This is a genomic window from Brakhagea baltica (assembly GCF_052161605.1).
Lineage (GTDB): Bacteria > Planctomycetota > Planctomycetia > Pirellulales > Pirellulaceae > JBKCUI01.
In genome coordinates, this window is sequence record NZ_CP197409.1 from 2,652,890 (window position 1) to 2,710,560 (window position 57,671).

General features: G+C 51.6%; 48 protein-coding genes (2 of these 48 running past the window's edge). 15 read left to right on the plus strand and 33 right to left on the minus strand.

Annotation, left to right across the window (positions count from 1 at the left end; genetic code table 11):
• The 7 genes from SH449x_RS09765 to SH449x_RS09795 all read right to left on the minus strand — a co-directional run.
• Positions 1 to 349, minus strand: the 5' portion of a protein-coding gene (locus SH449x_RS09765) for a hypothetical protein (RefSeq protein WP_482381150.1). 116 nt of this gene lie to the left of the window's left edge; 349 of the gene's 465 nt are visible here — the first part of the coding sequence; the start codon lies at positions 347 to 349; its stop codon lies beyond the left edge, outside the window.
• Positions 350 to 507: 158 nt separating this feature from the next.
• Complete coding sequence (locus SH449x_RS09770; protein ID WP_482381151.1) at positions 508 to 762, minus strand: hypothetical protein; 255 nt, start codon at positions 760 to 762, stop codon at positions 508 to 510.
• A 243-nt stretch (positions 763 to 1,005) separates the two neighbouring features.
• Positions 1,006 to 2,133, minus strand: coding sequence for a DUF1559 family PulG-like putative transporter (locus SH449x_RS09775; RefSeq protein WP_482381152.1), 1,128 nt, complete (start codon positions 2,131 to 2,133; stop codon positions 1,006 to 1,008).
• Positions 2,134 to 2,283: 150 nt separating this feature from the next.
• Positions 2,284 to 3,261, minus strand: coding sequence for a hypothetical protein (locus SH449x_RS09780; RefSeq protein ID WP_482381153.1), 978 nt, complete (start codon positions 3,259 to 3,261; stop codon positions 2,284 to 2,286).
• Between the two features lie 13 nt (positions 3,262 to 3,274).
• Positions 3,275 to 3,484, minus strand: a complete 210-nt coding sequence (locus SH449x_RS09785) for a hypothetical protein (RefSeq protein WP_482381154.1) — start codon at positions 3,482 to 3,484, stop codon at positions 3,275 to 3,277.
• 257 nt (positions 3,485 to 3,741) lie between these two features.
• Positions 3,742 to 4,302 (minus strand): ATPase, encoded by a 561-nt coding sequence (locus SH449x_RS09790; protein WP_482381155.1) that lies wholly within the window; start codon positions 4,300 to 4,302, stop codon positions 3,742 to 3,744.
• Positions 4,299 to 4,676 carry a TA system antitoxin ParD family protein gene (locus tag SH449x_RS09795; RefSeq protein WP_482381156.1) on the minus strand — a complete coding sequence of 126 codons (378 nt, stop codon included), beginning with the start codon at positions 4,674 to 4,676 and terminating at the stop codon, positions 4,299 to 4,301. Before SH449x_RS09795 ends, SH449x_RS09790 begins: the two co-directional genes overlap by 4 nt.
• A gap of 158 nt (positions 4,677 to 4,834) precedes the next feature.
• Here SH449x_RS09795 and SH449x_RS09800 point away from each other — a divergent pair, with 158 nt between their 5' ends.
• Entirely contained in the window at positions 4,835 to 5,119 is a 285-nt protein-coding gene (locus SH449x_RS09800; protein WP_482381157.1) for a hypothetical protein, read from the plus strand.
• A 439-nt stretch (positions 5,120 to 5,558) separates the two neighbouring features.
• Positions 5,559 to 6,512, plus strand: coding sequence for a hypothetical protein (locus tag SH449x_RS09805; RefSeq protein WP_482381158.1), 954 nt, complete (start codon positions 5,559 to 5,561; stop codon positions 6,510 to 6,512).
• A 1,496-nt stretch (positions 6,513 to 8,008) separates the two neighbouring features.
• Here SH449x_RS09805 and SH449x_RS09810 read toward each other — a convergent pair.
• Both SH449x_RS09810 and SH449x_RS09815 read right to left on the minus strand, forming a co-directional pair.
• Entirely contained in the window at positions 8,009 to 8,380 is a 372-nt protein-coding gene (locus SH449x_RS09810; protein ID WP_482381159.1) for an integrase core domain-containing protein, read from the minus strand.
• 633 nt (positions 8,381 to 9,013) lie between these two features.
• Entirely contained in the window at positions 9,014 to 9,286 is a 273-nt protein-coding gene (locus tag SH449x_RS09815; RefSeq protein WP_482381160.1) for a hypothetical protein, read from the minus strand.
• 254 nt (positions 9,287 to 9,540) lie between these two features.
• On the opposite strand from SH449x_RS09815, the gene SH449x_RS09820 reads away from it, so the two are divergent.
• The 3 genes from SH449x_RS09820 to SH449x_RS09830 all read left to right on the plus strand — a co-directional run bounded on the left by SH449x_RS09820 (position 9,541) and on the right by SH449x_RS09830 (position 10,919).
• Entirely contained in the window at positions 9,541 to 9,738 is a 198-nt protein-coding gene (locus tag SH449x_RS09820) for a type II toxin-antitoxin system HicA family toxin (protein WP_482381161.1), read from the plus strand.
• Complete coding sequence (locus SH449x_RS09825; protein WP_482381162.1) at positions 9,735 to 9,980, plus strand: hypothetical protein; 246 nt, start codon at positions 9,735 to 9,737, stop codon at positions 9,978 to 9,980. Before SH449x_RS09820 ends, SH449x_RS09825 begins: the two co-directional genes overlap by 4 nt.
• 753 nt (positions 9,981 to 10,733) lie before the next feature.
• Positions 10,734 to 10,919, plus strand: a complete 186-nt coding sequence (locus SH449x_RS09830; protein WP_482381163.1) for an addiction module protein — start codon at positions 10,734 to 10,736, stop codon at positions 10,917 to 10,919.
• On the opposite strand, the gene SH449x_RS09835 is transcribed toward SH449x_RS09830, so the two are convergent.
• The 6 genes from SH449x_RS09835 to SH449x_RS09860 form a co-directional block, all read right to left on the minus strand.
• A complete protein-coding gene (locus tag SH449x_RS09835; protein ID WP_482381164.1) occupies positions 10,916 to 11,323 on the minus strand; it encodes a hypothetical protein in 408 nt (135 codons plus the stop codon). The two genes, SH449x_RS09830 and SH449x_RS09835, sit on opposite strands and share 4 nt — an antisense overlap.
• Positions 11,324 to 11,396: 73 nt before the next feature.
• Positions 11,397 to 11,972: an RES family NAD+ phosphorylase gene (locus tag SH449x_RS09840; RefSeq protein ID WP_482381165.1), complete on the minus strand. Its 576-nt coding sequence runs from the start codon at positions 11,970 to 11,972 to the stop codon at positions 11,397 to 11,399.
• A gap of 193 nt (positions 11,973 to 12,165) precedes the next feature.
• On the minus strand, positions 12,166 to 13,197 hold the full coding sequence (locus SH449x_RS09845) for a ThiF family adenylyltransferase (protein WP_482381166.1): 1,032 nt from the start codon (positions 13,195 to 13,197) through the stop codon (positions 12,166 to 12,168).
• Between the two features lie 263 nt (positions 13,198 to 13,460).
• A complete protein-coding gene (gene sucD / locus SH449x_RS09850; RefSeq protein ID WP_482381167.1) occupies positions 13,461 to 14,339 on the minus strand; it encodes a succinate--CoA ligase subunit alpha in 879 nt (292 codons plus the stop codon).
• 38 nt (positions 14,340 to 14,377) lie between these two features.
• Positions 14,378 to 15,562 (minus strand): ADP-forming succinate--CoA ligase subunit beta, encoded by a 1,185-nt coding sequence (gene sucC, locus SH449x_RS09855; protein ID WP_482381168.1) that lies wholly within the window; start codon positions 15,560 to 15,562, stop codon positions 14,378 to 14,380.
• A 109-nt stretch (positions 15,563 to 15,671) separates the two neighbouring features.
• Positions 15,672 to 20,471 (minus strand): hypothetical protein, encoded by a 4,800-nt coding sequence (locus tag SH449x_RS09860; protein WP_482381169.1) that lies wholly within the window; start codon positions 20,469 to 20,471, stop codon positions 15,672 to 15,674.
• A 231-nt stretch (positions 20,472 to 20,702) separates the two neighbouring features.
• On the opposite strand from SH449x_RS09860, the gene SH449x_RS09865 reads away from it, so the two are divergent.
• Together SH449x_RS09865 and SH449x_RS09870 are read left to right on the plus strand one after the other, a co-directional pair.
• Positions 20,703 to 21,203, plus strand: coding sequence for a DinB family protein (locus SH449x_RS09865; RefSeq protein ID WP_482381170.1), 501 nt, complete (start codon positions 20,703 to 20,705; stop codon positions 21,201 to 21,203).
• A 132-nt stretch (positions 21,204 to 21,335) separates the two neighbouring features.
• On the plus strand, positions 21,336 to 23,900 hold the full coding sequence (locus tag SH449x_RS09870) for an NAD(P)-binding protein (RefSeq protein WP_482381171.1): 2,565 nt from the start codon (positions 21,336 to 21,338) through the stop codon (positions 23,898 to 23,900).
• Here SH449x_RS09870 and SH449x_RS09875 read toward each other — a convergent pair.
• The 7 genes from SH449x_RS09875 to SH449x_RS09905 all read right to left on the minus strand — a co-directional run bounded on the left by SH449x_RS09875 (position 23,897) and on the right by SH449x_RS09905 (position 29,475).
• Complete coding sequence (locus SH449x_RS09875; protein ID WP_482381172.1) at positions 23,897 to 24,568, minus strand: histidine phosphatase family protein; 672 nt, start codon at positions 24,566 to 24,568, stop codon at positions 23,897 to 23,899. The two genes, SH449x_RS09870 and SH449x_RS09875, sit on opposite strands and share 4 nt — an antisense overlap.
• 170 nt (positions 24,569 to 24,738) lie before the next feature.
• Positions 24,739 to 25,563, minus strand: a complete 825-nt coding sequence (pstB, locus tag SH449x_RS09880; RefSeq protein ID WP_482381173.1) for a phosphate ABC transporter ATP-binding protein PstB — start codon at positions 25,561 to 25,563, stop codon at positions 24,739 to 24,741.
• Positions 25,560 to 26,474, minus strand: coding sequence for a phosphate ABC transporter permease PstA (gene pstA / locus SH449x_RS09885; protein WP_482381174.1), 915 nt, complete (start codon positions 26,472 to 26,474; stop codon positions 25,560 to 25,562). Before pstA ends, pstB begins: the two co-directional genes overlap by 4 nt.
• Positions 26,471 to 27,451 carry a phosphate ABC transporter permease subunit PstC gene (gene pstC / locus SH449x_RS09890; protein ID WP_482381175.1) on the minus strand — a complete coding sequence of 327 codons (981 nt, stop codon included), beginning with the start codon at positions 27,449 to 27,451 and terminating at the stop codon, positions 26,471 to 26,473. The genes pstA and pstC overlap by 4 nt, the downstream gene beginning before the upstream one ends.
• Before the next feature lie 10 nt (positions 27,452 to 27,461).
• Positions 27,462 to 28,559 carry a phosphate ABC transporter substrate-binding protein PstS gene (gene pstS / locus SH449x_RS09895; protein ID WP_482381176.1) on the minus strand — a complete coding sequence of 366 codons (1,098 nt, stop codon included), beginning with the start codon at positions 28,557 to 28,559 and terminating at the stop codon, positions 27,462 to 27,464.
• Positions 28,560 to 28,706: 147 nt separating this feature from the next.
• Positions 28,707 to 29,183 (minus strand): rRNA maturation RNase YbeY, encoded by a 477-nt coding sequence (ybeY, locus tag SH449x_RS09900; protein WP_482381177.1) that lies wholly within the window; start codon positions 29,181 to 29,183, stop codon positions 28,707 to 28,709.
• Positions 29,184 to 29,277: 94 nt separating this feature from the next.
• The gene (locus SH449x_RS09905) at positions 29,278 to 29,475 is read right to left on the minus strand and encodes a hypothetical protein (protein ID WP_482381178.1); all 198 of its coding nucleotides are present in this window, start codon (positions 29,473 to 29,475) and stop codon (positions 29,278 to 29,280) included.
• Positions 29,476 to 29,574: 99 nt separating this feature from the next.
• Here SH449x_RS09905 and SH449x_RS09910 point away from each other — a divergent pair, with 99 nt between their 5' ends.
• On the plus strand, positions 29,575 to 30,609 hold the full coding sequence (locus SH449x_RS09910; protein WP_482381179.1) for a BON domain-containing protein: 1,035 nt from the start codon (positions 29,575 to 29,577) through the stop codon (positions 30,607 to 30,609).
• A gap of 125 nt (positions 30,610 to 30,734) precedes the next feature.
• On the opposite strand, the gene SH449x_RS09915 is transcribed toward SH449x_RS09910, so the two are convergent.
• The 4 genes from SH449x_RS09915 to SH449x_RS09930 all read right to left on the minus strand — a co-directional run bounded on the left by SH449x_RS09915 (position 30,735) and on the right by SH449x_RS09930 (position 36,961).
• The gene (locus SH449x_RS09915; RefSeq protein ID WP_482381180.1) at positions 30,735 to 31,391 is read right to left on the minus strand and encodes a DUF6702 family protein; all 657 of its coding nucleotides are present in this window, start codon (positions 31,389 to 31,391) and stop codon (positions 30,735 to 30,737) included.
• Positions 31,392 to 31,452: 61 nt separating this feature from the next.
• Positions 31,453 to 33,951: a M1 family metallopeptidase gene (locus tag SH449x_RS09920; RefSeq protein ID WP_482381181.1), complete on the minus strand. Its 2,499-nt coding sequence runs from the start codon at positions 33,949 to 33,951 to the stop codon at positions 31,453 to 31,455.
• 513 nt (positions 33,952 to 34,464) lie between these two features.
• The gene (locus tag SH449x_RS09925) at positions 34,465 to 34,653 is read right to left on the minus strand and encodes a hypothetical protein (protein ID WP_482381182.1); all 189 of its coding nucleotides are present in this window, start codon (positions 34,651 to 34,653) and stop codon (positions 34,465 to 34,467) included.
• 136 nt (positions 34,654 to 34,789) lie between these two features.
• Entirely contained in the window at positions 34,790 to 36,961 is a 2,172-nt protein-coding gene (locus SH449x_RS09930) for an alpha-amylase/4-alpha-glucanotransferase domain-containing protein (protein ID WP_482381183.1), read from the minus strand.
• Between the two features lie 296 nt (positions 36,962 to 37,257).
• Here SH449x_RS09930 and SH449x_RS09935 point away from each other — a divergent pair, with 296 nt between their 5' ends.
• Positions 37,258 to 38,484: a DUF1570 domain-containing protein gene (locus SH449x_RS09935; protein ID WP_482381184.1), complete on the plus strand. Its 1,227-nt coding sequence runs from the start codon at positions 37,258 to 37,260 to the stop codon at positions 38,482 to 38,484.
• 670 nt (positions 38,485 to 39,154) lie between these two features.
• Here the strand turns inward: SH449x_RS09935 and SH449x_RS09940 are convergent.
• The 5 genes from SH449x_RS09940 to SH449x_RS09960 form a co-directional block, all read right to left on the minus strand.
• Positions 39,155 to 39,685 carry a helix-turn-helix domain-containing protein gene (locus tag SH449x_RS09940; RefSeq protein ID WP_482381185.1) on the minus strand — a complete coding sequence of 177 codons (531 nt, stop codon included), beginning with the start codon at positions 39,683 to 39,685 and terminating at the stop codon, positions 39,155 to 39,157.
• 209 nt (positions 39,686 to 39,894) lie between these two features.
• Positions 39,895 to 42,468, minus strand: a complete 2,574-nt coding sequence (locus SH449x_RS09945; RefSeq protein WP_482381186.1) for a [protein-PII] uridylyltransferase family protein — start codon at positions 42,466 to 42,468, stop codon at positions 39,895 to 39,897.
• 108 nt (positions 42,469 to 42,576) lie between these two features.
• Complete coding sequence (locus tag SH449x_RS09950) at positions 42,577 to 42,915, minus strand: P-II family nitrogen regulator (protein WP_482381187.1); 339 nt, start codon at positions 42,913 to 42,915, stop codon at positions 42,577 to 42,579.
• Between the two features lie 87 nt (positions 42,916 to 43,002).
• Complete coding sequence (locus tag SH449x_RS09955; RefSeq protein ID WP_482381188.1) at positions 43,003 to 44,685, minus strand: hypothetical protein; 1,683 nt, start codon at positions 44,683 to 44,685, stop codon at positions 43,003 to 43,005.
• 3 nt (positions 44,686 to 44,688) lie between these two features.
• Positions 44,689 to 45,438 carry a glycosyltransferase family 2 protein gene (locus SH449x_RS09960; protein ID WP_482381189.1) on the minus strand — a complete coding sequence of 250 codons (750 nt, stop codon included), beginning with the start codon at positions 45,436 to 45,438 and terminating at the stop codon, positions 44,689 to 44,691.
• Between the two features lie 497 nt (positions 45,439 to 45,935).
• On the opposite strand from SH449x_RS09960, the gene SH449x_RS09965 reads away from it, so the two are divergent.
• The 4 genes from SH449x_RS09965 to SH449x_RS09980 all read left to right on the plus strand — a co-directional run bounded on the left by SH449x_RS09965 (position 45,936) and on the right by SH449x_RS09980 (position 49,716).
• Positions 45,936 to 46,304: a hypothetical protein gene (locus tag SH449x_RS09965; RefSeq protein ID WP_482381190.1), complete on the plus strand. Its 369-nt coding sequence runs from the start codon at positions 45,936 to 45,938 to the stop codon at positions 46,302 to 46,304.
• Positions 46,305 to 46,462: 158 nt separating this feature from the next.
• Entirely contained in the window at positions 46,463 to 47,593 is a 1,131-nt protein-coding gene (locus SH449x_RS09970) for a serine/threonine-protein kinase (protein WP_482381191.1), read from the plus strand.
• Between the two features lie 326 nt (positions 47,594 to 47,919).
• Positions 47,920 to 48,531 (plus strand): Uma2 family endonuclease, encoded by a 612-nt coding sequence (locus tag SH449x_RS09975; RefSeq protein ID WP_482381192.1) that lies wholly within the window; start codon positions 47,920 to 47,922, stop codon positions 48,529 to 48,531.
• Between the two features lie 246 nt (positions 48,532 to 48,777).
• The gene (locus SH449x_RS09980) at positions 48,778 to 49,716 is read left to right on the plus strand and encodes an Rpn family recombination-promoting nuclease/putative transposase (protein WP_482381193.1); all 939 of its coding nucleotides are present in this window, start codon (positions 48,778 to 48,780) and stop codon (positions 49,714 to 49,716) included.
• 580 nt (positions 49,717 to 50,296) lie between these two features.
• On the opposite strand, the gene SH449x_RS09985 is transcribed toward SH449x_RS09980, so the two are convergent.
• Together SH449x_RS09985 and SH449x_RS09990 are read right to left on the minus strand one after the other, a co-directional pair.
• Entirely contained in the window at positions 50,297 to 54,013 is a 3,717-nt protein-coding gene (locus SH449x_RS09985) for a cytochrome c biogenesis protein (protein WP_482381194.1), read from the minus strand.
• A gap of 8 nt (positions 54,014 to 54,021) precedes the next feature.
• Positions 54,022 to 55,242, minus strand: a complete 1,221-nt coding sequence (locus SH449x_RS09990) for a hypothetical protein (RefSeq protein ID WP_482381195.1) — start codon at positions 55,240 to 55,242, stop codon at positions 54,022 to 54,024.
• 342 nt (positions 55,243 to 55,584) lie between these two features.
• Here SH449x_RS09990 and SH449x_RS09995 point away from each other — a divergent pair, with 342 nt between their 5' ends.
• Together SH449x_RS09995 and SH449x_RS10000 are read left to right on the plus strand one after the other, a co-directional pair.
• The gene (locus tag SH449x_RS09995) at positions 55,585 to 56,391 is read left to right on the plus strand and encodes an MBL fold metallo-hydrolase (RefSeq protein ID WP_482381196.1); all 807 of its coding nucleotides are present in this window, start codon (positions 55,585 to 55,587) and stop codon (positions 56,389 to 56,391) included.
• Positions 56,388 to 57,671: the 5' portion of a prenyltransferase/squalene oxidase repeat-containing protein gene (locus SH449x_RS10000; protein WP_482381197.1), read on the plus strand. It continues 666 nt past the right edge of the window; only the first 1,284 of its 1,950 coding nucleotides appear in the window; the start codon lies at positions 56,388 to 56,390; its stop codon lies beyond the right edge, outside the window. Before SH449x_RS09995 ends, SH449x_RS10000 begins: the two co-directional genes overlap by 4 nt.

Sequence of the window (57,671 nt, forward strand, 5' to 3'; positions counted from 1 at the left end):
CGTCTTTCGTCCAGCGAAGGTCACTGCGACGCAGAGCAGGAATCCCTAGCTCCACTCGTTTGGACGCGACAAACTGATACGACAAACCAAGCTCCAGCGCCAATTCATCATCAGGAACTTTTCCCAAACGCTTTGGGTCTTTCGCCTTCCACGTGTAAGGACCTGCGGATTTGAAGGGCGGGATCCCCAACTCTTCACGTTTCTTCGCTACTCCCGTCTGAGAAATACCAAGCTCCCGAGCTAAATCGGTATCCAACATCGTTCCCAACTTTGCGATCTCAGTCTTGGACCAAGGTCGATCCTTGTGTCGGCATGGTGGAATCCCCAACAACTCGCGTTTATTCCGCACCGTCACTTGGTGATAACCCCACCGTCGAGCAAGGAATTGGTCGGGGAATTATCCTAATTGTTCGACTCGCGCCGCCGTCCAGCGAACTTTTTCTCGGCGGTCGAAGGGTGGGATTCCAAGAGTCACTCGACGGTGCCGCACTTGCATGGGCGGGATGTTCAATTCGCGAGCCACATCACCATCCGACTTGGTGCCAAGCAGTGCTTCTTCGTCTTTGGTCCAGTCATGAAGCGTGGAGCGTCGGTCCGTTTGCCGACTTTCGATTCGACTTTCAAATTGCGCCGCCGAGTATGAACGGAACGGATAGCAATCCCATACCGTTCGGCGACCACTCGGTCAGGCACAGTACCTATAAGAGCATCGATTTCCGCGGTCCAGTCCACATCGACGTATTTTTTTAGCGGCTGATTCATGTTAGTTCGTATGCGATTATGCTGAGGCGAAGTAGGATTTGTTCGTACCCTATTTTTACGTCCCTGGGTAGTTTCTCAAGAGCCTATGTGAAAGCCTGAACGAGGACAGGCCCGCGATTTCTAAGCCAGGAGCCAATCCTCGGTCAGACAAGGGAAACGCTACATAGCTGGCTTCGTCAATGAAGATCACATCTAAATCCTTCTCGATTTGCATTGCCACACTTTGGGCATGCGGTGCAACGTTTAGTTTCGCCAAAAATCAAGTATGTAAGGTACCAATTCCGGTTCGCGAGTATGCTCAGCTAACCAAACCGTTGCGTCGACATAGTTCGAGATAGACTCGACCGCCCCATCCAGCTTACACACATTAACAAGCGTTGGATGTCGACTACGGGAGGTGGCGATAAAGTTGGCTTGATTGGCTGTCATCGTACAAGGCATCTTCTCTTTTTCTAACCATTCACGACCGAACTCTATGAGCAGTCGATCACATGAGTGAATCGCGTCACCAATTGTTCGAGCATTAGGTCCACCCGGGTGAGCCGCTGTAACACTCGCTCCGATTGAACCAAGCGACCAAACACCACGCGGATCGACGGGAGAAAGTCCGATTCGAACCTCCTCGACGGCGATCAAGTTCGATGTTCCATTCGCGATTTCTGCTAAACGTATGAATTCGTTAAAACCACCAATGCCACTCCCACGAATTCGACTTGCAGCGCCCATAATATCAGGTGAATCCGATTGAAAACCAGCTAGACAATTGGGGTGGTGCCGGAAACAAGGTGTGTTTACGCCCATATTCATGGAATAGTTTCCTCGTTCATACTTTTGTCCTGATAGACCAGAAACAAGCCCACGGTCATAGGGCCCAGTATACGTATCGCTAGGGCACAGAAACGATGGAACACGAGTCTCTCGGACCAGCCGATTCGAAGCATGGCTCAAGCTCAATCTCGGATCGAATGAGTTAGCCAAAGGCAGTTGATCGAGATAGGATAGAATTGCGACCAGCCAATTGCCTTGCAATCGATCGAGACTTATCGAATTCCCAAGAGCGATGTGGTCCAATGTTCCGATCGGAAATACACCTCCACCTAACGGTTCTCCTTTACCTCCCCAAGTCATAGCAGATGGAATTCGGCGATAGGCGGCCTCGTAAGCGTTGATCGCAATGCCTATTTGCTTCAGATTGTTTTGGCATTGAATTCTTCTCGCAGCTTCTCTGGCTGACTGAACCGCAGGAACGAGCAATACGACGAGAAGTGAAATACATGCGATAACCACAAGTAGTTCTATAACCGTAAAGCCACGATGCTCTCTACCACGAAACTGACTAAGCCCTACAATCCAATTGAAGTAATCACGCATTCTTCAGCCTTAGCCCTTTTTCGAACTTGACCACTAGGATCGATTTCGACAAACCCAAACTGATAGATTCGTTGAGGTTATTACAAAAAAACAACTCCCAACTTTGAGCCCCAGCCCACAACTCGTCTTTATGGATCATTTCCCCAGCCCCTATATACGTTGATACTTCCTCCACATAATCCAGGAAGCGAAACACACCGCGCATGTAATCGCCAGAGCAAGGTACAGCCAACTTCTGCTATTTTCAAATCGCGGCTCACTTAGTCCATAGTAACTTAATTTGAATATCGCATCGTCCGGTCTAGAATCTTTCACGAAAATTGTCCACTTGTTGGTAGCCCGAGCGCCTTTTGAATCGACATCGCTTTGAACTACCGATACAGCTAGCGGGAATCCGTCGCTTAGCAACTTCAGGGTGTTTTGACACCGAAGATCATGTCGCACTTTATCTTTACCCTCAATGGTCTTGGTCTCAAACTCAACAATTCCCCAAGATTGACTCGGATCACAAACAAAAAACGATGGTTCGACAATGACAGGGTACTCTCCCTGCCCATTGTATTCGTATTGAAAATCGACACGAACCAGTCCCTGATCTTGTTTCTCAATGCCGATGAGTCGAAAGTCCTGATTATTGATGAGATCTCGAAGGGGCATGCTGAACAACGTAACCCCGGAATGGATCGCTTGAAGCGGCTCGCTTAATCTCTTTTGATCCTGCAGGATCTTCTGGCCAGCTTCCGTCCCAAGCGACTCAATCGCGACCAAAGCGAACTTTCCCTTTTTCTCCGTTAGGCCAAACAAGTAGCGGTCGTTTACGATTCGAAGAGTCGCGGAATTGCCGGACTTAGAAAGCTCCTTCAGCCGGAACTTCGATCCGGCAATCTCCACTTCGTATCGTGCAGAATGCTGCGATGTCGAACTTCGCGAGGCAGCCCCGCCAAAGGATACAGCGACATCAATAGATACCATCAGTTCGCCGGTAAACGCTGTTGGCATTCGACCGACAGCTCTCCTGAACTCATTCTCTAATACTGGGTCTGTAAAGGATGGTGATGCAGGCGTGGGTAAGAGCACAAAAACCAACAGCAACAACAGCGTTAGCGGTAACGTAAACCTGCGTGTCATGATAGTGCTACAGCTAATCGTGAATAATAAACGTGGATTCAATGAACAGAGCGAGGGCAACGATGAAGATAACACCTAAGACTATCTCGCGTTTCGTAGTCGCACTTTGAAAAACCGGAGCGGCAGTTGAGTTGCGGGAATCTGCAATACTCACCCCCTTGGGATGGCAACCTGAGAGAGAACCGACTAAGAAGAACCATCCTGCTACGAAACCGCAAGCCATGGTTTGTGGTTTGCGAATTCAGCGACGTTCTACATTGAGGACTATCGATGCTGGTTTAAATCTAAGTAAGCGAGATGAGAGCAGATTCGAAAATCTGTGTCAAGAAAATTTTAAAAGTTTTTGAAATCCCCTTTAACGCGGGCGGCGGAGGGCGATCAAAGGGGGCGGGGGTAGTTTTGTGTGAGGAAGAAGAAAAGACGCGATGCTCCCTTGAAACCACCACAGTCCCCTTTGTTTCGTCCACGCGACTAGTCGAACTAGCTATCTTTTTTTCGATCCACTTTCTGACCATTCTCATAGTGAGCAACGAACTGAAAAGGCTTGTTCAAATCCTCGTTGCTATAGACGATGACATAAGGCAGCTTTTGGACGGCTCGTTGTAGATTCGCTTGAGTTCGAGCGAATCTCGCGCGTAGCTTTTCATCTGGAACGTCATGTCCGCCCTGGCACGCTCGCATGGTCACCCGCTTGATCGACTCGTCAGAGCTTTCAATGCGGATGAAGATTAGAACGACCGTGTAACCGAGCGCCGCGTACGAGGCGAGTTGGTCTACTTTCTCGCCAACAGGATCGGACAATACCGTTTCAAAGATAAAGCTCTCTCGGTGGCTCACCAGTTCCCTTCGAAGCGACGCTGCAAATTCGGCTGCGTCGTAGGGCGGCAAGCCAAGCGATGCGGATAATTCATCGGCGTTGATAAAACGCAGGCCGCTATCGCCTAAGTAACTTTCATAGAAAGTTGACTTGCCAGCGCCGTTGGAGCCGGCCAACGCGATGATAATCGGTCGCCGATCAAGAAAGTCAAATGTCAAGCTCAATTCGGAACCTCGACCGCGGTAAACTCACGACCAACAAAGCGACCGATCGTTTCGGTTCCGTTTTCTTCCAAGCGGCAAATCAGTTCGGGGTGACCGACTACTGGTTTGAAATGCGGATAGGGACGCTTCTTCAAGACGGCTTCAAGACGCTTGCGACCCTTCAAAGTCTCGACTTCCGCGAGAAGCTCTGATAACGGTCGCTCCCCTCCTGCCATCTGAAGCGATAACGCTCGGTCGCCCCGAAGCAGCGGCTCGATCGATTTCCCGAGCCCTGCCCAGAACTCAATTTGACCTGCAATACTCCGCTGCGAAAACGGCACGACAGCACGAGCGTCATCGACCAATTCGTCCGAGAGTTTAACCGGTTGACCCATAATAAAATCCTCCACTTCAATGGTAGCATTTGGCTACCCGCAAGTCCAGTTCGTACCTGTTGCGATCGCGAAGTTTGAGTATGGCATCTTCCGATCATCGCAAAAACATTCGAAAATCCACCCTCCGGGGGGTGAAGTGTGTTAGTCGTACTGTCAGCGTGAGCCAGCGAAAATTTGAGCCAAGAACGTGGCCCAAGATGCCTGACACTTCCTTTTTGGAAGCGACGTTAATTCCAACTCTGATTCGAGTGCAGCCGCTTCCAGCTCAGTATGACGACAACAATGGACTAAGGTTTGTTCCGTTCGAATTCGAACCGGCAAATGATATGGAGGGAAAACAAAGGGGACGAGAGGGGACGCGGGTAGTTTGGTGTGAGGAAGAAGAAAAGGGGCGACGCTCCCCTGAAAACACCCCCCGTCCCTTTTGTTCGTCCTTGGGGTGATTCGAAAAAACTCTACGGTAGCCAGGGGCAGTCCGCTTTTTTGTTCGAGGCGAGAGCGATTCTTGGCCCAGTTTTGGGCAGTTGAGCGAGGGACGGTGTTGTCGCGAGCGGCTTGATTGAGCAACTTGCCATTTTTTAGATCCAGTCGGATCGATTCCAGACGAAGAGAAATTTCGCTGCGATCCCATCGAAGTTGTTTCGCATTGGAAGGGATGTTGGTAGATTGAGCGCTGTCCATGCTTGAAGCTCCTGAGGATTGTTTTGTTCCACTCCATTGGAGCTTCAGGCTGGGCATTTTGCCAAACCGATTTTCAGAAAAAACGCATCAAGACATTGGCTAGAATTTCCGGTGCCCCAGCTTAAGCTCGAAGCCGGTTTTAGATGTTCCGATTCACGTGGGCCATGTAGGAGAAGAAGACGAATGACGAGACGACTGCCTGTGAGATTGTTAACAAGTTTCGTACTGAGTTGGCTCTTTGTTGCATTACATTTTAACCGTTCCTGTTTTGTATTCGCTGACGAATTTGATGCTCTTTTTGACGATTTTTTTCTTGAGAAATCGATGATTGATGATGGGTTTAGTGTTTGGATCGAAAAGACGATTCTTGCCGATGAAGGTCCAGAGTCAGTTGTTGCGACCGCCCGTTACCAACGGTTTTCAGCGAAGCAGGGAGCTAGAATTCAGCGAATTGATGGAATTGCACTTGATCTTTTCAATGAGAACGAAGGAAAGAATGCAAACATTGAGCATCAGCTTGTAGATTTCGACAACAGTAAATCACTTTATTACAACAGGACGCATATCGGTAGCTCTGTTGTTAATCAAGAAGTCCGGGGGGGGAAAGTTTTGCGTGCAACTTTCACAAGACGAAAGCACCCATTTGAACTAACGATCACTAACGGGACCGGTAGTCAAACGGAGTCACAAACAGGTATAGCTTATCACAAGTCGGTTAAGATAATTGAGGAAAGTCGAGATCATTTAGGCCAACGTATTGTTTTAGCAACTCCGGGGCCTCTAGGTGCTTACCAGGTCAAATTTCACAAGGATTTTCATTGGTGCCCGATAGAAATTAAATTCTATAGTAATCCCAGGGAGGATCGTTCTAAGTCGCCGTCTACTCCCGACGAAGTCCGCAAATGGGACCACTACGCCACAATACAGTCAAAATGGATTGAAATTAAAGAACATAAATTCATCGTCCCAGAAAAGGTTACGGTCAGTTCGAGTGATGGGTTGACCGAAGAGAAGGAGTTTCGTTTTGTCGATTGGAAGTTCGGGAAGGAGGTTGATGAATCGCTTTTTGATCAGTCGCGTTTTGTGCCCGGTGAGCTTGATGGTAGCATTGACTTTTCGTCGATTCGAAAGAAGTTTGAAGGGCTTTCCAAATAGTTTTTATGGAGAATGAGTTGTAAAAAGAACGTTTTTCGGTTTATTGATTCTCGTGTTTTTTTATTCGACACCAATATTTGCACAGTCCCACACTGTGCTCAATCCGAGGGGATGTGTAGATCCTGATGCAGATCTAGCCGGAGACACATGGCCCGAAACAAAGGGGACGCCCGAAACAAAGGGGACGGGGGGCGTTTTGTGTGAGGAAGAAGAAAAGGTGCGACGCTCCTTTGAAACTACCCCCGTACCCTTTTTCCCGCCTTGACCTGCAATACTCCGCTGCGAAAACGGCACGACAGCACGAGCGTCATCGACCAATTCGTCCGAGAGTTTAACCGGTTGACCCATAATAAAATCCTCCACTTCAATGGTAGCATTTGGCTACCCGCAAGTCCAGTTCGTACCTGTTGCGATCGCGAAGTTTGAGTATGGCATCTTCCGATCATCGCAAAAACATTCGAAAATCCACCCTCCGGGGGGTGGGGCGAAGTGTGTAAATCGTACTGTCAGCGTGAGCCAGCGAAAATTTTGAGCCAAGAACGAGGCCCAAGATGCCTGACACTTCCTTTTTGGAAGCGACATTAATTCCAACTCTGATTCGAGTGCAGCCGCTTCCAGCTCAGTATGACGACAACAATGGACTAAGGTTTGTTCCGTTCGAATTCGAACCGGCAAATGATATGGAGGGAAAACAAAGGGGACGAGAGGGGACGCGGGTAGTTTGGTGTGAGGAAGAAGAAAAGGGGCGACGCTCCCTTGAAAATCCCCCCGTCCCCTTGTTTCCGCCCGAACAGTATTGCCCCCGTCCCCTTTTGTTCGTCCAAACAATTACAACCCTACAACTAAATGCGGTATCCCCAGAATGTCCTCTCAACAGTCAACATCAAGGTTGGTAGAACGACAGTCTTGACGCTGTTGAAGATTTTTGCTATATTAGCACGTTCCATTAACCAAAAAAATCAGGCTTTTGATCCAACGCAAGCAACAAATTTCAAGCAACAAATGTTACGTGTGGCATAACAAGGAAGTCCCTCTGGACCAGTTGCGATTTTGAAGAGATTAAGTATGGAATACTTTAAGTTTTGGAAAAATCCCAAAGATATTGAAATACTCAAATTGATGGGTAGTCTCGCGTTTGTGGCGGCGTGTTTTTGGGCAACGCTAGCTGTGAATGCGAAGAAATCTGGGAACGCAACGGGGAATGGTAATAGTTCTTTATATAGTTCTCCACCGGCGGGTATGTCGAAATCGGAGTACGAGCATATCACAAAAAGATTTCGAGAAGAGGGGCTCAGCCGGAAAGATGCCCACAGAGCAGCTGAAATCACCGAAAAGTTTCATCGTTTGATGGATCGAGGAAGGTAGGTACAATTGGGTTGGCGCAGCGTTAGTAGTCCAAACGTACGGCGGTTTAGCTTGGTAATTGGATGGACTAAAGACTGTTTTGTTTTGTATGGGGGCCAGCCCCCAAACCCCCGGGATTTTTCGCATTAGGGTCAATAGTAATTGAGTTGAGGGGACGCTGCCAGTTGCCCAGCAACGTCCGCTTCAATTGCTACCGACATCGACGCGGCGCTCAGGTTGTTTCCCAGCATGGCCCTATCCTCCGGTCGAGTATTTTCAGTGTAGCTTACCAATGCTCGTTGTGCACGAACTTTGGCGCGAGCTTCTCTGGCAGCTTCCAGCTTTCTGTCTCGCTCTTCATGAATCGACTTCTGTTTGCCAGCGAGCACGTCGCTGGGAGTTACGTAACCAATGGCACTGTGAAGTCTACAGTTATTGTACTCGTCGACGAACTCCGTTACTACACGCTTTGCGTCTTCAAGCGTTAATGGAGACTTGGGTCTAATACAATCACTTTTTAGCATCTTGTGATAGGGGGCTAATTGGTGCCATCCATATATTGAGTGAACGTCGACCAAAAATCGCGGTAGGTGCATGTAACCTTTCGGATGGTTTTCCTTATGGTCAACTTCGAGAGTATCAAAACATGGCTGGCACAAATACATTATTAACCGCGAAGCGGTCAAACATCAAAGCCCGGGGGCGCGGAGCGCACCCGCAGGACACCGTGCCTAGTTTATCAAACGAACCCCAACGGGGTTCAACAAGGTCCTGTGTGCAACCCCGTTCGGGTTGGCCGATCATCTGTTCGTTGACCCAGGGTGCGCTCCGCGACCCCGGGCTAGGTTGTGAAACTGCTTCGCAGTAGGGGAGCTTCCGAATGAGGACGTTGTTGTGGGCTGCCCCGGGGGAAGACACAGGGGACGGGGAAGCCAAAGGGGACAGGGGTACTTTTGTGTGAGGAAGAAGATAAGGGGCGACGCTCCCTTGAAACTACCCTGGTTCCCTTTTTTGCGTCCACCTTTGTTCCTGACAGGTCATTATCGAACACGAGGTGCAATTTTGCCGGAAGTAAGACGTAGTCTCGAAGCCGTCCCCTACCATGCCGCTAAACGGCGGGTTGGTCACGGCGAAATCGCCCCGCTTCTTCGTTATGTCTAAACGTGATCGCCAGCATTTTCAACTGGTTTCGGTGGGCCGAGAATCGTTACATTGAGATTGCGGCTATGATAATTTTTAAAGATCGAAAGGCGACTCCGAGCGTCGTGCTGATGCATCAGGAACGGTGGCAAAGAGAATCCAATGTTACGAAGGTGATGTCGCGAGCCGAGTCGACTTTTATCGGACCAGTGCTTGTTGGCTGAATTGCAGTCGTAGTCCGCCCCACCTTGATCATCGATTCCAGATTTTTCGGTTCGATCGATCGTCAAAATTATGATGAATCATCTGGGTTAGAGCAACGAGGAGCTGGTTCAGTGGACGTTTTTGGAAACCGCCGGACAGTGAGCGTGACCAAAGTAGGAAAGCTCCGAGTCCGGCTGAATCTGAGTGAACGTGATACTCGTAGCGAATTGATACGTTGCATTGTCGAGACGGTTGGAACTAGAGTGCGGCGAGTTGGCTAGAATCACACTCGAACCGTTGGTAAAATGGACTGAGAGCTAGTTTGACAAAAGGAGCCGGGATGCCAAGAAAGATTCGGGAATTGATTGCTGATCTGGAGTCTGCAGGATTCGAGAATCGCGGCGGTAAAGGAAGCCATCGTAACTTTACCCATCCGAAAGTAACAGGCATAGTTACGATTTCTGGCAAACTGGGGGATGAGGCGAAGAAGTATCAAGAGCGAATTGTGAAGTTTGCCATTCAGGAGAGTCAGAAATGAGTGAGGCTGATCGTTATGCAAAAGTCGTATATTGGTCCGAGGAAGACCAGTGCTTTATCGGTTGTTGCCCAAGGTTGGTAATTGGAGGTTGTCACGGTGACGACCCCCAGACCGTATTTGCTGAGTTGTGCGAGATCGTGAGCGAAGCAATTGTGCTTTATGCAAAAGATGGTCGCCCCTTGCCTCCGCCAGATACCCATTACGATTTACCAATCCGCAGCCAAACTATGACTACGATGTAACAACTTGGACACGGCGGGATATGTCGACTCGCATCGATGAGCAAATGCCCCAGTTAAAAGGCTAATTGGCTAATTGGTGCCATCCATATATTGAGTGACCGTCGACCCAAAATCGCGGTGGGTGCATGCAACCTTTCGGATGGTTTTCCTTATGGTCAACTTCGAGAATATCAAAACATGGCTGGCACAAATACATTATTAACCGCGAAGCGGTCAAACATCAAAGCCCGGGGGCGCGGAGCGCACCCGCAGGACACCGTGCCTAGTTTATCAAACGAACCCCAACGGGGTTCAACAAGGTCCTGTGTGCAACCCTGTCGGGGTTGGCCGATCTTTTGTTCGTTGACCCAGGGTGCGCTCCGCGACCCCGGGCTAGGTTGTGAAACTGCTTCGCAGTAGGGGGGGCCCCCAATGAGGGCGTTGTTGTGGGCTCTCCCTGGGGGCAGCATCGCAGGGCAACGCCCAGTGGAGTTAAACGATTTTTTCGTCTGCGAAGGCTGCATAGTCAGCATCTTTTCGAAAGATGGTCTGGTGGGCATTACTGCCCCCTTTGATTTTGCCCGTGAATATGGCCAGAGCAGCGGGAGATTACTGGCCAGGAAAAGCCTGTCTGATTTTTTCGCTGTTGGAAATTGCTGCTACAATGGAGTGAGGACAGCGAAAGCGGTTTTTCGCCAAAGTTCTATGTGACGTTAGTGATTTCTAGGTTCCCGTACGCCTGAGGCTTAGACAATATCCTGAAAGCAGTTTGTTATGGTAGATTTCAACTCCGTTCTTGAAGATGCTCGTAAGCTCTCTGCACTCGACCAAACCAAACTAATTGATGCTTTATGGGATGCCATCCCTGACGATGCAGATATGCCCATCCATCCAGATTGGGCTTCGGAACTGCAACGTCGAGTTAGTGGGTTGAGCAGCGGATCAGATCAAGCTAGCTAAAATGCATCACCACTCTGAAGCTGGTAAATCATGCGCCAAATGCGGTCGATTTCGCCACGCTCGATGACTTCCATGGGTTTCAGGTTTGAAAAAGCTTCATTAGGTTGATTCAGCCAGGGGCCAATCGCTTCTTTCTTAACGACATCCTCTAAAGCAGAGACCAGCCGTCGAAGTTCAATCAAGCTCTTTTGAAGAACGGGCGATGGTTTTTGACCGGATTCAATGCTTGCAAGATTGCGAACAGACGTTGGAACCAATCTTGCAAACGATTCCCGATTCATTCCCAGACGCGATCGAAGTTGTAGCAGGCTGCGACCGCGATCGTCTTCGACCAACGCCAAAACCGGTGTTACCGCTTGAGCCGCAGCTCGGCAGGCCTTCTTGATCACTTTCTTTTTCGCCATCGTTACCCCGATTGGTTGCATATCGGCGCATCGCGAGCCGACACTTACATACTACATGTAAATTTGCATGTAGTCAAGCGTTTAACTCGTCTGGCGAGAGCACTTCCAGCCGGCTACCAGGATGCAAATTGTCGACAAAAACGACCAAATTCAGTTGCCCGAGCGCCGCCGCTGAAGGGACCAAAATCGCCTCTAGCTGATTAGACGCGGCCAACTTCCCAATGACCTGCGTGATTGGTGTCTTTCCAGCATCCATTTCCGCCCGCCAGTCAACTTTTACCAGAGAGCTCACTGAAATCTTGGCGGTCTTCAAAACCTGTGGGTCGAATAGATCAAGGGTGTGGGAAAGCCTGACCTGCATCGCAACAAAGACCCTAGGCATTGCTGTGTGAACGGCAAAGCCATGATATCGCGCGGAAGCAAGCGTCTCAGCCATGGCAGTCTCAGGCGTTAGTGACCCATAGTTGGCGCGAATTCCTGGCGGATTCCATCTGCCGCCAAAACGAAAACTGCCTTCGCCCGAGGAAATGTCAGTCAGGCGTGAGTGCCGGACGGAAACCGATCGGAAAATCGTTCCCGCAAAAGGAACCGCAAATTTTAGGAGCTTTTTAAATGTGGCTTCATCCATCGGCACAATCTCAGAAAGCATTCGCTCATTTACGCGTTTGACACATCACGCAGGTTTGACCGTTCTAACATACCGATGTCGTCCGGTTATGGTGCTTCTCTAATCACCAGCTAACAGCTCGATACCCCATTCGGGGGAATCCTTAAGTGCTGTTACACGATTGATGTCCAAAATTTCGAGCTTAATCCATTCGAAGCATACTTATGGAACGGACCTAACTCCCGATTCGTCGGGCGTAGAGTTTTCGGGCGAGCTCTACATCTTCTGTGCCGGTTAATACGGCGCGACCGTCATGAAAAACACTCCATACCAATCCGTCTAACTCGAATCGAAGCATGAACGGCAAAACCTTTATCTCACACTCCTTGGCCAATCGCTCCGCGATAGACTCTAATCGCAAGGGCTCACTTCTGGCTGCATGCAAGTGTACGGCGTTGCGGCCACACATGGCTCTCGCCTGCGTTTGATACTTGCCCTCGAGAAATTCATACTCCCCTCGGACACATGCCTTGCACCCAAGACTCTCGCCCGATGACAATTGACGCGGAAGCTTCAGCTTGCGAATCATCCCACTCCACAGATCAAACTGACGCATCGCTCCATCGATCGCGTCCCCTCCACCAACAAGGAACTTGATCACCTCTAACGCTTGCCAATTAGAAATGATACCGACCGCAGGACCAATCACACCCGCAGAATCACAGGTCTGCATCTGCTCTGCCGGTGGTGGATCTGGGATCAAACATCGGAAACAAGCGGTCTGTCCAGGCACAACAGTTAGCGATTGGCCCGATGCCCCCACAATTCCTGCATGCACCCAAGGGATATTGTTCTGGCACGCAAAATCGTTCAGCAAATAACGAGTCTCAAAATTGTCGGTTCCATCGACAATCATGGAAACGTCCCTAAACAGCGACCTTATATTCTCCAGATCGAGATCGCACACGTGGGGGGCAATTTCAAGCTCGGAGTTAATGCGTTTCAAGTGATCTGTAATCGCAATCGCTTTCGGAATGGCATTGCGAGCATCCTCTTCCGTATAAAGTGTCTGGCGAGGCAGATTGTCGAGTTCCACCCAATCGCGATCGATTAGCACGAGCTTGCCAACCCCCGCTCGGCATAATCGCTCGGCGACCGCCGAACCAAGTGCACCCACGCCGCAGATACCTACGGTCGCTCGACGCAATCGCTCCTGACCAGCTTCGCCAATCTCCGAATACGCAATCTGTCTTCGATATCGATTCACGACTTCTCCCCAATCTCGGCGAACCGGAAAACAAAAAAAGGCCGAGCCAACCGCAGTGAACTCGACCTTTTTTGAATCATCTAAACCGTTTGAAAATTGTGTAACCGTTCACAGGGGCAACGCATCCCGCCGTAAATTCGGCGATCGAGTCCTTTTCCATTGCAACGTGCAAACTCGCCGAATTTACTATGGGAAGCGGTTAAACGACTGCTTGTTTTTTTCGTGAACGGTTACCAAAATTGTTGCCTGAAACAGCTTCGGTGCTATTTTTTGTTCTTAAGTGCTCTTGCAACGGCGGCACCCATGTCCGCTGGCGAGTCGGCGACCGCGATGCCGGCTGCTTCGAGTGCAGCAACCTTCTCAGCCGCCGTTCCTTTGCCACCGGTGATGATGGCCCCCGCGTGTCCCATGCGTTTGCCTGGAGGAGCTGTTCGGCCCGCGATAAAGGCGGCGACTGGCTTGGTAACATGATTCTTGACGTACTCTGCTGCCTTTTCTTCGGCATCGCCACCAATCTCACCAATCATGAGAATGACCTCGGTTTGATCATCTTTCTCGAATCGCTCGAATACATCGATGTACGAGGTACCTACAATCGGATCACCGCCCAAACCGACGCAAGTCGATTGACCAAAGCCGAGCCCGCTGGTTTGCCAAACGGCTTCGTAGGTCAACGTGCCGCTGCGAGACATGATCCCAACTTTACCAGGTTTGTGGATGTAGCCTGGCATAATGCCGATCTTGCACTCGCCAGGAGTAATCACACCGGGGCAATTCGGTCCGACAAGGATCGAATTGCTTCGCTTAACTCGGTCGTACACGGTGACCATGTCGATAACAGGCACCCCTTCGGTGATGGCGCAAATGACTTCGATGCCCGCATCAACCGCTTCGAGAATCGCATCGGCAGTTCCCGCAGGGGGGACGAAGATCATGGTGGCATTGGCACCGGTTTGCTTGACGGCTTCCTCAACGGTATCAAAAACAGGCAGCCCCTCGACGGTTTCCCCCGATTTGCCGGGAGTAACACCACCGACCATTTTGGTGCCGTACTCTTTGCAGCCCTTGGTGTGAAAGGCACCCGCTTTGCCGGTAATGCCTTGGCAGATAACTCTGGTTTCTTTGTTGATCAGAATGCTCATAATTTATAACTCTTTCAGCTTGGTATTGGATGGGATGACTAGGAGATGGAAGCCACAACCTTTTTGGCTGCGTCGGTGAGATCGTCAGCGGAAATGATTGCCAATCCGCTTTCTCTTAGCATTTTCTTCCCTTCCTCTACTTCTGTTCCTTCCAAGCGAACGACGAGCGGAACCGAGAACCCAACTTCCTTCGAAGCCTCGATAATGGCCTGTGCGATCGTCGTGCAGCGAGCAATACCGCCGAAGATGTTGACCAAAATGGCCTTCACATTCGGGTCAGACAAAATGATGCGGAATGCCTCGGTGACTTGCTGGGTATTGGCCCCACCTCCGACATCTAGAAAGTTGGCGGGAGCTCCTCCATGGTGCTTGATAATGTCCATAGTCGCCATGGCCAAACCTGCACCGTTCACCAAGCAACCAATGTTTCCGTCGAGCTTAACATAGCTCAAACCAGTGTTCGCTGCACGAATCTCGGCAGGCTCTTCCTCGGCCAAGTCCCTCAGTTCCTTGATATCAGGATGACGATACAGTGCGTTGTCATCAAAGGTGATCTTTGCGTCCAATGCGATCATCTTGTTATCCTCGGTGATTACCAAAGGATTGATCTCAGCCATCGAGCAATCGAGCTCGACGAAAAGCTTGCACAAACTCTTCATGAAGAAATCGGCACTCTTGGCCGCATCGCCGGAGATCCCGAGCTTCTTGCAAAGTTTGCGAACTTGGAAGCTGTGCAGTCCCACTTTCGGGTCAAAGTGCTCCCGCAAAATCTTTTCAGGGGACTCTTCAGCCACTTTTTCGATTTCGACTCCACCCTCGCTGCTCACCATGAGTAGCGGTAGCATGGCGGCTCGGTCAACAACGACCGCTAGGTAAAGTTCGCGAGCGATTTTGCAGCCTTGCTCAACGAAAACTTGGTTAACCACCGCTCCTTCGGCACCGGTTTGAATGGTGACCAGGTGGTTGCCGATGAGGTTCTTAGCTACCGTAGCCGCTTCATCGCCCGATTTCACCAACTGAACGCCGCGTTGTTCGGGAACTTCTGTTACAGTTCCTTTACCGCGTCCGCCGGCGTGTACCTGAGCCTTGACAACGGCGATCGGCCCGCCCAACTTTTCGAATGCAGCCTTGGCTTCTTCGGGCGTTTTCGCAACAAATCCGGCAAGAACGGGGACCTGAGCTTTGCGGAACAGCTCTTTCGCTTGATATTCGTGAATCTTCATCAACAACCTTCAGACTATGGCAAGAGTTGGGTTCGTGGGATCCTAAATTTCTAACCGCAAATGATTTAGGTTTGTGTCCGAATGTCAAGCCGGAATCGAAGCCGCTGGATCATCCTTCCCAGCTTTTCAGCCTTTCCGACAATTTCATCAGCTGATCCCTCTTTCGCTCGAACATTCCAAACAGAACCATAATGCCTATCCCAAGTGAGATCCCAAGCACCCACCAGGGCCAGGTGTGCTGTACGCTCTGCTGGGCGTGTGCCACCATCGCTACTACCGCAAAAAGGGTGAAAAGCAATCCGCTGTACAAATACGAGCGGATTTGAAACGCAATACCCAGAAAACCGACCAACACGCTCAAAACCATCAAGACCATCGGCGGCCACAGACTGCGGCCGATTCCCTGGATGAGAATTTCGCTGCTCGAGCTGCAAAATATGGTGGCCATACATAGATAGCGAAGCCACGACGCAGCTTCTTTGGGAATTCGGTCCCGCTCTATGTGGGTCGCCAACGCGATCGACGCGGCTGGAGGGATCAACCACAACTGCGGATGCCTTGTAAAATCCAACATATCAAACTTGGACCAGAAACTTAACAACGCCACATTGGCTAGCGTGCCTCCCACCATGGCAATCTGTCGGGATCGTTCGGTGGCTCCTAACGCAAAATAAAACACCGAGCTCAATGCCAAGACCACATCGGCGGTCACATCCGACGCGAAAAATAACATCGCAACCGGCGCAATGATAGGGAGCACGAGACTCGTGTTGTGCAGTGGATCCCCCACGGCTGTCACTCTTGCTCGTTTGAGCAACGCAGCAACTCCCTGCACCACGACCGCCGCTAGCAACATCAAGACGGGCCAATACTCCCTAAGTGGCAACTGGAACCACTCGGGAAACACGGCGTACAGCTTCACCGTTGCCAGGATAAAAACAATCTCAGCCGTATAAACGTACGCACTTCGCAGAGAATCGTTGAAATTGGCTATGTTCCATCGGTTGCGAATCGCTTGAACAACTAGCTGCGCCATCCACAAGCCTGACAATCCTGCGATCCAAAGTACTTCAACGGAATAGGATTGCTTGGGAACAACCGCTTCCCCCATCGACATGCTCTCGCTGGTCGTGCCGAGAATGGCGAGGAGCCCAACGAACTGAAACAGAATAGCGAACCCGCTAGTGCCAAACCATAGGTGGCACAACGTCTCACGCCAGCTTGGTGTCTTGGATTGACTGGAATCAACTTCCTGAAAAGCTCGACTTAACCAAGCGAAAACCAATCCCAAGCCTACGGCTGTCGCGATTGAGACCGATGCCGTTCGCAGTATTCTTTGAACAAACAGTAAAGGCTGCTGGGTATACTCCAACCGTGCCCATACCACGAACAATGCAAACAACGGAATACTGATCACCATCAAGTAACGATTGAATAACACTGGGCTAAACAAAACTTGAGTCGAGATTCCTACCTGACTTGCATGTCGCGCCAGTAATCCGTTTGCAAAACCGAGGATAGCAAACACCAATGCCAGAAGCCGCACGGTCTCAGGGTTCGATGTCATGATTCCGAACAGTAGCGCAACACCCATCATCCAGAGGCTAATCACATTGGCATAGTTCCAGCATAGGTAGCGAACTACGCTATCGGCATCACCGTCCTGGGCTTTGAGATAGCGACGAATAAAGCTGGTGACGTTCAAGCCTTTCAAAACGAACCATGAAACGACGAGAACCTGCACGGCAGCTCCGATCATCAGCAGTGCAAAACTATTGGAACCGCCCAATCGGGTTTCGGTGATTCTTGCCAACGCGATCGGTAAATGGCAAGCGACAAGTAGCGTTCCAAAAAGTAGATACAAAACAAATTGTCTTCGATGAACGACCAAACTAGCAAACCAGAAGGAAATCAGACCGACAGCAACCCATAGTCCGCCGACAGGGGACCAAAGCCCACATGCAGCGATCGTCGGATCCTCGAGATTGCCCAAGTAACCGATGCAAAACACTAACGACCAAAAGAGTAGCGTAAGTCCCCCAAAGATCGTTTCGTAGAGTCCTTTAGTACCTAGAAATGGCCCAGGCTGTCTGCGTAGAAGCACATCGAACGCACTTGCTATCCCCGCCACCAATTGAGGGGCTCCCATGAGTAGATAGGCGAATGCTACTTCGTCTCCCCCCTGCGTATTCCAAACACCGAACAGGATAAAGACAGTAATCGTACTCAAGATGCCTGTCATCCAAATATAAAGCGCTCGATACCGAAGCGCGGTCAAAAGGATGGCACACGCGAATAAAGACAAGATAGATACCGTCCACAGCACGGCCTCCATCCGAGAACTTGCTACAGACTGCATCCAATAGCGAGGGGAACCAAATAAGTGAATCAAATGCAACAAGCTCCAGGCGATGAGCATCCCATCACCATAATTGGTCGACCAAGCCCTTAGCTTGAACCGAGTCCTAGCTAATCGAGTCGTTCGACACAGAACCAAGGAACAGATGGTCCCTACGACCAAGATCGCAACTAGCGAAACGGAAAGACTAACGGGAACAAAGCTATTAATGATCTGCCCATATGTCGAAACGCTCAAAATTCCTGCCGCTAAAAAGAAACACAGCGATGCCCCCGAGACCACCCACCCCAATGATTCGCGAAAGTTCCCCCGTCCCATGGCCCAGGCCACCCAACCGCAGACGGCCAAGCTTGCATACAGCTCCGCTTGCCAAATCCATGTGTCGAATGTTGCTGGCCTTGCTAATAGGATCGCCCCAATACACACCGAAATTAAACCGGAATCGCTGACCCAGTGGTCGAATTTTGGATCGGCGCAGCGATATGTTAATTTTTCAACGCTTGGGAATCGTTTCGCCAAGAGTCGGATGCTCCCGACGAGAAGGGCCAGCACGGCAACCGTCATGGCGTGCCCTGAGAATGCGAAAACCGCCCGGTCGACGGGAAGCCAATCCTTTAGACCGATTCGCTCGTTCCACTGCGTCTCTGGTCTTGCCAACATGAACCAGCAAAAGAAAAGCAGTGCGCTGCCCAGAATAGCTGGTTCCCATCGCCCCCTGGCAGGAGTTAACAAGGTGATAATCACACCGAGGAATGCAAAGCAGCAGACCGCGTAAAGATGAGGGCCAATCGCGATTGCGGTGCAGCCCAAATACGCTGCAATGCCCACGCCGAGGACAGCTGCCAAAGCAGCGGCGGTTTGAAGGATCATGGCGTGTTTGCGAGGCACCTTCCAAGCGATGCCGGCATAAGTACCGGCTAACACTAAAAAGACTCCCGAACTGCGAACGGTCTCCATCGCTTGCATCACCCAGCTCAGTCGTATTTCCGGATCGGGAAAGCTACCCGTGAATCGATGGACTAATAGCCAACTGGTCAAAGTGCTAAATGCCGAGGCGATAGCCGTCAGGGTTGGTTGCCGCCACAACGCCACCAGCACCAGGCTAATCAACGAGTTTAAGACTGCTGTTTCTAGGAACAAACTCGAGCGTCCCCACGCGGTTCCGAGCGAACCAACCATAACTGCCGCACCGAGGAACGAGACCGCACTTCCGATAACCGTAACGCGATCCAGAAGCGACTCGCTTAATTCCGCACGAAGCCGCGAGCTCGCGTCCGTACTTCCGAAAGAAAGGATCGATCCCGCACAGACCAGCAATCCTCCTAGTAGTGCCAGCATCAGCGAGAGGGAATGGAAGCTGCCAGGAACCCCCTTTAGCAAAAAGAGGAGCATTCCACATGAGAAGAGTGAACCGACAAAGACAATTCCTAGTAGTCGCAATTCGGCTCGCAGCGATATCCCTTCTGCTTTGCTCCGTAGACCAAAATGCAACGTCACTAAACCAATTACCGAAACCATCGGACCAACGACAGCCAGGATGCTTGCCCAACGTAGCTCGTTCAAGTTGAGATCATCGCCTAGCCACATCCCTAGCAATAACGGCGAAATCCCGCTCAAGGTCACCGCTATCGTCCAGAGCAGGCGTAAGCCGGGGAAGAGGCTAGCGCTCGAGAGGAATGCAAGTGTCCCGAATCCCAGTCCTCCCACTACTATCGGTACTAGCGAGCTCACCGGTGCACTATCTCGTTCCGTTAATAGTACCGTCGCTAGCGATGTCACACACATCATTACTGATCCGAGCACCAACAGGCCTCGCGATGTCGACGGCAGCTTCCATCGCTTTAGCGTGTAGAAACCGGCCAAGTGAATAGCGAGCGTTACGACGAAGAACAGTACCGACGGGAACATCGGTATCAAGCGGTTCAATTCTGTTCGCAAGCTCAGAATCAAGCCAACTGCGCTGCCGACGATCAGTAGAGCACTGACCAGTTCTCCCCAGTGAATATTCTTTTCACTCAAGAACTGTTGAAGAATATCCCCCATGGTGCGTCGCGTCTGGGTAGCCAACGAACTCATCAACGGTGGCGGAGCGGGAGCGTACTCTTTTTCTAGAGGATGGATTTCTTGGACTGGAATGCCCGAGTCGGAAGGGACGGGGGCTAAAGTCGGCGAACTGACGGCCTCTGTCTCCGTGGCCAACGACTCACGTGTTTGCTCCGATTCCGATCCGGAGGTCATCTCTGTCAATCGCTTCGAGGGGATCCATGGCAACGCACAGCCTTGGTTCGCGGCCGCCTTCTCAATGGCCGCACAGGTGCGTTGAAAGTCGTCGACGGAGATGAGCTTGCCCCGAAAGAGCCGATCGAGCGCGAGATAGGTCTGTCGCAGATCCTTTTCCGGCGTATTCGCAAAGGGTAATGCATCCACATTTGGTGGCTGCCCGAAAATCCCCTTTGCAACCGCCACGAGCACGAGCCAAATTCCATGTCCAATCAAAGCGAAGATGACGATAACACAGAAGACACCCAGCAGGGTAAAAAGGATTTCCATGTTTGATGTCTCTCAGGCTTTCTGTGCTGTCTCAGTTCAGAGGCAAGTCGCTCTTCGAAATAAATGGTGACAATTACGAATCAACGATGCAGCTTGATTTTAATTGATAATGCAATCGGGTGGTCACACCGCGAGAACCTTTGCTAGAATATTGCCCCGCGAAATGCGGATCATAGATTCCACCAAACTTGGCATCCCTTTCACTCCCCGTACGTTTTTAAAGGATAATCCATGGAACCGCTGGTTAAGGGTTTGTGGCACGGATTCGAAAAGAACCACGCTTATCTACTGTCGCTGGTGGCTGATATTGAGGATTCTCAGATGTGTGCTCAACCATCTGGGAGTCTCCCCAAGCCTCTGAATCATGCCGCCTGGGTGCTGTGCCATCTGAAAACCTACAGACCGATCATCGCCGGATTGATCTCTAACGGGGAAATCCAGGATCCTATTGATAATCCTTATGGTATGAAATCGGCACCTCAAATGGATCGATCGATTTACCCTGAGAAAAGCGTCATCATTGAGGAGCTAGAGAAAGGGAAAGAGGCGATTTTTGCGGCCCTTGAAGCCGTGGATCCTGCGGTTTGGGACATGGGTTTGCCGCTGGAGCGTTGGCAGAATCGATGGGGCTGTCGAGGGGTCGCCGTAACATACCTGATGCTCAACCACGAGAGCATCCATCTGGGGCAATTGAGCGGCTGGAGAAGAGCTTTAGGGCTACCGCCAGCTTAACACCTTGCACGATAGCTCCGTCTTGACAGGCCGCTACAATCTCGGACTGATGGTGAATTCCTTTGAATTTAGTAGTGCGGACCAGGGCTACGGACTGCCACAGCACCCGTGACGGTGTGAATACGAATAAGTATGCATGAAAAACTCAATGAAATCGGCAGTTTGATTCGCTCCCTGCCTGTGCATCTTCAAGAGCGTGTGCGACAGCTGTCAGCTGAGGGGTCCTTGCCAATCGAGGAACGGGCTACAGATAGTCGAGCATCCGTGAGTAATACGGATGCTACCAGGCCGGTTGTATATTGGACGCATCACGCCCTGCGAACTGATGAAAATCCCGCCCTCGACGTTGCGTGCCTCTTAGCTAAACAGCTCGGTACCAGTTTGGTCGTTTATCAAGGCCTAAGTGAGAACTACCGTTTCGCCTCGGACAGGCATCATTGCTTTGCATTACAGGGGGCACAAGATCTCGAGCAGCAATATGAGCGACTCGGCATTCGATATGTTTTTCATCTTGATAGAAATGGCTATCGAGCCCCAGCATTGAAGCTCATGTCTGAGATGGCTGAAGTCGTTGTCACCGATGATTTTCCAGGTGAGCCAACACACTTTTGGTTGGAGCGTTTGAGACAAGCCTGTAGTACACCTATCGTTGCAGTTGACGGTTGCTGTGTCGTTCCGATGAAATTAGTAGGACGCGCGTTCGATCGAGCCTTTGCGTACCGAGATGCAACTGCCAAACTCTACGAAGAACGGATTGCGCGACCATGGCCAACGGTTGAGGGAATGCCTTCGCGATATGACGGAGAGGTGCCATTTAGTCCCCTTTCACTTCAGGGAGTGTCCGTAACGGATTTGATTCAGCATTGCGACGTGGATCATAGCGTAGGGCCCGTTGCAGATACGGTAGGTGGAAGCACTCATGGTTATGCACGCTGGGAAGCCTTTAAACGGAACCAACTTAAAAGCTACGCCTACGGCCGGAACGACCCTACGAAAAACGCAGTCAGTCGCATGTCTGCGTACCTCCATTATGGGATGGTTTCCCCGATGCGATTGGCGCGGGAAGCCAATGCGGCTAAGGCCGAAAAGTACCTCGATGAGCTTTTGATCTGGCGTGAACTCGCCTACTGCTTTTGCTTTTATCGAGATGACTACGATACGATTGAAGCCATTCCGGAGTGGGCTCGGGCGACGCTTCAACAACACGAATGCGATCCGAGGGAGTGGCTGTGCACTTGGGAGGATCAAGCCCGTGCGAGAACGGGTGACGAATTCTGGGATACCTGTCAACGTAGCCTTCTGCGACACGGCGAACTTCATAACAACGTGCGTATGACCTGGGGTAAAGGCGTACTGAGGTGGACCAACACCAGCAACGAAGCCCTTCGTACACTGATCGACTTGAACCACCGCTATGCCCTCGATGGCCGAGACCCCGCATCGTATGGTGGGATCCTATGGTGCTTGGGACAATTCGATCGTCCCTTCCAGCCAGAACAACCAGTCTACGGAGTCGTCAGGACTCGATCTTCGAATGAGCATCGCGATCGAATGGATTTCGACAAATATCAAAAACTGATCGACCGGCCTGCCCATCCTGTTTCACCCAAGATTGCGGTCATAGGGGCCGGCATGGCTGGGCTAATGTGCAGCCGAGTATTGGAGGATCACGGACTAAACGTCCAGATCTTCGACAAGTCACATGGAGTGAGTGGCCGAGTCTCGACACGGACTTTAGAAAAGGCTCTAAAGTTCGATCACGGAGCTCAGTACTTTACCTGCCGAGACCCGCGAATCGCAAAGTTCGTAGAGAGTTGGCTACAAAGAGGGGTCGTCAAACCTTGGTTCGGGAGGGTGGTCGATTTGGGGGAGGACGGCCAGATCCAGGAACGAAAAGGTGGCCAGAGATTGGTTGGTTGCCCGTCGATGAACGCGATTGGTAAGCACCTGGCCGAAGGTTTGTGCGTCAAGACCGCGTCCAAGGTGACTCGAGTTGTTCGCGTCGGCAGCCGATACGAGATCTTTGCTGATTGCAAAGATAGCCCTGAGACAGAGCGTTCGTTAGGCGAGTTCGACTGTGTGCTTTGGAATTGTCCAGCTCCGCAAATCCCTAGCATGCTGCCCCAAAAGTGCGCATGGCGAGGTAACATTGAGCAAGTCAGAATGAAACCATGCTGGTCGACTATTGTTGCTTTTGATCATCGCTGGGAGGTTCCGTTTGATGGTGCGGTCGTTCACGACGATACCATTCGCTGGATAGCCCGCGACTCCAGTAAGCCTGGCCGCCCGCAAGAACTTGACTGTTGGGTCCTGCAGAGCAATCACACTTGGGCTAAATCTAATTTGAGTCTTACCAAAGATGAAGCTGCAGAGCACATGTTGGCGCAGTTAGAACGCCTGACCGGTGTGAGAACGCCCGAACGTTTTTATCGTAACAGCCATCGATGGTTATACGCAGACGTTGAAACTTCGTATGCGGGGGATAAAGACAATAGCGAATGCGTTTGGGATGCAGATAATCTGCTGGGGGCATGTGGTGATTGGTTCAGCCGCAAGAATATCGAGGGGGCCATGTTGTCGGGTATGGCATTGGCTGGACGCGTTCTTTGCACTTTAGCGGCACCGACCGAATCACTGAAGGGCTTTCTTGATCCAAGCGTGATCGTTGCCAAGCCCGAGCAGATGACGTTGTTCTAGACCGTCAGATGAGAATTTGGCAAATGATGGTGGTCGTTCCACAACCGGAGTTGCCAAGAGCCACCGGTTCTTACAATCCAAGTAATCGACGTGTTGTACGGCTCTGTCAGATAGGGTTCAAGATCGTCGATCCCCAAAAAGGCTTCGAGCATCCTCAGTTTAAAATCTGCGTGAATCATCATGGCAACTCGTCGTGCATTATGCATTTCGGTTTCCGACTCATACCATGATCGAACGCGTCTTGCCCGAACTCGAGCTTCGGTAATCGTTTCGTAAGCGGTCATCCGATTCCAGCCTTGTTCTGAAACGTCAGGGTGAATACTCCAGTCAGGGCAAAGCTCCGCAATCTCATCTCGGGACATACCGGGGCTCGGCTTTCTTTGGCCAACAAGGTGCCCCGAATAACAACCACCTTGTTCGAAGATCTCGGGATGGATAATAGGAGTGAGCCCTGCCGATTTGGCTGCGGGCTGCAAAGTTTGAATCGTACGCAGGAAAGGGCTGCAATACACGATATCAGGCTCGATTCTATGCAAGCAGGGGACAAGTCGTTCGGCTTGTTCGGCACCAAGCTGTGTGATAGCTGGATCAGGCACCCGCTCCGCTTCCGCTTTCGCGTTATTCTCTGATTGAGCGTGACGAATCAAAAACAAATGACAATTCGACATAGAAACATTGCTCCACTTTGTATTAGGGTCTATCCACACAAGCATGCAGCCCCTTCAAAAGAAGTCAATACGTTTCCCTCTAAACAAGAGATGTTGCGCATTGACATCTCGAGCAACCAAATCCTCATCGATTTGGCGACAATAATGAAGCCGAATTGCCCGCAGTGGTACTAACTAAAGACACCGGAAAGGTATTGCTGAGTGTACAGTTCGCGTGGAGACTCGAACATCACTTTTGTAGGACCGAACTCGACCAAGTAACCAGAACGGGTTAAAGGGTCGACATACATGAACGCGGTGTCATCCGCAACGCGCAAGGCTTGCTGGAGATTGTGTGTCACTATCACTAAAGTGTATTGTTGCCGCAACTCCAACATCAATTCCTCGATTTTGCGAGTTGCAATGGGATCCAAGGCCGAACATGGCTCGTCCATTAATAGAACTTTGGGCTTGGTCACGATAGCTCTTGCGATGCAAAGTCGCTGTTGCTGCCCCCCAGATAAGGACAGACCACTTTTCTTCAGCTTGTCTTTGACTTCATCCCACAAGGCCGCGCCGCGTAGAGCCTGCTCGACCAACTCGTGCGCATTTCCCTTGATCCGGTTGATGCGGAGCCCGAACGCCACATTGTCAAAGATACTCATCGCGAACGGATTCGGTTGCTGAAACACCATACCGATATGACGGCGCACGGCCACAGCATCGACATTGGGGGCATAAAGATCCCGATCGCAAAACCGAATCTGCCCTTCCAATTGAAACCCACGGGTAAGCTCGTTCATGCGATTCAAGCAACGCAACAATGAGCTTTTTCCGCAACCCGAGGGACCGATGAATGCTGTTATCTTACCAGAGTCGATGGAAAAATCAGTGTCGCGAACTGCGGCAAAGTCTCCGTAGTACAACCGCTCGACATTGCAATCGAATAGCTTGTTGGGTGCAGTGTGGTGTTTGGGGCTTTCGGCTGATGCGTCTTCCATCGTTATGCTTGTCATGATCTGCTTACTTGCCTTCGTGAAACCACTTGTGCAACGAGGTTCAAAAGGAGAATGAGGGCGACGAGGACCAATGCGGCTCCCCAAGCCATTTCGATTTGGTTATCAAAAGGGGAACCGGAAAAGTTAAAAATTAGAACGGCTAGCGAAGCGGTGGGTTCGAGAAGTGTCAGTTGTGAATCCTGCCATAGCCAGTAGTTGCTAAACAGTGCTGTGAATAACAAAGGTGCCGTTTCACCGGCCGCACGGGCGACGGCGAGCATCACACCAGTCAGGATGCTTGGAAAAGCTGTTGGCAGAATCACCCGCCAAACCGCTTGCGTGGGAGTACACCCCATCCCCATGGCAGCTTCGATCATTTTTGCAGGTACCATCCGAAACGCTTCTTCTGCGGTCAGGATGATAATGGGTAGCATCAGGATTGCCAAAGCCACGCCACCTGCAACAGAAGAGTAGGTTTTCATGTTGACCACGATAAGTGTGTAGGCAAATACGCCCGCTAGAATCGACGGCAAGCCAGATAGAATCTTTGCCGTAAAGCGGACCAGCACGGTTGTTTTACTGTCTGGCCCAAGTATCGAAAGATAGATCGCCCAAAGAATCCCGACCGGAACACTGATCACCGCGCCGAGGAACACCATGGTCAGAGTCCCGACGATGGCGTTGCCGAACCCTCCTCCCTCTTGCATGGGAGCAGGAGGCAATTGCGTGAAGCTTTCCCAATTGATCGCACTGCTGCCGCGGATCGCCAACATGAAAAGCAATGATGCCAACGGGATACAGGCGATAAAGGCAACTATTCCCGTTACGATAGTAATGCCAACGTTGAAGATCGTGCGTCGATCACTCCAGCGTCGTTCGAGAACCAAATCGGCGGGGGCTAGGTCTGGTTTGTTTTCGGAAACGCTCATCGAGTTGCCCCCTTCGTTCTTCGAATCGGCAGGCCGTACAGCATGAGCGATCCAATGATGTTGATGCCAAGTGTAATGGTCAACAGAACGAGAGCCGCGTAAAGCAATATCGGGCCTTGCTGCTCGTTGGCTTCCGGAAACTGATTTGCGAGCAGGGCGGCTAGGGTATTCGCGGGTGAAAACAAAGAAACGCTTAGTTGGTTCGAATTTCCGACCAGCATTGCCAAGGCCATCGTCTCTCCCAGAGCACGTCCGAGCCCCAGCACAACAGCTCCCCAAATCCCACGGGATGCGGTGGGCAATACGATCTTGAGAATGACCTCCCAGCGAGTGGCCCCCAAGCCAAAGGCAGCTTCCTTGAGGCGAGTAGGTACAGAGGAGATCGCATCGCGCGAGATGGCTGTTATCGTTGGCAGAATCATGATGGCCAATACGATCGCAGCGGGAAATAAGCCAGGCCCCGAGAGGGGAGAGCTAAAGAATGGAACCCAACCTAATTGCTCGTGAAGCCAGTTTGCGCAAGGGCGAACGACCGGAATTACCACAAAGATTCCCCAAAGCCCGAAGACCACGCTCGGTATTGAGGCTAGCAACTCGATTACGGTCTTCAGCAACCACTCGAGCTTTTGAGGCAAAAACTGTTGTGTTAACCAGATCGCTATACAGACTGCTACTCCGGTGGCCATTACGAGTGCGAGCAGTGAACTGTAAGCCGTGCCCCATATCTCGGGTAGAATCCCATACTGCTCTTGGTTGGCATCCCATGTCGACGTCGTGATGAAACTCAATCCATACTTCTGAATCGCGGGTGATGCTTTGTACGCGATCTCATAGAACATCAAAGCCAACACGCCTAGCATCATAAGAGCTGCGAGCCAACATACTCGTCGAAATCCGGAATCCCAAATGCGATCCGCCGTTTTTAATGCGAGCTGTGTGGATCGCGCGTTATCTTGCAAGCCAGATGTTTGGTTCATACTTAGGTCGCTAATTTGCTTCCGACAGAGTGACCTGGATCGTATCCAACGCCTGAAGGACTCGTTTGCTCATCGATTCCGGGAGGGGGATGTATCCCAAAGGTTCACTGTTCACTTGCCCTTCTTCGATGCAATAGCGGATCAATCCCTTTAGCGCATCTGCTTTCGCCGAATCTGTTTGTTCTTTGTTGCACAGCAACCACGTGTAGGACACGATCGGATAAGCATCGGCAGCTTGAGGATCCGTAACCCAAAGAACCAGATCTCCGGGAATATCCGCAGCGCTGGCCAAGGCTGCTAGACCGCTGGCCGCACTGGGGGCGATGTAGTTGCCTGAGCTGTTCTCGAGAGTTGCCATGGAAAGACCGGTCTGCTTGGCAAATCCATACTCTATATATCCAATCGCTCCTGGTGTTTGTTTGATGAGAGCGGTAACTCCGTCGTTTTTGGGACCTTTCACAAAGCGAGAGTCGCTGGGCCAGTTGATGGTCTTTTCGGTTCCGTAAAGACTCTTCCATTGCGGGGAAATTGCACTCAAATGCGTGGACAATACGTAGGATGTTCCACTGCTATCAGATCGAACCACGACCGTGATCTCGGTCGACGGGAGTCGGGCTCCTTCATTGCATTTGGCGATAGCGGGATCGTCCCACTTAGAGACAGTTCCAGACAGGATACCGGTGTAGGCTTCTCGAGAAAGTTTCAATTCCTTAGGGCCATCGGGAAGATTGAATGCGAGAACGATCTTGCCCGCAGTCAATGGGAGCATGACCACTCCTCGTTTCACTTGCGAGATCTCCTCGGCGGTCATAGCTGCGTCGCTAGCGGCGAAATCGACGGTTTCGTTGATTAGGTCTTTTATCCCCGCACCGCTCCCCTTGGCTTGGAAATCGACCGTCACGCCAGGTGTTTGTTTGGAATAGTCCTGAAACCAACGCATATAAAGAGGTGCTGGAAAGCTCGCGCCGGATCCCTGTAGCTTTATCCGAGAGTTCGTGGAACTCGAAGGATTGGGATTACAGCCTATAGCCATGCTCAAGGCAATCGCTACACAAAGCCAGCGGCCGAGGACAGCCTTGTAGGAGAGACCAGGATTAGTCGATTGCACAGATAGCGACTCCGCAGAACTTGGTAAGGGCAGTCGATATTCCACATGCGCAGCACTTTGGTCTCAAGCTTTGTTAGCACATATTAGCGAAACTTTAACAATAGCTCGCGGGCATCTCTCAGGCATCCTGAGTTAGCCCATTTCGCGTCACTCGTTCTCGCTTAGAAAGTCGGCCTCGCCTTGGGTGGGGTGCCGCTCCCAGCCTGGAACCTCCAGCTTTTGGAGGTAGTGACGCTCTAGTGCTCGCATTTCGGACTTGGCTTCCAGGTTGTCGTCGTTATAGCCCAGGATGTGCAAGACTCCATGTATAATATAGAGGGATGCCTCATATTTGGGGTCCCAACCTATTTGGCTGGCAACTCTTCTCGCTGTGTCGGCGCTGATAATGACCTCCCCCTCAAAGACATCGTCTCGGTCAGACAGGTCAAAACTGATGCAATCGGTTTCGTAGTCGTGCCCAAGGTAGCGATTGTTGATTTCGCGTATCTCGGGGTCGGATAAAACCGCGATGGAGAGCTTTCCACAGAGCTGGTAGTCTTCCGAAATCCAAGCCATCAACGGCTCGAGATCTAATAGTGGCAATTCCTCGATGAGCTCGGATTGGTGGACTAGGTATTCAATCATGAGAGTTTGGGTAAGAAGGGTGGTTGGGCTGATTTGAGTAAACTCTCCCCATCCTGCGTGTTGCATAGAGTGGGAAAGCGGTAAGCCCCCTCAACTAATGCGATTCTTCGGAATCATCGCGATGGACGGCAAAATTGGTAAAAACACTTCGTTCTTGGACCGATTTTGCCGAAACATAGTTTGTATTCGCAAACCACGTGAATGGTTGGACGAGGGGGGCCTCTTCAACGAACACGTTAGCGATGGTGGGGTCGAGCGTTCCACCGCGCTGAGGTGATTTTACGGTCTCCACTTAGAACCACAATCGTGATCCTGTTTGCAGGTGCTGAGGTTTGATACGCAGCTCCAAAGCGCCGTTAGTTCCCGCAAAAAAAACCGTAGGAGGGTTTCCATGCGACGATTTTTTATGGGCATGGCGATCGCCTCGCTGACCGCCGGTGCACCTTTGACGGCGTTCGGTGGGGATCGCGAGATCGCCGAAGCCATCATCACCCAACTTAAGCAACAGCAATCCGCTGGTAGCCTCAAAGGCTTTGACATTAACCTTAGCGTCGATGACGGTAAAGTTCTTGTCGAAGGCGCCGTGGCTAACCAAGCACAATTGGATGCCGTTCTCAACGTTGCCTCGACGACAGCAGGTGTAAAGCAAGTTATCAACAGTGTAACGGTTCGTGAAAAGGCCGTTTCAGCACCTGCCGCTGAGCAAGACGTTCGTCCTGCTTCGGCAAACGATGAGGTTCCCTCATTGCTGAGCTTCCCAACCGAAGACGTACAAAGCTCCGTTGATCCACGAGATGCTGGCATCACCTCGGACGTATTGTCCCGACTTGGTAATGCTCAACGCAGTGGCACACTTCGCAACTTTGATCTCGACGTCTCCACCGTTGATGGTGAAGTATGGGTTCGAGGTCACGTTGCGTCGCCTGAGCAAAAGTCATTCGTTCTCAGCACTGTTCAACGCGTTCCAGGCGTCGTTCGAGTTGTTGACGAAGTTTCCATCGGCAATACTGTCCGACCTGTTAGCAGCACAACCACCACGATACCAGCGGTTGGCGGTCCTGCACCTCGCGCATTCGCACCGAGCACATTGGTAAACGGGTCTGTTCCGGGAATGCCAGTTTCCAGCGTCCAAGGAACTCCGGTTTCTTATGGCGGTGGCATGGCAGCTCCGGTTCCTATGCAAGGTGGCCCATCTTACGGTGGTGCAGTGCCTCGCTACGACCAACCGAACATGCCGAACTATGCATGGCCTAGCTACGCAGCTTATCCTAATTACTCCGCTGTTACCTATCCGAAGCAATACAGTGCCTCGGCTTGGCCTTACATCGGACCATTCTATCCCTATCCACAAGTCCCACTGGGATGGCGAAAAGTCGCTTTGGAATGGGATGACGGACTGTGGTACCTAGACTTCACATCCAAGTAAGTTACGTCCAAGTAAGTCGCGGTTACTAGACCCAGTCGCGCAACAGACAACGTAAACGATTCCTCGTGAACGCAAACAAGAAAAGGGGATGAGCTTAGCTCCTCCCCTTTTTTCGTTTTCATTATTTACTTCTTTGGACCAGAACTCTCTTCACCGATATGGTCGCCCGAGATACCGTCTCCAATGGCATTCGGTGTGGAACTGTGAGCCGAGGCGGGCTCAAGTGGCTTAGCGATCTGGTCGCCACTAAACTGTAGCGAGAATCGATTCCTCCCCGCCTGCTCTACTACGATCGAATTCTCTTGCTCGGGGATTTCTCCCAGTAACACCTTATGACACAGAAATAGCGTGTCAGAAGTATTAGCTCGCTTGGGAGGATGCAACTCCATGTGCAGCCACACCCACGCCTTTTCAAATTCCTTCCCAACCCATACGAGCTGAGAACGATTAGCCGGCTCGAGCTGCACCTCAGAATTACCTGCTGCCTCATTGCCTTGGGATGGAACCGGTGTTTCTGTAGAGAGAAAGAAATGCTGATTCAAAAATTCGACAACATGGTTTTCGAACTCAGCATCTTCGACCCGACAGCCCGCCAGTAACGCTTCCACGGGACGACCGCTTCGAATTTCATCCCGCGATTGATTCAGTCGCCAACGCTGCATCGACTGCTCCAAGTCCTGAGGATGGAGCCTGAGCGATAACTCCCAGTAACGCTCTTCCTCGTTCCACCGCATCTGACCAACGCAAATATGGAACGGATGCGCCCCAACCGTTGTTGCCATCGCCGGTAGGCAAAGTAGTACACCCAGGCACAAGCTGGAGAATCGAGCGTTGCAAAACATGCTATTTCGATGCCCCATCATCGTCAGCTTGAGCTTCTTTTTGCTTTGCGTCCTCGGCTGCTTTTTCCGCTGCTACTTTTTCCGCCGATGCCTTGTCGGCGGCTGCCTTTTCCTCAGCACGCTTTTTGGCTTCCTCGGCCTGCTGTGCTCGCCGCATAGGATTGTCGGTACCGGGGCCACCTCGTCGACCTTCGGCCTTGAACATTTGAAACCGCGTTGGCTCCAGTTTAGGTGGGAAGTAGTTGTTGTTGCGGTCTACGTCTGCGGTCTCTCGAAACGGATCCAGCTCGAACGATTTGACAGGTCGATCTGTCATGATCATCGTTTCGCATTTCTTGTTGTCGACCCGCCATATCTCGGCTGGGATTCGGACCTCTCGCGTAGAACCGTCCTCGAAGTGAAGCATCAAAATGATTGGCATCACCAATCCACCAACATTGCTGAAACTAACTTGATAGAACAGATTGTTGCTTTCGAAAAGCTCGAGATCTCGGCCCTTTAACTCAGACTTGAACTTCTCGAAAGCCTTTCTTTGCTCGTCGGTAACCGCGGCAGGATCGTAGCTGTTATAAAAGTCTTTCAACTCTGGATACTCGTTTGCTCGCTTAACTAGATCCTTGTTCCGTTGGTCGGACAAACTAGGTAGCCGTTGCTCTTTTTTCTGCTTTGCTAGCTCCGCATTCTCATCAGGCGAGTTGCGATCTAACTCAAACATCTCCACCTTCTCAATGCTAATGTCGCAATGGTCGGTGGTGTAGAACCAACCCCGCCAGAACCAATCGAGATCGGTACCCGTGGCATCCTCCATGGTTCTAAAGAAATCTGCTGGCATCGGTCGCTTGAACTTCCATCGCATGGAATACTCGCGGAATGCAAAGTCGAACAGCTCCCGACCCAGAATGGTCTCTCGCAAAATGTTCAGAGCCGTCGCAGGTTTGCTATAGGCGTTGGGCCCAAACTGCATGATCGAGTCACTGTTGGTCATAATGGGGACTTGATTCGTCGACTTCATGTAGGGAACGATGAACTCTGGCTCACCACGACTCGATGGGTAGTTCTCCTCCCATTCTTGCTCCGCCAAATATTGGAGGAAAGTGTTAAGCCCCTCGTCCATCCAAGACCATTGGCGTTCATCCGAATTAACGATCATGGGAAAGTAATTGTGCCCCACTTCATGGATGACCACTGAGATCAGACCGTATTTGGTAGCAGACGAGTAGGTGCCGTCAGGACCAGGTCGTGGTCCGTTAAAGCAAATCATCGGGTATTCCATACCGCCGACCGGACCGTTGACGCTAATCGCGACTGGGTACGGATAGTCAAAGCTATAGCGACTATAGACATTCAAAGTATGAATGATGGCGTGAGTGCTATATTTGCTCCACAGCGGTTCCCCCTCGTTGGGATATAGACTCATGGCGATTGTTTCATTGCCATTTACCGAGTGACCTTGAGCGTCCCAGATGAATTTGCGGCTCGAGGCAAATGCGAAATCTCGCACGTTCTCAGCGTGATAAACCCAAGTCTTCGTACCGGTCGCTTTGGTTTTTTCGTTTTCTTTCGCTTCCTCAGGTGTGACGACAAAAACCGGTGTGGCCGCAGTCTTCGCTTCTTGAAGTCTCTGACGTTGTGCTTCCGTGAGGACTTCGCCCTCGTTCTGCAACACTCCCGTTGCTGCCACTACGTGGTCCGCTGGAACCGTAATGCGGACAATGTAATCTCCGAACTCGAGGGTGAATTCCCCTTGGCCGAGATACTGTTTGTGCTGCCATCCGTTGACGTCTGTGAAGGCTGCCAATCGGGGGAACCACTGAGCCATTTCATAAATGTAGTTCCCATCCTTCTCGAAGAACTCATAACCAGTTCGGCCTGACATCAATCTTGCATTGTTGATGTTGTAATGCCACTTGATTCGGAACGAATACTCCTGACCGCTAGGAAGAGGAGTAGGAAGATCGATCCGCATCATGGTGTCAACAATCGTCGTCTTGAGAGGTACCCCCTTGGAGTCGGTCACGGCGTCGATCTTGCAACCGCCATCGAACTCCTCCCTCAGTCGCATGGCTTCCAGTTCGAATGTAGAAACCCGTCCGGATGAAAAACTCGATCGCCCTGTTTTGGTCTTGTTCGCAACGCTGTCGGGCGCGAAAAGGTTGGCGTCTAATTGCACCCACAAATAACGGAGCGTGTGAGGAGACACGTTGTGGTAACGGATGGTCTCAGAACCGTGAATCGACTGCTTCTCATCGTCGAGGGTAACGTCGATGTTGTAATCGATTTTCTGCTGCCAGTAGTCAGGGCCGGGTTCGCCGGAAGCACTGCGGTACGAATTGGGCGTGGGTAGAATTTCTTCTAGTTGCCGAAATTTGTCCTCTTGGCCGTACTTGGCATTGGGGAATGGCTGGGCGATCGCCTCACACACCATTCCTATGGGAGCCAGTACTATTACAATCAAAAATGCAGCAAACGACAAACCAGCAGACGGAGATCGTCTCAACATGACGCACGACTCGTGAGATTCAAAGGAGGGGGAAACAACGGTGCGAGAGGACGCCTAAGTATAGTTCAGCCCCTCGCCGTTTGCCGCTCCCACGAGCCGAAACTTTCCTGTTTTTCTGGAAAGTTCCTTTTCCATTCGTTTGGCATTTTTAGGCCTTAACCGTTCACGGCGTGAGCGGTTACAAGGAATATTCCTCGGCAACAAATCGATTCCCCACCCACTTGCTCTCCATTGAACTCGTGTCAGTGGAAGCACGACTAACCGGCTAGAATACCACGTCCCCACAACCGCCTCCGGCTCACCACCGAGTTGACTCGGTAGGAGCGTGACTCATCAGCTACTCAGCGACTCCCCGGAGCGTCAGTGCGTTCTCCTAGCCAGCAAGTCATGCGCTCCATTGAGACAAGCTCAATGGGGGCGAAGAACGCGCGATGCGTCGTTCGTTACTAGCCAGCGAGTCATCGGTCCACCGACACGAGGTCGGTGGAGCCGCAAACGGTTACTTCAGGCCATTTAAGCTCTCACGTCGATGCCCCGCGAGGGAACATTGGCGGCCGAATTGATCAATTGAACGACGGCGTCACCTTGTTTCTGGGCAACGTTTTTCTGCTTGGCCATGATGGCTGTGCTGATGGCTTGTTGCGTTTCAGCCGAGTCGCGTGCAATATCGATCGCTTGCTGAGCTAAGGGGGGTATTTTCATCTTCGAGTCATCCTATAGAAAACCAAATCACGTTCACAAAACACTTTGTGGATACACTTCAACGGGCGTCAAACTTCATCACCGGGCAGCCCTTAAGATGCCTTGTATCAACCTTATATCAATACCAGTCATCAGATCACCGACCATATGCAGCTGCAAGTTGTGAGGAACGCGAGTTCGGCTCATGCTCACAAGTAATGATCAGGTCCATGGAAACACTCCATCGTCCATCCTTGTCCCCCTCAACCATCCAGTGGGGCATCACGCAGACCGACTGATGAACCGATTCGAAGCCAGATTCACTTTGGCTCACCGTCTCGATCGGGAAACACCAAATGGAGGAAGGCCTATTGAACGTGAACTGCAAGTTGGCTCCCAGCCATTGATCGATCAGCCCCAGATAATCGACTGAATTGAGATCTAGCACACTGCCGAGGTGTCCCAATCGGTCCGCATTGCCATCGTAAAAGAATCGATCCCCTGCATTGGATGGCATGCCAGCGAAATTGGTCTCCACGGCAAAATGGAAGCGTCGCCCCGCTGGGATCCCCTCGACAAGATAGGTAACCTCTAGCGCGTGGCTTCCTGAGTAGAGGGTAATTCCCTTTGTGATGGTCAACGGAATTCCCCAGGCATTCCCCTCTCGTTTCAATTGGGTCTGAATCTTGCCGGCTGCCCTTCTCAATTTAGCATCGTATGGCAACGCGGCGAAATCACCGCGTTCCATGGCAACCCCCGACTGAACCTCTCTAGCAGTGACTGAATCATCGAAGAAATGATCTACGAAGGTCTTCCTCGGCACACGATCGTACTGAAGCCTCTCCGCTAGCCCCTCTTGTTTGAAGACAACCCGATCATGAATACTGGATGCATTCTGAGCGTTTTCGCTCGCTCCGGCTAGAACCTTGGAATGATAAGGCTCAGGTCGTCGCTGGATGGTAGCGAGCAGATTGTGCTCGATACCTCGTACATCCAATTCATAAAGCATGCCGCCACGAGCCGGTGCGAAGTAAGCGATCAATTGATCGTTGGAAAGTCTAATCTCTGGAAACAAATCTTTGTCAAAGTCATCTGTTGCGACCTCAACCCATTCGCCGGTAAGTCCGGACATCCGATCGATCAGGTTGTCCGCTGCAATGAGTTCTCGATAAGTTGCATTCCTTAGGTGAGGCAGGTAAATTCCACCAAAAGCACCGTGCCAATAAGGGCAGTTGCATTGTGCTCGATAGAGATGCTCCTCTGCCGACTTAATCAACTCTTTGTCCATGGAGGAGCGACGAGCAAACTCTAATCTCCGACTAACCTCCAGCATACGGCAGTACATTTCATTCGCTTCGGTGTATTTCACGCGGAAATTACGCCACGCACCACCTCGCAAGAAAGGCCTTATCTGCGGCCAACGGGAGTCGCTCTGCAACTCGTGCACGATGGAATCATAGGCGGCTTGCTGCTCGACTGGTAACGCCCATTCCGTCATTTCTCGGTAGGAGCAATCCGGCAAGTAAACCGTGCCAACCGGTGGGCTCTCCGTAATGATTTCCGCTGGTGTCGCTGTTCGCAGCCAATCTCGGTTATTAGTCAGTGCCTCGAAGAAGCTCTGGAGCCATCCGCGATTGTAAACATGCTCTTTGGTATCAGGCCACGTTCCGAACTTCTCTCCATCATCCCCAAAAACCAAAACAGCATTCGGGGATCGCTCACCCACTTCACGGCAATACTGAATCACCTCTGCAACGGTTCCGAAAGGAATCAAGTACCGCAATTGCTCGCTGCCTGGAAAAACGCGGAGCACATGTCCATCATCCTCCGTTAAAAAATAGTTGTTAAGTTGCCCGTCCGACCAACCTGCAGCTCGAAAATGATAATCATCCAAGATCGTGTACTGCATTCCAGCAGGTACGATATCGCGGATGAGTTGGCTTTCCCAAACTCGTTCCGGCATCCACATTCCGGACACTGCGGTTTGGAAACGATCTTGAAGCCATTGGGTGTACTTTTGGATCTGACCAATGCGATCACGACTCGGCAGCATGGTCAATATGGGCTCGTAGAATGGGCCACCGATAATCTCGATTCGCCCCGCGTCGACCAATCGCTTCACCCGTTCTAAGTACTCTGGGTGGTGCTCTGCAAGCCATAGCATCAAGGGACCCGAGGTGTGCAACCCAACCCGGAGATGCTCGAAAGGCTCGAAGACATTGAGGAACGGCAGGTAGCTATCTTGGTAAGCACTCTCGATCACTCCGTCAAAGTTTCCGATCGGTTGATGATTGTGAAGGACGATGCTCAGTCGGACTTGGTTCTTCATGATGGCTGGATCGTAAGGATTATGACGATTAAGGGAGTTGTGCTTACAAAGTTGATTAAACGAGCACTCCAGGTGCTACCCGGGAAAGGCACGTGCCCGAGTCTTCGGCAAAAGCGGATCTAGGCGTGAAGCACTAGTTTGTTCTTCGGATTATCCGTTTCAACAGGGCGGTCGAGTGGAACTTTTGACCTACGTTTTTTCCAGTTTGACTAAAGTTCATCGCTCTAGCTGAAAATCGTCTCGAAATGCGCAGCCGACATTACATTCCTTGGTCGCTACTTTCCCTTGTTGCAGCAATGGCTTTTGTATGGGTCAACTCGCGGTATCGATTCTATGCGGAATGTGAAAACACCTTCGAGATCGGTATGCCTGAGTTCCTATTAGTAGAAGCCGAAACTCCCAAAGCCGCGCTGCTCGTCAAACAGCAATCTGCCGCAGCAGACGATGAGTTGAACATCCAATTGGACTCCATTAATGCCTTACTACTTGAGAACGATGGAACGTATCCCGTTACAAAGGATAACACACCCCGAATAACCGAAATCGCAACACCGTATGGTGTCTATCACGGTCTGCCCATGGCAAGATTCCTAGACCAATACTGGCTGCTTCGATCCGATGGGGCGATTCAATCTATTCCATCCAGCATGGTGAACTCGGAACATAGGATGGATGTAGAGTTCACCATAATCAGCCCTGATCAACTGGTGGAAACCTTGCGAGCTGAGTTTGGATCAGGTTACTTGGTTCAAATTCAGAAGCCTTATGTGTTTGTGTCTAGATCGCAGCATGTTGGCCAATGGGCTGCCAAGTTTCGGGCATTGCATGACTCGATGCGGCGATTGTGTCTCCAAAAGGGTTTGAATACGACAGAGATCGAGTTTCCACTGGTTGCAATCGTCTTCGGCAGCCGGCAAGAGTTTATCCGGTATGCGTCGCGATCCAACACAGAGTTGCCTCCGAATTGCGTTGGCTACTATTCACAGCGCGACAATCGAATAGCTCTGTTTGAAGATACGAATGAAGCGACCACTCAGGAGACACTTGATACGATCGCCCATGAATCGGCGCATCAACTGGCTTTCAATATGGGGCTGCACCGACGGTGTGTATCGAGCGGCCTCTGGCTCCCCGAAGGATTTGCGACCGTTTTCGAAGCGCCAGCCTACAGCCATGTCTCGAGAGAAGGGCGATCATCTTGGCCGGCGGCACGAATCGCAACCTGGGAACGAATCCAAAATGATGTGGCAACGATATCGGAGTCACTCGATTCCTTGGTTCGAAATGACAACCTTTTTTCCCATGATCCCGATCTCGCGTACACGCTAGCTTGGGGAATGACCCATTACTTTATGGAGAAAGAGCCTCGCAAGTTTGCAGATTACTTGTATCAAACCAGTCAACTGCCGCTCGGACATGAATTGACGGCAACAGACCGATGGCATCATTTCCGAAGCGTATTTGGTCGAGAGCCAGCCCAGTTCGCTCCGCTGATCCAGAGGCATATTAACCATCTTCGATGAGAACTACTGCGAATAGTTATCCAAATCGAAAATAAGATTCCACTGCAATTGCAAGAAATATTGCGGATGGCACAGCCAGCACAATGAAAAAGACAGTCGCTATGCCAGTTACAACTGGATAGTATCTATCTCGCCAAAGCAAAAATGAAGCGACAAGAAAGGACCATATAGACAACGATATCATGAGGCCAAGGTACATAAGTCCAAGCAACGCCCTCCGATGATCTGGTTCCAATTCAGTAGACACAAGCCATCCACCTGCATGATTCATTGCCCAGTAACGAACGGGTGTTGCCAGTAAAAATGGCGTAGCAATCAGAATCAATGCTAGCCACCTCACTGTACGGCGAGCCGTGTCGCTTCTGAACACTACGGTCGCGTCTCCATTCTCGTAGGGATTTACTGTCATACTCTGGACTCAAGTATTCCGTAGATTTAATCTTCAGCCTATGTCGTGATACTCCGCAGGGCAAGAACGCTGCATCTATGTACTATCGAAAAGTTGATGTCTCACGTGGTTTCGTTGTCTAACAGTAGCACAGCAAAAAAGGCACCGTTTCCGATGCCTTTCTTGTTCGCATGATTTGATCGAACGCTTTATCGCCCGTTTTGATTAGTCTCTATCGATTCCAGAAAAGTATAAATGGATGGCAGGTTTTTAAAGAGCCGACTACTCGATATTGAGGCTGCTAACGTCGATCGGGTTTTCTCCAATACGCCCTAGCTGGTCCGGTGGTCGACGGGAGCCGTAATTGGGCCAACCGCCAATCTCAGCCAACTCCGGCATCATCGCAATCATTTGTTCGCGTAACATGGTTGTTAAGCGAACGACCCGTGGGGCTGTTGCAACCTCATTCAGTGCAACCACGGTCTTCATCAACTTTACGAGAGCCGCTCTGGTCTGAGTGGTCTCGGACAATCTATCATCTTCGTCGATTAGAAGATGCTGGATGGGAACATCCAACTCCTTCTGCCAGCGATACAACTCAAGAAGCGTCAGATTGGAATCTGGCAGCTCTTGTCGCATCAGTTCGCGAACATCGATCCCCATTCTTTTAGAAAGCGCCTGCAAGCTTTGGCCTTGCTGCTCCCTTACCTCTGCAATTCGATGAAGTGCATTAGATGGGGCCTCATCGTCTTGATGCTTCGCGATCGGAACTCTTTCCTCGGAACGAGTTTTATCCTCCAATACGATCGCCATCTGCATCGTCCCTCCTTTCGGTTAGCAAATGAAACCAAGTTACCGAGCAGCATTTCACTCGGACTCTCCCTATCAAACAACTTCGGCAACACGAAAACAAGCCCCCAAGCTATTTGAAGATCAAAAGAGCCAACATTTTCAGCCGTTTCGCAAACGAAATTCCAGAAAATTTTTGGAGCGAAACTTACGAAGACACTCGCCGCAACGCCTTAAGTTTCTTCAATCGCTTTCAGAAGATTTTGACGAAGCGTGTAGAGGAGCGTTGGTTCCAACAGCTTGTTTCCAGATGCATCGGTAACATAAAACACATCGACTACCTGGTCTAAGTGCGTGCTCACCTTCGCTACCTGAAGATCGAGATCTAGTTGGTAAAGCGTACGAGCGATGTCATACAACAATCCAATGCGGTCGTACGCAAAAACGGAGATGATGGTGTGTTGGTCGGATGTCGCGTTATCGAATCGAATCTGTGTCGGTTGGACCCTAGTGGACGTGTCCGCTTCGTTGCTATTCCATATGCAACGGAATACGGGCGACTTGTTGTTGTTTGGATCGACAGCCGCGATCAGATTAGCGCAGACCTCGTCAATGCGGAATTGAGGGGGAGCGTCCCCGTAATCTGGATCCTCAACGACGAAGCGATCCCATGCCAACATTCCCGGTTGCGTGTGAATCTCGGCAGACAAAATGCTAAGCCCACTACTGGATAACCCACCAACAATACGATGAAACAATCCGGTGGATCTGGTTTGCTTTACCGCGACGACGTACTCGGTCGCATGCCTATCCGGAATATATTGCCCCCAGGCCATCGATGGGTTTTCAGGGGACAACGTTCGCAGTTTGCGAAGCTCTTCGGCGACAAGCTTGGGTTTCAGGTTGAGCAAATATCCAGCCGGAACCTGAGCGACATTCTGTGCCCACCACGGATCATCCTTTTCAGCCTGGCTACAAAAATCGAACACTTGCTTGCGTTGTGTATTGACCAAATCGAGGAACCTCTGATCTGGGCTCTCGCTTCGAAATTGAGCTTCGGTGGCGTCATACAATTGCAAGATTAGGTTTAGCTTCCAGTCATTGAGCGCGCCAGGCCCCACAGCGGCCAAGTCGGCGCAGGACAGGACGAGCATGTGTTGCAAACGTTCGATCGAGCCCACCGCTTTCGCAAACTGAACTGCTGGCGTTTTCTGCGATAGATCAAAGCGAAATGCGGTATGAGTCATTAAAAGGTGCTGGTGAACCAAAAAAACTAACAGGTCTCGATCCGCATCCGATAGCCCCAATCGTTCTGCGGTTTCCTCAGCTATCACCCGGCCCACCTCGCTGTGGTCCTCAACAAACCCTTTTCCGAGATCATGTAAAAGTAACGCCAGGTGCAAAATGCGTTTGTTCTTGATGCCGCGATAGACGCGGCCCAAAACGGAATCGTCTTTTGCAAAGTCGCAAGCGGCCTCGACAGCACGAATACAATGCGTGTCTACGGTGTATTTGTGATACTCGTTGAACTGCAATAAACAGCGAGCATGCCGCATGGCCGGAATGATCTGCTCGATCACTCTCAACTCGTGCAAGCGCCTTAGAATATCGCCAAGGCGACGCGGTTCACACAAGATCTCCAGGAAACGGGCAATGGCAACCGGCGTAGCGGATTCCCCCTGACGACGTAACATCGTTTCTCGGATCGTTCGCCAAGTGGTGTGCTCAATTCTGCGGTTAAACCGGCTTGCGAGTTGCATCAATTCTAGAACCCGCGCCGGATCTGACTTGATTTGATCGAGCCCTGCCTTGGTGGCCCAAATTTCGCGAAGCCCCAGTCGAATACCGGGAGCTACAGGCAGTCCAAAGTATCTGGCCAGCGTCCGAAAGAAGCTGACGCGAGCCTGTGATACCCCTGCAAAGTTTGCGGAGCAGTACCTCACCTCACTCGTGATCTCAAAGAACTGCTGCATGAATTGCTCAACAGGCAATACTCCTTCCTCACCGTGACAGCCGGCCCACGCCGCCATGGCCATCTGCTTGGAGCGATCGAGCGTGTCCTGCGTGCGACCGGCAACAAAATGGAGCTGATTGCGCAGCCTGAGTAAGTATTGATAACCGGTTTGAATGGTCTGATAGTCTTCCCTCGCGAGCAATCCCAGGTTTGCCAATTGCTCGGGGCTTCGCTCTCCAAAGCATACGAAGCCAACCCATCGAACCAGCTGGACATCACGGAGGCAGCCGCGAGAGCGTTTCACATTCGGGTGAAGTAAATTTCCCGTCTCGTTATACTTTTGTCGCTCTGACAATCGCTCGGCTTCGATCATCTTAACCAGACCGCTGGAGCGAATCTTACAACCAACCACGATCGCTTGCTCGAAACTGGCGAAAAGGGGCTTGTGTCCTTCGATAAACCGCATCTCGACAAAACTCGTCAGCGCGGTTGCATCGGTCCAAGCGACCGTTTTAGCTTGTCGTATCGTTCGAACGGAGAATCCCAGTTGCAACCCGGCATCGACCACCATCTGCCCAATCAACCTTGCCAACGGTGCTATGCTCGATTCCGATCCTCTATACAGAAGCATCAGATCGATATCGGAATAAGGTGCCAGATCCCGTCTCCCGTAGCCACCCAAAGCAACGAACGCGAAATGAGTCGGCTCTGGCTGCTGAGGAAGTGAGTTAAGCGCAGCACGAATGATCCCGACCACTGCCTCATCGACATCATCGGTCCACGCAGAGCAAACCTGGAACCCACCTCCACCGGAATCGTGAAGCGCTCGAGCTTTGGCACGCGCTTCCGCCAAAAATGCACGTGCTTTTACGACTTGTGGATGGAGAGAGGACAAGCGTCGCTATTACGGAACAATTCCGTTCCAAATCGTGAGGATACCAAGCACTAAGGCAAAAGTGCCTTACAGTGCGTCTTCGCCATTTTCACCAGTACGAATACGAATCACATTGGCAACGTCCGAGACGAAAATCTTACCATCGCCAATTTGGCCGGTCTGAGCAGTCTTGACGACCGTATCGATAACCGTCTGCAAAGTAGCATCAGAACAAACGACTTCGATCTTCACTTTGGGAACAAAATCCACCGCGTATTCGGTTCCGCGATAAATCTCTGTGTGCCCCTTTTGTCGACCATAGCCTCGAACTTCGCAAACGGTCATTCCATGGATGCCTTGTTCGGTCAACGCATTCTTGACATCTTCGAGTTTGAAATGGCGAACAACGGCTTCAACTTTCTTCATTCCACATCTCCAGGAATAATGACCATCAGGAACAACAGGACCGCCTGTGCGATTCTTCGCACTCCCGCTTACATCTTAGTCTACCCGTTAGCATTCCCGGGCAGCAAGTGTGGATGTATCCCCATCTTTCAAATTGCTGCCAGATTCGCGGCTGGAACATTCGTTGCAAACCGAATTCTCCGATAAAGACCGCAATCGGGCTACTGTCGGAATTTCAGGAAATATCGCCATCGAGTACTCGCGAGACCGTACGATCTTCATGACTCGCTCTCTCTCTATCAGCTCAAGTGATTGACGCTCCCAGCGCTCTAACTCGCTGGAAATGCTCTCGCGAATCTTTGCACGGAGTCCCCGCATCTCCCCGTGCCACACTTTTTTCTGGCCCCGAGGAGGCATGTTGGCCAAATGTGCGTCAAATCGCGCCTTTAATGCTTGCTGGAGCGGATCTGCCAGATTCAACAGCGATTCGGGAGCAGAGCGGATCTGCCGCGCTCGCTGCTCAAGCTCCGCCTTGGAGGAACCTAACTCAGGCCCCAGCTCTTTAAATAAATCTTTTCCGAAAGGTAGATGCAACGATGCTGAAGCGACAAGGAACGCCGGCATGGAAACCTGCCATAGCCTCTCGGCAATCTGATCTGTTAGTTCATCGTAAACGCCGCCGCCAATCCCATGAAGAAAAAGGTCGCTCAGAAATAGCCTGAGATACAGTGTTGTTGTCAACGCTCTCGGCCTTATACAAATCCCCTGCTCAGCCCAACTCTGGTAAGCCTGACACCACGCTCCGAGCGAGCGGCCCGAGTCCAGATGAATCGACTCTGATTCACCGGGACCGCTAGCAACCTCAATCCTATCGAAACTTAAACGAACCCAAGCAGGTTGGCGTCGCGAGGAACCATCGCCGCATAATGCAGCGGCTTCCGTTGTGCGATAAATCCAAAAAGGAATCTCGATCCAGTCGCCGATCTGTCGCAACTCAGGAACCGGCTGACCAGGATTGCTGATGCCACGTTCCCTCCGAAAGTCCTCGCGGCACCCGTTGTAGACGGTCAAAACTTCCCGACCTGCTACCAAACAACGATACACAAACTCGGCGAATGATTCCCCTCTGGCCAACTGGCTCATCGGGATCTCGAGATTGCTCAAACCGGAGTCATTCTCGACCAACTCTCGCAATCGCGTTGTGACCTCGGCCAAGGAACGGCAAGTGAGCAACAAATTCTCGCATTCGCGCCAACGGGTATGAATCAAAGGCTCAATTCCGAAATGGCCCAACGCACTAGATAATTGTAGGCTCGCCTCTTTCCATTGCTCTGCAATCTGAGGGCTGCATCGCGTATTCTCCCATGGCAATGAGTCACCCCGATCCGTTGTCTGGAGCTTGCATGTCGCCAATGATAAGCGTCCGGATCTCAGCACAGGAATCGACAAACCTATATCCCTGACAACATCGTGGTCGATCTGCACATTCAAAGCAACACAATCGTAACTGGTAGCTAATCGGTGCAATACGAAGTTCTTAAACCAAACCCCCGTGTGAAAGAACTCCGGCTGGTGCCCGCTAACGATCAGTGGCTTGGCTTCCAATGATCTTCCCAAATAGCCCGAGACCTCGCGGCGAGCCTTCTCTCTCACGTCCCGTATCCAGCCCGTATAACCAGAAGATAGTTCCTGGTTGCGCCTCAAGAGCGGCAGCCACCGGTGAGCAGGGGGGGATACGAGGAACGTGCCGTTCTCTCTAGGAACTGCGTACTTGGTAGAACGGCCTGACATTCCCTAGCACTCGCGGCAGTAGCTGGTACGACCCGTTGGAAGTACGAATCCTCGCCTTTTCAAATCCTCAATACTGCGATCAATGACCTCGTTATAATGTGCCATCCGCACACCGCTGTTATCCAATGCGCCGCCAAAGGAGCGTGTTTCGTCCAAATAAATCAGCGGAACAGGTATCTCGAGAATCGACAACCCCAGCATGGCGGCTTGAGCCCATAGCTCCAAAGGCATCGCGTATCCATTCTCCGTAACAGTCAGCCGCTCTAAAGCCGAGACGCGATAACACTTAAACCCGCAAAACGTATCCGTTAAGTTCCAAGAAAAAAGATCATTAATTCGTTTTGTGATCTGCCTATTCACGAACAGTCGATCGGCTGGCGGTGCGCTGTCTCCCTCATACTGCTTTAGGTATCGTGATCCCGAGACGATGTCGACTTGTTCGCATGCCGAAACAAAACGAGGGATTCTCATGGGTTGGTGCTGGCCGTCGCAATCGAGCGTTACGACATATTCAAATCGGTTGTCTATCGCGAACTGGAAGACCGACCTTAGAGCTGCACCGTATCCCCTATTGGTCGGGTGACGTACCAACTCAATGTCCCGCCGTGCCTCCAGAATCTCGCTAGTGCCGTCCTTGGAACCATCATCGACGGCCAGTACGTTGGGAGCAAACTTGATGACCTCGTCCAAAACTTGAGAAACCGTCCCTGCCTCGTTGTACACGGGCAAGGCGGCGAGCCAATTCTGCGTCATTTCAATTCTCCCGTGCTAAAGTCCTGGAAACCAAAAAGCCACCCCTGCTCCCTCCTTAGCACCTACTTCTAATCGTCCGCTCCGAAAGCTGGAGGAATCAAGAGCTCAACCCTGCATTCTAGGCCAGGAGGCTAGTAGGTCAACTTTTCCTAGAAAACTCACCCGTGGGCAGCGACCGCGTTCCTCACGTGTTTTACTCCATCCAGCACGGTGCGAGTAACCCAAATCTGGCATTAGTAAGTGTAACCGGGACCTCGAACCCGGCCGGTTAAATTAGCCCTGCTACTAAACGGTCAATATCGGGGCGATAGATCACGGAGTTAACCCGCACAACCGTCACAATCCATAGAGTCCGGGGCTCGTTCGCGCCAAAATCACAGGAAAACCTCGACTTCCTGCGGCGGACTCTAGCGGTGGGGTAAATTGTCTCGAGCAGTAAAAGGCTCCGCTTCATAGCGATTCTAACTTCTGACACTCTTGATTACATCGAGAACAATATGCCAGTTTCCAAGAAAGCCGGATCCCAAATCGTCACGGTTGACCGCCGAACCCAAAACCGTCGAGTCAAGGAAGCGAGCGAAGCGGATGTAAAAGCCTTGGTCGCAGCAGAACGCCGAAAAGACAAAGTTCAGAGACGCCGTCAAATCGACCCGACCACCTGCGAGCGAGATTACTCGAATGACGAGGTTGAATTCATGAAGGCTCTCGAGCAGTACAAGCGTACCAGCGGGCGTATGTTCCCGACGTGCAGCGAAATTCTCGAGGTTATTCGCGGACTTGGCTATTCCAAGAGTGCAACGGCAACGTCGATCGAATCCTCTGCGGAAGCCCTGGAGCGACAAGTCGACGCATTGGTCAGCGAATAGATGTCGACAAGCCTATTTTCTCGGGCTTGGATTGACGGTTCTAATTGAAAATGGAGTATAATGAGGCCAGCGAGTTCACAGCCCGGCCTCGTTGAGGTCACTTGAAAATCACCTCGAACACCCACACGGATGCCATTTCTCCTCCCACGGATGCTAGCATGCAGACAACCACTTTTGCTGGAGACCTCCACTCCCGCACGATAGGTTCCAACTCCCCCAACGAGCCCAACCCCGACCTGCTGGCAAAATATGAGGACCTGCTTGCTACCCGCAAATTGCAGTGGATGAGCTATCACAGACTCGATCGCGTTTTGGGCAAAGGGGGGCAAGGGATTGTGTTCCTCTCCGAACGCAAGGGAGCAGACGGTTTTGCACTCCCCGTCGCCATGAAGGTTTTTTCTCCCGAACGGTTCTCCACCCAAGCCGAATACAACGAATCGATGCAACGCATCAGCATGGTTGCGTCATCGGTAGCCAGAATTCAACACGAGGGAGTTCTGAGCGTACACGATTTTATCGATCGCCACCGAATCCGAATTTTGATCATGGAATGGATCGATGGCTACGATCTCAAGGATCTTCTCCGATCCGAACGACTCGGTCGAATCCGTGGCCGAGTTCCGCAAAAGCGATGGGACTACATCAACAACGTCATCGCCACAGCGGGACCGACTCATGCAAGACTCAAAGCGGGGGTTGCTGTGGCCGTGGTTCGAGATTGCTTAGCAGCTCTGGCTGCACTGCATCGCGAAAACATTGTCCACGGAGACATCAAGCCTTCCAATATTATGATCAAGCGGAGTGGGCATGCCAAACTGATCGATATCGGCTCCGCATTCGAAGCGGACAAACAGCCGAACGTATTCACCTGTACGCCGGTCTATGCTGCCCCAGAGGTTTTGGAAAGCAATTCGATTTCCCCACGCAGCGACTTGGCGAGCTTGGGCTATGTCCTGGTCGAGTTACTCTCCGGTCAGCCCTGTTTCTCAGAGACCGATTCGTACAAGGAACTGCTAGAGCAGAAACGAACCCTTTCGGCCCGGCTCCCCGATCTGCTACCCCCAGAGGTGAGTTGCAACGGGCACCTGATGAATTTTTGCCGAGGCCTCATCTCGCCAGACCCCTCGCGGCGATTTCCTAGCGCCGAAGCAGCCGAGCTACAACAAGAGGGGGCGGCATCGTTTCATCGCCAATTAGTGCTCAGCAATCTAGCTAGCGAATACGACAACGACATCCGCGTGTGGATCGAAGAGCTAAAAGAAATGGACGAGGAAGGTCTCGAAGGCTAGTTTATTCGGTCCTGGCTCTCCAACAATTTTCGCGTAAGTGCGATCGCTCTACGGTGTCGGGCAATGCGAAGCGAGCACGCAAGTCGCCTTTGGCGACGATACAAAAATGGCCGGGAAAGTAGGATTGTCGGGTAGGTTGATGGGAGGTTAGCGTGTCGGAGCCCTACCGGAGGTCTTGCGCCCTTTCCGCTACTATGGGTATCGCTTCGCGTTGCTAGCTGCTTAGTCAGTGGTCCACTGACGCAAGGTCAAACGAGTCATGCTATACTATCAACAGTTAGGAATCGTCCCCCCTTACCCCGACAGCTCGTGCCTGGAGAACCAATATGAGTAGTGCAGAACGACCAGAACATTTCAGCGTCGATGACTATCTGGCATTGGAAGAAAACGCGCTTACCAAAAGCGATTACATTGATGGATGGATTCGAGCAATGGCTGGAGGGTCGGTTCGGCATAATCGGATCAAATCTAACTGCATGATTCATTTGGGTAGCTCGCTTAAGGGTAATCCCTGTCGACCTTACGATTCCGACATGAAAGTCAGCATTAGGAGTTCAGACATGAAGCGATTCTACTACCCGGACGTACAAGTTGTCTGCAAATCAAACGATGAGCTTTCCGTTTTCCAAGATCACCCAGTCTTGGTCATCGAAGTCCTCTCGCCCTCAACGCGGCGGTACGACCTCGATGAAAAGATGTCCGCATATCTGACGATTCCGTCCCTAAAATGCTACATCGCGCTCGAGCAACATCAACCGATTGCCATCGTGATGCGGCGAACCGAAAACGGATTTCTGCGAGAAGTAGTCGAAGGCCTCGAAGCCTCTATCGATTTACCGTTCCTCGGCTGTGCACTGCCAATGCGAGAAATCTACGAAGACGTCGAGTTTACGCCTTACTGCGTCCAAGAACCCGATCTCGAATACGAGATCGGTTAGTAGCGTAAGAGCGATCGCTCTACGGTGTCGGGCAATGCGAAGCGAGCATGCGTGTGAGTAAAGCAATTTTAGGAACAGTAATCTTCGCTAATCAACGCTAATCCTAAACCAAAGGTTTGACGAAAAGGGTTAGAGGTGAAGTTTGAAGGGTGAAAACGGGGCGGGGTGAGGGGCCTGCGCGCAAACGCAGTTATGATAAAGTAATGGTCCTTTCGGTTTGGCTAGCAACCTCAGGAGGCATTCTCGATGTACGATCATCTTCTTATTGGCATTTTTCCTACAAACGATTTCGCCTACAAAAAAATCTTCGGCTCACCAGCCAACGAACGAGTCCTGATCAGCTTGCTCAACGCCATCTTGAAACTGCCTATACCGATTACCTCTGTCACGATTCAAAACCCTTTCAACTATCAAGACTTCTACGAAGACAAACTATCGGTGCTCGATATCAAAGCGGTCGATCAGGATGGAAATATCTACGATATTGAGATGCAACTCGAGGTCCATCTCGGGTTGATTCAGAGGATTGTTTTTTATGGATGCGAACTCTACTCGGGGCAGCTGAAATCAGGGGACGACTACTCGAAATTGAAACCGGTTTTTGCTATTTGCTTGCTGGAAGGGACTTTGTGGCAAGATTCCGATCGGGTGCATCATGCGTTTCGCTTGGTGGACCAAGAAACCAATCGTATCCTGAAGGATACGATGGAATTTCACATTTTGGAAATGGGACGGTATAATTTAGGAGAGAGCGATCTGGCAACTGCTAGTACTCTGGAGCGTTGGCTGTACTGGTTACTGCACGCCCATAAGTACACCGAGGAAGAGCTGATGAAGCTTTTTCCGGACGAAGAGTTTCAGCAAGCCACCCAATCCCTGGTGTCTATCAAACGAGTTACAGAGGACAAGCAAATGTACGATGCAACGGAAAAAGCCCGCCGGGACCGGCAATGGGTCATTAACGCTTCGCGAACGGAGGGCGAGATCGAGGGCAAGATCGAGGGCAAGATCGAAGGTAAGATCGAAGGTAAGATCGAAGGTAAGATCGAGCTGATTCGTACTTTGGAGGGGCTTCTAGGAAGAGTACCGACCGATGAATCGCAATTAAAATCGAAATCACTCGACAAACTCCAGCAGATTTCGACCGAATTGCAGTCTGAACTGCGAGAGCGGAAAGCAATTTAGGAACAGTAATCTTCGCTAATCAACGCTAATCCTAAAACAAAGGGTGGACGAAAAGCGTTAGTGGTAACTGTTCCCGTAGTTTTGCCCCTCTGTGATTAGTGGCAATTAGTGTTCGTGATCCACGACGGCGTGGCGGGTAAATGGCGATGCGCCGGGTCTTCAGAACGTCATCGGTCCACTTACACAAGTTCATTGAAGCCGTAAAACGGCGAACCTCCTAGCTCTCCACTGACCTCGCGTAAGTGGAAGCACGACTAACTGGCTAGACCGCCTCGCCCCTCAACCGACTCCGGCTCACCACCGAGTTCACTCGGTGGGAGCGTGACTCATCGGCTACGCAGCGGTGCCCCGAATCGTCAGCGCGGTCTCTAGCCAGCCAGTCATCCGCTCCATTGAGGCAAGCTCAATGGGGGCGAAGAACGCGGGTATCGCTTCGCGTTGCTAGCCAGCGAGTCATCGGTCCACCGACGCAAGGTCGGTAGAGCCGTACGATTTACCCGACGGGCCTTTATTTGGGCTTGGTCTTATTAACATCCCTCGCCCTGTCTCACCTTATCAATAAGCCGCTTGATCGACGCTGCTATGCCGCAGGAGCGATGTCCTTTGAGCCTTGTTTAGACCTCATCGCTACGACCACGATTCCTAGCCCGATGAAGATTAACTGAGCTGCTACCCAAATACCCAATGCCGCGAGAATCTTCCCCTCGAAAGCTCCGTAAGCGTGAAGACCAATACCCAGTTGATTCGTACCGAACATGGACCAGGCGGTGATAATGTTGCCAAAGATCGCCAGATTGGCAAATCCGAGGGCACCTACCAATCGGTCCCATCTCGCGTGTAGTAGCAATGCGTTCCACAGAACGATCATCAAGGCTCCATTCTCTTTCGGATCCCAACCCCAGAATCGGCCCCAACTATCGTCGCCCCAGAGACCACCCAAGACGGTGCCCACAAAGCTAAAGAACAATCCAAAGCAGACTACGGCGTAGGTAATGCGATATAAAACGGCGATATAATCGTTGTACTCGTTGGCAGTCGCCGAATCCCGCCCTGCGATAGCAGCGATCGCTGCTGCCACGACGATCGCGATACCAAATAACCCAGCAAAGAACGTCGCGCTATATCCTAACGTGACCGAAATCACGTGCGTTGACAGCCAAAACTGCGTATCCAAAACCGCTTGCAGAACCGGCGTGGTATCACCCGTGTCGAGCCCCTGCGCCACTAGCAAACTCAAATATCCCGCGGTCGACGCCACGACCAACGAAACTCGTATCGGATAGAATAATTCGGACACGATACAGAACAGAACCATACCCCATCCTATGAAAATGGCGGCAGAGTACAGACTAACGACAGGCGGACGTTCAGAAATAACAACCCGTGCCCAAATGCCGTAGGTTTGCAACAAGAACGCTGCAATGCAAAGTGCTAACGCAACGACTCGCAATGATCGAGGCATCACCGCAAAACTAGCAGTCGCGAGTATACCTAGGAGCAGAAAGAGTCCCCTGCATTTTGCGAACAAGTCGGTGCGCTGAAATTGATGTTCAAAAGCGACCTTGTCAGTCCGCATCACTTCGTTGCCGTGGGCCTGGACCGCAGCGACACGAAACTCCTCGACAAGCTTGTTGATCTTGGCTCCCTGGGTCTTGTTCTCCTGATAAGCCATGCTCAACTGAATGAACTTCTCCAAGGCCAACATGCTATCCGATTTCTTATCCTCCAACGCCTTGGGGAGCGAGTCAAAGAAAAGGGGACCGAATGCATCCCAATTTAACGGGGGAGCACGCTCACCCTCTGCGACAACCGCTTGAGTAAAGGACGGTAGAATCGTCGGTCCTTTGGCGTTTCGCACGCGGGAGACTCGGTCCTCAAGTTCACGCAACTCTTGTCTGAGCGCACTTATGTCTCCGGATTTGATACTCTCCGGTGCAATCGGTCTGTATGCATCAAACAAAGAGTTAACAATGGAAACCTTGTTCAACACCTCCAACAGCTTTTCGTCCTCAAAGGGAAGCTTCTTCTCCCGATTCTGACTGGCTTGAATGATCTTCGTCATGCGAGGCCAAATCGCTTGCAATCCGTCAACGATATCGTTGTAAGAATATCGATTCGATTTCACCCGCGTTAATCCCAACGCACCGGTGACCTCAGGTGCATCAATGCGAATGAGAGGATTCGAGCGAACCCAATCCTCCGTCATCATGACGTCAAAAAGCCATTGCGAAGCGGATATTCGAACTTCCTTCGGCTCCTTCCCTTCCCCCTGTTGCTCAAGCGTCAAGGCATATGGTTTGTTCGAAAGGATCTGAAGTATTTCAGCACCAGCCGAGGAAAGCGGCTTGACCCGCCCGCCATAGTTAACGGTCAGCTTGCCAATAGCATCGTAGTCCACCTTTTCTCGATCCGTCTTGGGGGGCAAGAAGATGGAATAGCAATAAGCCAGCAGCAGGAATGAACTCACACAACCCGCTATCCACGCGGTTCGCTTCGATTTGGCTTTCGCCGTTACGTTTACCTTGGAGAGCCCAGAATTGCCCATCACAAGCTTCGTCGTATCACTTTCGTCTTTTACAGTCGGGATCGCGATAGCACCTCGCTCATATCGCAAAGCAAATCGGGCAAACGTTCCCCCAAAATGAAAGAGCATCCCGAGTCCCACCAACACGCAAGATACATAGGGAATTAGCCAGCCTGCGTTAGTAACAACTTGAAGCACCGTTTGCTCGACCCCGTAACTGCTTCGTTCGCGAGGTATGTAGCTGGATTGGTAGAACGTTTCACCACGGAAACGGAGTGGACTGTTCATCCAGACACGTCCTTCCTGTAGCACGTTACCTTCTAAATCTTTGATGGTGATGTAAGAAGAATAATCCTTGGGGATGGCGGTGTTCGTGTATTCTTCTAGAACAACGTCGTCGAGTGTTACCGTGTAATCTTTGTAATTCCGACGGAACTGAAGCCCGATTTCATAGGTCTTCGACGCTGCCTCGATTTTGTCGAATAGCTTCATCGAGACAACTTGCTCATCGTTCAACCATTGGCTTGCGAGATAACGCCCCAGCTCCTGTTTGTCAGATTTGTTGATCAGCGTGTAGTAAGCGGACGAAATATTGGACTCGCTAGTGGCCCCTCCCGCTTTCGGAGCATCCTGAACCTCCCAATCTTTGATCAACCCGAGCATGCTGGCTTCCGGTGAATCGGCAGCCGGTGCCTGGGCGCGGGATCGCATCGTGCTGTTCTCCATCCACTTGTCGATGCGAATGGCGAATGGCAAGCCGTCTACTGTCAGCTCTGTTCCATTGCGAGCGGAATCGCGAAGCATATGCTGATTAAAGGCCACGACCCGATCTCCATCGTCAGGGCTGCGGTCGATCACCACGAGCTCCACGGTATCGATCTCCGCCACCATGCTGGTTTGCTGCCCCTCCACGATGGACATGCGTTCTTCGCGCTGTGCATCTCCGAAGATGAACTGGCCCACCATTAGCAAGCCTACCCCGAAGTGAATGAGCACATTCCCACCGCGTTGACCGAATAGAATGGTCAATCCTGCGAGAAGAACAAAGCCAACCCCTAGACTCTTGGTCAACTGCCAAACGATCCTCAAGCCGGGATCTGGGATACGATAAGCGTCTCCCGTCCAGAGCAAGAACGCACTTACCGCCGCAAAGATGGCCGCGGTCGAGATCCCTGTATAGAGAATGACCTTGTTGGTTGGCTTGTACAAAACCAACCAGCCAATGGTGAGCAAAGTCAATGCGTGAGCAGACCATACCGTGCCGGTCCACAACAGGTCATACGAGAAAGGTGGCTCTCCCTGCAAACCATCTCCCAGGTGGGCACTGGCCACCACCAAACCGACTAAAGCAAAGCCTATGAGCGTAACGAACAGCCCTCCCCAAAATCGTTTTCCGCGAGCATGCATTTTGAACCGCGTCAGCTTGGCTGCAAAAAGATTGATAAGCAGGATCAAACCAATCGCAGCACCGCCTGGCATCAAAAAGCCATACGGAATCGGGTTTTCGTGATTCCAGATCGTTACCGGGACAAACACGTCAAAAGGGACGTAAGCCACCCAGCTATTGAAGTACTGGCGTTTCACGTCGACGATCGTTTCCTCGTCCTGCGCTAGCGTACCAACCAATAACAAAAGGGTTCCTAGTCCGAACATCAACACGGCGATGCGAAGTGATCCCAGCGCCTTTAAGACTTGCCAGAAGATGGCATTGGCGTCGAGCGTTCCGGCAGCAGCGTTGCGGGCGGTGAAGGTTCTATTGGCTATCGATGACATATGGCTCTCTACTCCCAACGCAACGAATGGATGAAGCGAAGAAGGTTTTCGTTTTGATCTTGGGCTGTCTGTACGGAAGAACGTAATTTAACGAAGATGCTCAAACCCTGGTCGTTAACCGGAATCGACGCAATCACTAAACAATTTGCGTCGGGCTCGTCTGAAGCAGCCAGTCGGTAAACCCGAGCCTGCTTGTCCCCTGCGGGGATGAGTTCGGCATCCGCCACGGCTTTTTCTGCGAGCCGATCGTTAATCTCGGTTTCGGAGCTTTTGGTAACCTGCTGTGCCCACATCTTGCAGTTCTCGAGGGGGACATCCAACGCTTGACTCACCGCGACCTCGGTATCGCTGTCCTCAGAACCTATGCGAAAAGAAGCCATCCGATATGGGCTGCCGGGCTGCGCGATCCAGCCCTCTGGAGTTTCGTATTGCAATCGCGGAGGAGCCCCTGACGAGGAAGCGGGCATTCCGCCACCCGAGGAAGCAGCGGTTGGAGCCCCGGATCCAGAAGCCGCACCGGCTGACGCTCCCTCCCCTTTGGGAATGCTCCCGGATGAAGTGTGCGAACCGTCCCGGTCAAAAATGTAAGCCGGAATCGCGGACTCGGGGCGATCTACACGCGCAAGCTGCGACTCCCACTCGTCGACCGATTGCTCCCCTAAACCGACTTGTCCGTTCCAGCGATCCAATTGCTCTTTGAGATAAACCCGCCACTCCGACTCAGATGAAGGTGCGTTGAGCTTGGTGACCGTTATCACAACTGGTTTTTCGTCCCTCGCAACTGAGATCTCAATCTTGGCATCGGCAATGCTATCGCCAGGAGCTAGCTGCCAACCAGCCGGCAAATCGAAATTCGGCTGAAACGTTTGCGGATCGACCGTGAATTTGGCAACGACATCTGCAAAATTGCCTGCCGCCGCGTCGATTCTGGAGATCGTATCGGTAATCTTCAGGAAGTAGCCATACCCGAGGTACGGGAAGACGGCCCCCAAGATTCGCTTTTGCTCCATCGGAATAGAGCTGGCCCTCATGCCAGGCATCCCCAAACCGCCCGACGATGCTAAACCCGGGGCCCCCGGCATTTTCGGAGGCTGCACGACGAACACGGACTCCTGCTTCGGAGCAGTGTAAACCCTCGGCTCATGCTGCTGCTGACAAGCCGCCACCGAGACCAGTCCAAGGCAGGCCAAGAGATAACGCTTGCAAAATTTCGTGGGATTTGACTTCAAGGGAGGTTTTCTCTGTATTCTTCTAAAATTAGGATTCTTTACTTAGGCCGATCTCAATTAAAAATCTTGCTAAAGGTCAACGGGACCTGGGCCTCCAGGTAATCTGGCGCTATTTGTAATCTGGCCCTATTTAAGGTGGGAGGGCGTTCTATTCGCGGGCAAAGCCATTAATCGGCCAGTTCGACCGCCAAGCGTCCGAGAATTATAGGCCTTATCGTCGTTCTTACGACACAATAGTACGGTAGGTTTTCCAAATATGAAGCATGGGAGGTTGACCGAAGTACCGGATATCTCCAAGATTCAAGGCAAATTCCCCGTTCCACTTCTAGGACCTGTGTCCCTGTGCCGCACCTATTTGAAACAACTTCCTTCGCAGGACAAATGATTTTGCTTGGAACCGGCACCAGCGTCGGGGTGCCTGTGATCGGTTGCGGCTGCTCCGTCTGTCGGTCTCCGAACCCTCGCAATCATCGGACACGGTGCAGCGTCGCAATCGGCTTACCCGACGGAAATGTCCTGATCGACACCCCTCCCGATCTACGCAACCAGCTCTTGCGAGAGAGCATCGGCGTCATTCACTCGGTGATATTCACCCATGAGCATGCGGACCATCTGCACGGCATGGACGATTTGCGATTGTTTCCGTTTCTCATTGGGGGAGCCGTACCGGTTCACGCGACGCAGAGGGTTCAGAAGCGAATCAAGCAGGTTTTCGATTACGCCTTTGAAGACCGAGAGCCAACACATGCGGGAGCAGCCCCCAAATTCGATTTGAGAACGATCGATTTAGAGCCATTCGAAACGATGGGGGGCGTATTCACTCCCGTGCCGATGTCCCACGGGCCTTACTGCGATGTGCTGGGCTTTCGATTTGGCAACGTGGCTTATTGTACCGACACGAATAATATTCCCGACAGCAGCATGGAGCTGCTTCGCGGCCTGGATTGCCTTGTGATCGACGCCCTTCGCTACACGCCTCATCCCACCCATTACAACGTCGAACAAGCTCTCGAGGTAATTGCCCAACTCGAGCCTAAGCGAGCCTACCTCACCCATTTGTCCCATGATCTGGACTACGAGGCCGCGAACGCTTTGCTTCCCGACCACGTCGAGCTCGCGTTCGATGGTCTTAGAATCCCTCTGACATGATCGACAACACGATGGAATCGACGGAATCGACGTTGGAAGCCAGCATTCAATCCGCCATCTCGATGCTGACTCATGACCTGACCGCAGCTAAGTCGGGACAGCCCTATTGGTCGGGAAAGCTATCCGACTCTGCTCTCTCGACAGCGACGGCGATCAGCGCTCTGTCGGTTTGTCGCCAAACTACCGGTACCGACCGATTCGATGCACTTATCGAACTCGGTTCTAACTGGCTTGCCAAGGCACAGAACGACGATGGTGGCTTTGGTGATACCGACCGATCTTTATCCAACATCGCTACCACGTTGCTCGTCTTGGCTGCTTGGGAACTGGCTGGCCACTCGGTACGCTTTTCCGGCCAAGTGACCTCAGCCTGGGATTATGTCAACCGGCTCGGAAGCTGGGAGGGGCTCCGTAAACGCTATGGCAAAGACAAGACTTTCGTTGTGCCGATCATGACGAACTGTGCTATCGCCGGCTTGATTGGCTGGAAAGATATTCCCACTCTTCCCTTTGAGGCTGCCGCTCTGCCTCAGTCATGGTATCGATTTGCGAAGATGCCGGTCGTCAGCTACGCCGTCCCCGCATTGGTCGCAATCGGGCAAGCTCAATTCGTCCACAATCCTCCTAGAAACCCCATAGCCCACTTAGTCCGCAACCTGTCGCGTGAACGCACGCTCCGAGTGCTCGATTCCATGCAGCCCGAGAGTGGTGGCTATCTCGAAGCAACGCCTCTGACTAGCTTTGTACTGATGAGCTTGGCGAGCATCGGACAAGCAGCCTTGCCCGTTTGCCAAAACGCGATTCGGTTTCTCGAAGACTCAGCTTCCGATGAAGGTAGCTGGCCCATCGACACGAACCTAGCAACCTGGGTGACCTCTCTTACCACGACAAACTACTACGCTTCGCTGCAGGAGTATCCAACCAGTTCTAGTTGTGACGAACAAACCGATGCACCGAGCCTCACCACTCTTGACAAAGCTTACGATCCTAGCAAGCTCGCCCAGGACTGGACCGATACGATCGACTGGATCCTTTCATGCCAACATCGCATTCGGCATCCGTTTACCGGTGCCGATCCAGGAGGATGGGGCTGGACCGATCTGAGCGGTTCGGTTCCCGACGCGGACGATACTCCAGCGGCACTCTTGGCCTTGCGAGACTACGTCGATCATCATCCGGCCGAATTGAATAGGGTCATCGAGCCGGTGACGCAAGGATGCCGCTGGCTACTATCCCTGCAAAATCGAGATGGCGGCTGGCCAACGTTCTGCCGAGGCTGG

Excerpts from the sequence above, each read along its gene's own strand:
- SH449x_RS09810 (WP_482381159.1), bottom strand. The coding sequence starts at position 8,380 with ATGCTAAAAAGTGATTGTATTAGACCCAAGTCTCCATTAACGCTTGAA.
- SH449x_RS09785 (WP_482381154.1), bottom strand. The coding sequence starts at position 3,484 with ATGGCTTGCGGTTTCGTAGCAGGATGGTTCTTCTTAGTCGGTTCTCTC.
- pstB (WP_482381173.1), bottom strand. The coding sequence starts at position 25,563 with ATGACAAGCATAACGATGGAAGACGCATCAGCCGAAAGCCCCAAACAC.
- SH449x_RS09870 (WP_482381171.1), top strand. The coding sequence starts at position 21,336 with ATGCATGAAAAACTCAATGAAATCGGCAGTTTGATTCGCTCCCTGCCT.
- SH449x_RS09940 (WP_482381185.1), bottom strand. The coding sequence starts at position 39,685 with ATGGCGATCGTATTGGAGGATAAAACTCGTTCCGAGGAAAGAGTTCCG.
- SH449x_RS09965 (WP_482381190.1), top strand. The coding sequence starts at position 45,936 with ATGCCAGTTTCCAAGAAAGCCGGATCCCAAATCGTCACGGTTGACCGC.
- SH449x_RS09910 (WP_482381179.1), top strand. The coding sequence starts at position 29,575 with ATGCGACGATTTTTTATGGGCATGGCGATCGCCTCGCTGACCGCCGGT.
- SH449x_RS09975 (WP_482381192.1), top strand. The coding sequence starts at position 47,920 with ATGAGTAGTGCAGAACGACCAGAACATTTCAGCGTCGATGACTATCTG.
- sucD (WP_482381167.1), bottom strand. The coding sequence starts at position 14,339 with ATGAGCATTCTGATCAACAAAGAAACCAGAGTTATCTGCCAAGGCATT.
- SH449x_RS09875 (WP_482381172.1), bottom strand. The coding sequence starts at position 24,568 with ATGTCGAATTGTCATTTGTTTTTGATTCGTCACGCTCAATCAGAGAAT.
- SH449x_RS09960 (WP_482381189.1), bottom strand. The coding sequence starts at position 45,438 with ATGACGCAGAATTGGCTCGCCGCCTTGCCCGTGTACAACGAGGCAGGG.
- SH449x_RS09925 (WP_482381182.1), bottom strand. The coding sequence starts at position 34,653 with ATGAAAATACCCCCCTTAGCTCAGCAAGCGATCGATATTGCACGCGAC.
- pstA (WP_482381174.1), bottom strand. The coding sequence starts at position 26,474 with ATGAGCGTTTCCGAAAACAAACCAGACCTAGCCCCCGCCGATTTGGTT.
- SH449x_RS09835 (WP_482381164.1), bottom strand. The coding sequence starts at position 11,323 with ATGGCGAAAAAGAAAGTGATCAAGAAGGCCTGCCGAGCTGCGGCTCAA.
- SH449x_RS09775 (WP_482381152.1), bottom strand. The coding sequence starts at position 2,133 with ATGCGTGATTACTTCAATTGGATTGTAGGGCTTAGTCAGTTTCGTGGT.
- SH449x_RS09915 (WP_482381180.1), bottom strand. The coding sequence starts at position 31,391 with ATGGCAACAACGGTTGGGGCGCATCCGTTCCATATTTGCGTTGGTCAG.
- SH449x_RS09985 (WP_482381194.1), bottom strand. The coding sequence starts at position 54,013 with ATGTCATCGATAGCCAATAGAACCTTCACCGCCCGCAACGCTGCTGCC.
- SH449x_RS09865 (WP_482381170.1), top strand. The coding sequence starts at position 20,703 with ATGGAACCGCTGGTTAAGGGTTTGTGGCACGGATTCGAAAAGAACCAC.
- SH449x_RS09795 (WP_482381156.1), bottom strand. The coding sequence starts at position 4,676 with ATGGGTCAACCGGTTAAACTCTCGGACGAATTGGTCGATGACGCTCGT.
- sucC (WP_482381168.1), bottom strand. The coding sequence starts at position 15,562 with ATGAAGATTCACGAATATCAAGCGAAAGAGCTGTTCCGCAAAGCTCAG.
- SH449x_RS09860 (WP_482381169.1), bottom strand. The coding sequence starts at position 20,471 with ATGGAAATCCTTTTTACCCTGCTGGGTGTCTTCTGTGTTATCGTCATC.
- SH449x_RS09930 (WP_482381183.1), bottom strand. The coding sequence starts at position 36,961 with ATGAAGAACCAAGTCCGACTGAGCATCGTCCTTCACAATCATCAACCG.
- SH449x_RS09980 (WP_482381193.1), top strand. The coding sequence starts at position 48,778 with ATGTACGATCATCTTCTTATTGGCATTTTTCCTACAAACGATTTCGCC.
- SH449x_RS09840 (WP_482381165.1), bottom strand. The coding sequence starts at position 11,972 with ATGCTTTCTGAGATTGTGCCGATGGATGAAGCCACATTTAAAAAGCTC.
- SH449x_RS09780 (WP_482381153.1), bottom strand. The coding sequence starts at position 3,261 with ATGACACGCAGGTTTACGTTACCGCTAACGCTGTTGTTGCTGTTGGTT.
- pstC (WP_482381175.1), bottom strand. The coding sequence starts at position 27,451 with ATGAACCAAACATCTGGCTTGCAAGATAACGCGCGATCCACACAGCTC.
- SH449x_RS09830 (WP_482381163.1), top strand. The coding sequence starts at position 10,734 with ATGGTAGATTTCAACTCCGTTCTTGAAGATGCTCGTAAGCTCTCTGCA.
- SH449x_RS09820 (WP_482381161.1), top strand. The coding sequence starts at position 9,541 with ATGCCAAGAAAGATTCGGGAATTGATTGCTGATCTGGAGTCTGCAGGA.
- SH449x_RS09955 (WP_482381188.1), bottom strand. The coding sequence starts at position 44,685 with ATGTCAGGCCGTTCTACCAAGTACGCAGTTCCTAGAGAGAACGGCACG.
- ybeY (WP_482381177.1), bottom strand. The coding sequence starts at position 29,183 with ATGATTGAATACCTAGTCCACCAATCCGAGCTCATCGAGGAATTGCCA.
- SH449x_RS09935 (WP_482381184.1), top strand. The coding sequence starts at position 37,258 with ATGGCTTTTGTATGGGTCAACTCGCGGTATCGATTCTATGCGGAATGT.
- SH449x_RS09970 (WP_482381191.1), top strand. The coding sequence starts at position 46,463 with ATGCAGACAACCACTTTTGCTGGAGACCTCCACTCCCGCACGATAGGT.
- SH449x_RS09950 (WP_482381187.1), bottom strand. The coding sequence starts at position 42,915 with ATGAAGAAAGTTGAAGCCGTTGTTCGCCATTTCAAACTCGAAGATGTC.
- SH449x_RS09825 (WP_482381162.1), top strand. The coding sequence starts at position 9,735 with ATGAGTGAGGCTGATCGTTATGCAAAAGTCGTATATTGGTCCGAGGAA.
- SH449x_RS09920 (WP_482381181.1), bottom strand. The coding sequence starts at position 33,951 with ATGTTGAGACGATCTCCGTCTGCTGGTTTGTCGTTTGCTGCATTTTTG.
- SH449x_RS09770 (WP_482381151.1), bottom strand. The coding sequence starts at position 762 with ATGAATCAGCCGCTAAAAAAATACGTCGATGTGGACTGGACCGCGGAA.